Source organism: Solidesulfovibrio sp. (assembly GCF_029978005.1).
In the GTDB taxonomy this organism is placed as follows: Bacteria; Desulfobacterota; Desulfovibrionia; order Desulfovibrionales; family Desulfovibrionaceae; genus Solidesulfovibrio.
Genome location: NZ_JARKOZ010000061.1, coordinates 1 through 55,411 on the forward strand (window position 1 = coordinate 1; position 55,411 = coordinate 55,411).

The window sequence follows — 55,411 nt, forward strand, 5'->3', positions numbered from 1 at the left end:
GCAAAGCCGGCCAGCACGTCCGGGCCAATTCCCTGACCCCGGGCGCCAGCGGCGAAGCGCCGCATTTTAAGATGACTTGGGTGAAAAGAGGGCTTTGGAATTATGCCTCTTCTCCTTCGTCTTCCGGGTAGACGGCTTCCAGGGACGCCCGGAAGGCGGCGAAACGGCCTTCGCGGATGGCCTGGCGGGCGCGCTCCATCATCTGGGAGAAAAATGTCAGGTTGTGCAGGGTGTTGAGCCGGTACGACAAGAGCTCCCTGGCGATGTAGAGATGGCGCAGATAGGCCTTCGAAAAGGTCCGGCAGGCGTAGCAGGGGCAGTCGGGATCGAGTGGGGAGTCGTCCTCGCGGTATTCGGCCCGCTTGATGTTGACCTTGCCTTTGGTGGTGAAAAGCGTCCCGTTTCGGGCGTTTCGCGTGGGCAGCACGCAGTCGAACATGTCTATGCCGGCGGCCATGCCGGCGAGCAGATCGCGCGGCGCGCCCACGCCCATGAGGTAGCGCGGCTTGCCGGACGGGAGCAGGGGGGCGGCGTCGCCCAGGATGTCGTACATCTCGGCCCGGCTCTCGCCCACGGACAGCCCGCCCAGGGCGTAGCCCTCGAAGTCCAGGTCGATGAGCTGCCGGGCGCTTTCGGCGCGCAGGTCCTTGAAGAAGCCGCCCTGGACGATGCCGAAGAGCAGTTGCCCCCGGTCGCCGGCCGGATGGGCCTGCCGGCAGCGCGCCGCCCAGCGGGTGGTCAGGCCCAGGGATTTCTCCGTGTAGGCCCGGTCAGCGCCATAGGGCACGCATTCGTCGAGCACCATCATGACGTCGGAGCCCAGGTTGCGCTGGATGGAGACGACTTTTTCCGGCGAAAAGAGGTGCTTGGAGCCGTCGATGTGCGAGGAGAAGGTCACGCCTTCCTCGGTGATGCGGCGAAGCCCCGACAGGCTGAAGACCTGGAAGCCGCCGGAATCGGTCAATATCGGCCCGTCCCAGCCCATGAAGCGGTGCAGGCCGCCGAGCCTGGCCACCAGTTCGTCGCCCGGGCGCAGGTAGAGGTGGTAGGTGTTGCCGAGGATGATCTGCGCCTTGAGGTCGCGCAGATCCGTGGGGCACAGGCTTTTGACCGTGCCCTGGGTGCCCACGGGCATGAAGACGGGGGTGTCGATCTCGCCGTGGGCCGTGGTCAGCCGTCCGGTCCTGGCCGAGCCGTCGCCGGGGCCAAGGACAAAAGTTCCTGGTACGTTCATGTGCCATGATATAAGCAATTTTTCTCCGGGACTCAACGCTTCCCCAAGGAGCCTCCATGTCCGAATCCGAAAGCCTTGCGGTGTATCGCCACCGCCTGGCCGTGGCCCGGGGCGACGCCCCGGCCGACCTGCTGGTCAGAAACGCCCGTGTGCTCAACGTCCTGTCCGGCGAGATCCACACGGCCGATGTGGCCGTGGCCGAGGGCGTCGTGGTAGGCTTTTCCGGCCGCGAGGCCCGGCGCGTGTTCGAGGCCGACGGGCGCTACCTGTGCCCGGGGTTCATCGACGGCCACATCCACATCGAATCGACGCTCCTTTCGCCGCCGGTCTTCGCCCAGGCCGTGGCTCCCCACGGCACCTGCGCCGTCGTCAGCGACCCCCACGAGATCGCCAACGTGCTGGGGCTTTCCGGCATCGAATACATGCTGGCCTGCAGCCGCGACCTGCCCGTGACCTGCTATTTCATGATGCCCTCGTGCGTGCCGGCTACGACCATGGCCACTTCCGGGGCGCGGCTCGGGGCCGTGGACGTGGCGGCCATGCTCGCGCGCTATCCCGACCGCATCCTGGGCTTGGCCGAGGTCATGAACTATCCCGGCGTAGTGGCCGGCGACGAGGACATGCTGCGCAAGTTGCGCGCCGCCCAGGGCAAGGTCGTGGACGGCCACGCCCCGGGCCTGACCGGCCGGGCGCTCGACGCCTACGTCACGGCCGGGCCGGGCTCGGACCACGAATGCACGGAGCTGGAGGAGGCCCGGGAGAAGCTGCGCCGGGGCCTGCACGTCATGATCCGCCAGGGCAGCACCGAGCAGAACCTGGATACGCTCATCGAGCTGGTCACGGCGGAGAACAGCGCCCAGTTTTCGTTGGTCAGCGACGACCGCGACCCGGTGGACCTGAGCCGGGAAGGGCACCTCAACGCCCTGGTGCGCCAGGCCGTGGCGCGCGGCGTGCCGCCCCTTCGGGCCGTGGCCATGGCCTCCATCAATCCGGCCCGCTATTTCGGCCTGCGCCGCCGGGGGGCGGTGGCCCCGGGCTTCCGGGCGGACTTCATGCTCGTGGACGACTTGTCCTCCTTTGCCATTTCCGACGTCTTCCTGGCCGGCCGGCACCTCGGCGACTGGGAGTTCGCCGACCATTCCTGCCTGACGCCGCCCCGGGCCATGCGCGTCGGCGGCGAGCTGACCGAGGCCGGCCTGGCCATTCAGGCGATCGGGGCGCGCCACCGCGTCATCGCCCTTGTTCCGGGCCAGATCGTCACCGAGGAACGCGTGGTCGACGCCTGCATCCGCGACGGCCTGGCCGTGGCCGACCCATCGCGCGACCTCGCCAAGCTGGCGGTCATCGAGCGCCACAAGGCCACGGGCAACCTGGGCCTGGGGTTCGTCTCCGGACTCAAGCTCAAGCGCGGGGCCGTGGCCGGCACGGTGGCCCACGACGCCCACAACCTGATCGTGGCCGGGGTAAGCGACGCGGACATGGCCCTGGCGGCCCGCACGCTCATGGTGTCGGGCGGCGGCTTCGCCGTGGTCGCGGACGGCAAGGTGCTCGCCCAGGTGCGCCTGCCCGTGGCCGGGCTCATGAGCGACGCGCCGCTGGAGGTTGTCACGGCGCAGCTCGCGGCCCTGGGCGAGGCCTACCGGCAGGTGTCGGAAAACGCGCCCGACGCGCCGGCCCATCCGTTCATGGCCATGTCCTTTCTGTCCCTGGAGGTGATCCCGTCGCTCAAGCTCACGGACCAGGGACTTTTTGACGTCACGACCTTTTCCCGGGTCGGCTTGTTCGTGTAGCCCTGGCAAGCGGAATAAATCGAATTGTAATACATTATGTGTTTCAATTTATGTCACATATCGTCATCGAAACACTGGCTTTCTCAGGCTAAAGGGACGGAGAGGCGACGCGACCGGGGCCATCGGGCAAAAATAAACTTCAACATACTGTTATATAATGAATATTGAAAACGATTTGATTTGTCATTGTTTCGGCTACACAGCCCGGGACATCGAGGCGGATGTGCTGGCCCATGGCCGGTCGTTGATCCTGGAGCGCATCATCGCGGCGAAATCCGCCGGCGGCTGCCGGTGCGGCGAGACGAATCCCTCGGGACGCTGATGCCTGCCGGAAGTCCGCCAGGTGGCGGAGAGTTGGCTGCGACGGCACGGCGTTTTCCCTGATTTTTCCTGACGGCAGGGGCATTGTCCAAGGCGTCGGGGCCTGCGGGCAGGCGCCGGGCCGTTCCTTGCCTGTCTCCGCACTTGTCTCATAATGTAAATTATGTTAACTTTACTCCGTCAGTCACTGCCACAGCCAGGAAAATTCTGCCCCACGCGCCGGATCGGCTCCTGGATGCCTTGCCCGTCTCGTCCTGGATCGCAGCCTCATACGAGACGCTCGGCACTACGCTTCACGGCCAAGTCGGTTGTTTGCCCAACGAGGAAACAATTCGCCGCAGTCCTTTGAATTGTTCTCGGCCACTTCCAAAAGCCTGCGCTCAAGCCGGTTCCCGGAGCTCGATTTTCCTCGGCTTTCGGGAGTCCGCCGGCAACCGACCCGTTTCGTTGCCCATGCGAGTTCTGAGGCTTGAAAGACATCGGTTAAGCGCTCGCGTATTGCTTTCTTTGGCGACATCACGATCGCATAACGTAACTATCTATTATTAAAAGTTATTATTTAACTATGCGACAACAATAAAAAAAAGCCCGGTCACCCGGGCTTTGGAGTTCCTTGTGCGGCCGGCGGCCTAGGCCTTGTCCTTCTTCCTGGCCCCGTCCAGGGTGTGCCGGTCCTTGGCCGAAAGCACGGTCTTGCGCAGGCGCAGCGACACCGGCGTCACCTCCACCATCTCGTCCTCGCGCACGAAGTGCAACGCCCGCTCCAGGGTCATGGGCAGAACCGGCGACAGGATGACGTTCTCGTCCTTGCCCGAGGCCCGCATGTTGGTGAGCTTTTTTTCCTTGCACGGGTTGACGTTGATGTCGTTGTCCCGGTTGTGTTCGCCCACGATCATGCCTTCGTAGACCGGCTCTCCAGGCGTGATGAAAAGCCGGCCGCGCGGCTCCAGGTTGAAAAGGGCGTACGGCACGCCGACGCCTTCGCGGTCGCACACGATGGAACCCGTGAACCGGCTGGGGAAATCGCCCCGGTATTCCTCGTAGCCTTCCAGGGACGAGTTCATGATGCCCGTGCCCTTGGTGTCGGTGAGGAATTCGTCGCGGTAGCCGATAAGGCCCCGGGACGGAATGGAAAATTCCAGCCGCACCCGGCCCGAGCCGTGGTTGACGAGGTTCAGCATCCGGCCCTTGCGGATGGAGAGCTTTTCCGTGACCACGCCCACAAAGGCTTCGTCGCAGTCGATGAAAAGGTGCTCGATGGGCTCCTTCTTCACCCCCCCTTCCGTCTTGAAGATGACCTCCGGCCGCCCCACCGACAGCTCGAAACCTTCCCGGCGCATGGTTTCGACCAGGATGGCCATCTGGAATTCGCCCCGGCCCTTGACCGTGAAGCTGTCCTTGTCCTCGGTCTCCTCCACGCGGATGGCCACGTTGCGCAGCGTCTCCTTGTAGAGCCGCTCGCGCAGCTTGGCCGACTGCACGAACTTGCCCTCCCGGCCGGCGAAGGGCGAGGAATTGATGGCGAAGCGCATGGCGACGGTCGGCTCGTCCACGTGGATGCGCGGCAGGGCCTTGGGCGCGTCGGCCGTGCAGATGGTGTCGCCGATGGTCACTTCCTCGACCCCGGAAAGCACGATGATGTCGCCGGGCTCGGCTTCCTCGGTCTCGGTCAGGCTCGGGCCCTGGTAGACCTGCAGCTTGGAGACGCGAAGGGGCTTGGCCGCCCCGCTCTCGTCGATGCGCACCAGCGTCTGGTTGATGCGCGCCGTGCCCGAGATGACCCGGCCTACGGCCAGCCGTCCCAGGAAGTCGGAGTAGCCGAGGTCGGAGACCAGCATGCGGAAGGGCTCGTCCGGATCGTGGGACGGGGCCGGAATCGTGGACAGGATGCGCGTGAAAAGGGGGTGGAGATCCTTGCCCTCGCCTTCCAGGGTCTCCTTGGCCAGCCCTTCGCGGCCGATGGCGTAGAGCACGGGAAATTCGAGCTGCTCCTCGGAGGCGTCGAGGTCGATGAAGAGGTCGTAGATTTCGTTTAGGACTTCCTCGGTACGCGCGTCCTTGCGGTCGATCTTGTTGACCACCACGATGACAGGCAGTCCCCGGTCCAGGGTCTTTTTGAGCACAAACCGGGTCTGGGGCAGCGGCCCCTCGGAGGCGTCGACCAGAAGCACCGCGCCGTCCACCATGGACAGGGCCCGCTCCACCTCGCCGCCGAAGTCGGCGTGGCCCGGGGTGTCGATGATGTTGATTTTGACCCCGCCGGAGATGACGGCGCAGTTTTTCGCGGCGATGGTGATGCCGCGTTCGCGTTCGAGGTCCATGCTGTCCATGATGCGGTCCGCTACTTCCTGGTTCTGGCGGAACAGGCCGCTTTGACGGAACATATGGTCCACGAGGGTCGTCTTGCCGTGGTCGACGTGGGCGATGATGGCGATGTTGCGCAGCGCTTCGTTCTTGATCTTCTGGCTCATGCGGGGGGTTCCTTGAGAAAACGTTGGCGGCGCGGGGCTTCGCCGCGCCGGGGCGGGGACATACCGCAACGGGCGGCGTTAGGCAATCGGCAGGGTGAAGGTGAAGGTGCTGCCCGCGCCGGGCTTTGATACGAAGAAAATGCGACCGCCGTGTGACTCCACGATGTGTTTGCAGATGGGAAGCCCCAGTCCCGTGCCCTTGGGCTTGTTGGTCAGGGTCGAGCCGATCTGGTTGAACTTCTCGAACACCTTGTGCTGTTCGGATTCCGGAATGCCGATGCCCGTGTCCGTCACCTCAACGACAAGGTAATGCCCCTCGGCCCGGGCCCGGCAGGTGACCGAGCCGCGCTCTGTGAATTTGAGCGCGTTGGAGACGAGATTGACCAGCACCTGGATGATCCGGTCCCGGTCGCCCGCGACCTCGGGCAGGCGGCCCTCGATGCGGGTGTTGAGGGAAACGCCCTTCTTGGTGGCTAAAAGGCCCGCCGAGGCGGACATGACCCGCCGCACCACCTCGGCCGGGTCCACCCGTTCGCTCTTGAACTCCATCCGGCCCGCCTCGAGCTTGGCCAGGTCGAGCACGTCGTTGATGAGGTGCTTGAGGCGCTCGCCCTCGGACACGATGATGCGCAGATTGTCCATGACCTGGCCGGCCTGGCGGCGCCGGCGCGGGTCGTCGTCGAGGATCTTTTCAAAGAGCTCTTCCAGGCGTTTTTCGATGATGACCGCGAAACCCAGCACCGAGGTCAGGGGCGTGCGAATCTCGTGGGAGACCATGGACAGAAAGTCCGATTTGGCCCGGTTGGCCGCTTCGGCCGCCTCCTCGGCCCGTTTGCGGATGGTCACCTCGTGGGTGAGGCGCTCGTTGGTCCGGGTGAGTTCGGCCGTACGCTCGGCCACGCGCTGCTCCAGTTCGTCCTGGTAGCGCTGGAGCGTCTGCTCGGCCTTCTTGCGCATGGTGACGTCCTGGAGCGAACCGTCGAAGCGCTCGGGTTCGACGCCGGCGGCGCGGATGCGCCGGGCGTTGATGAGCCCCCAGATCAGGCTGCCGGACTTGGTGCGCAGTTCGATCTCGAGGTTTTTCACCTCGTCGTAGCGCGCCAGTTGGGACCGGATGCGCTGCCGGTCCTCCTCGTGGGGCACCACCTCTTCCACGATGTTCTTGATGTGCCGCATGAGGTCGCGGGGCGAAGCGTAGCCGAGAATGGCGGCCATGGCCGGGTTGGCGCTGACCAGCCGCCCTTCCATCGTCGATTGGAAAATGCCCTCGGCGGCGTTTTCCACGATGCTGCGGTATTTCTCCTCGGCACGCTTGAGGGCCAGCTCGTTTTTTTTGCGTTCGGTCACGTCCCGGGCCACGATGACGGCGATGGCCCCGTCCTCGCCGCTGGCCAGGCGGAAGGTTACCTCCACCGACAGCCCGCCCGCCTTGCCGCCCGGCCCGGACAAAACCGTCTCCATGCGGCCGGCCGCGAAATCGCCGCAGAAAAGCCCGCGCAGATGCTCCACGGCCTCGGCGGGCCAGAAGTCGGCGAAAAGCCGGCCCACCAGCTCCTCCCGCGGCCGGCCGAGCATGAAGGCGGCCGCGCCGGCCGTGTCCGCGATGCGCCCTGTGACCGCATCCACGAGGAAGATGCCCTCCCCGGTCTGGTCGAGCAGGGAACGGAAGCGCTCCAGCTCGTCGAGACGGCGCTTGAGTTCCGGGTAGTAGCTCTTGCTGACGGACTGTTCGCCGAAGCCCAGCAGCCGGGCCCGGCGGACGTCGGCGTCAGGCGCCGGCGCGTCTGGCTTCTTCATAGATGGCCACGATGTCGTCGAGGCTCGGTTGCCTGGGGTTGGTCAGAAGGCAGGGGTCGGCCATGGCGTTTCGGGCCAGGGCGGCGATGTCCGTCGCGGCGACGCCGATGTCGGCCAGCCCCTGGGTCACGCCGAGCTCCCGCTTGAAGCCGATGATCGCATCGAGCACGGCCGTCTTTTTTTCCACCATCGGCGCGGCCGCGTCCCAGCGCGCTCCGAGCAGTCTCCCCAGCGCCTCGTAGCGGCCGGGCTCGGCCTCGTAATTGAAGCGCACGACATGGTCGAGGAGGATGGCGTTGCAAAGCCCGTGGGGCAGGTCGAGCAGCCCGCCGAGGCTGTGGGCCATGGCGTGGACCGCGCCCAGGATGGCGTTGGAGAGCGCCATGCCGGCATAAAGGCTCGCCAGGAGCATGCCGCCCCGGGCGTCCACATCGTCCGGAGCCTCGGCGGCGCGCGCCAGATGAGCGCGGATGAGCCGCACCGCCTCCAGGGCCAGCAGGTCGGTCATGGGGCCGTGGGCGTTGGAGACGTAGGCCTCCACGGCGTGGGTCAGGGCGTCGAGGCCGGTGTTGACCGTGAGTTCCCGGGGCATGGTCATAGTCACGTCGGGGTCGATGAGCGCGGCGTCGGGAACCAGCGTCTTGCTGGCGATGGCGATCTTGACCCGTCGGGTAGTGTCCGTGACGATGGCGAACTGGGAGACCTCGGCCCCGGTGCCGGCCGTAGTCGGCACGCACAAAAGCGGCGGACCCGGCCGCGGGACGTTGTCTACGCCCTCGAAATCGAGGATATGGCCCTTGTTGGCCGAAATGATGCCGATGGCCTTGGCGCAGTCCATGGCCGAGCCGCCGCCCACGGCCACCAGGGCGTCGCAGGAGCAGTCCTCGAAGGCCGCCGCTCCGGCCATGACCTCGTGGTCCCGTGGATTGGAGGAGAGTTCGGTGAAAAACTTGTAGTCGATGCCGGAGGCTTCCAGGCTTTCGGCGACCGCTTCGGGCAGGCCGAAGGCGAAGAGGCCCGGATCGGCCACGAGCAGGGCGCGGCGCACGCCAAGGCCCGCCGCCTGACGGCCGGCCAGACGCAACGCCCCCCGGCCGAAGACGAATTCCGGCGCGACGAACTTGCGCAGGGAAAGCAGAAGTCGTTGCGGCATGTCTCCTCCCGGCGGCGTGGCTGCGCGGCGGCCTTCCCTGGCGGGCCGTCGCGGGAACGCCCTCTTAAGCCGTTGGGGGCTTCCCGACAAGCGCCGGGCCGACGGATTCGATGCCCCGGGCGGCCAGCGCCCCGGCCAGTTCCGGACCGGTCAGGGCGTCGAGCTCCCGCTCCCGGCCGTCGGCGTAGGTGCTGATGGCCGCGAGAGCGGCGTCGGCATGGCCCGGGTGGCACATGACCTCCACGGTCCCCTCTCCGCCGAGGTCGGCGAAGGCCGCCTCCACGAGGCAGAGCAGGGTCTCCCAGGTGACTTCCTCGCCGTAGAAGCGCGTGAGGCAGCCATCGGCATGGGGCACGCCGGCCGCGTCCAGGGCCTGGCGCATGTCGCCCGAGAGCGCCCGGGCCGGCACGCCCAGCTCCCGGGCCAGCTCAAGGAAGACCGGAAACACGTCCGGCCGCTTGTGGATGTGGTGGTGGGAATCCAGATGGCTCGGCTCCAGGCCCGATTCGCGGAACCGGGCCAGTTGGGCGCGCCATTCCCAGCGCACCTCGTCCGCCGAGACGGCGGCCACGTCGATCTTTTTCCGGGGGAACCGGCCGTCCGGGCCGACGAGGCTCGGCACGACGTCCGGCGGCAGGCACGGCGCGCCGCCCGTGAGCTGCAGGTGCAGCCCCACCCGGCCGGAAAGCGCGCCGCCCAGGCGGGCAAGACGCGAAACGCCGCCGGCCGCGCAGACCATGGCCGTGGTCCCGCCGACGACGCCCGCCGCCATGGCCTGGGTGATGCCAAGACTTATGCCCTCGGTGAGCGCGAAATCGTCCGCATTGATGAAAAGCCGGCGCATCTGCCCTCCTCGTCCCTTATGTAATGACGTGCCGGGCTAGGCGGCCTTGACCCGGGCGAGCACCGCGTCCACGAGCTTTTCGATGCCCTTGGCGATATCGGCGATGCCGGGGCCCAGCATGTAGGCCGGGGTGGTGACGAGGTTGTTTTTCGCGTCCACCTGGATTTCGTCCACGGCCCGGACCACGTGCCTGGCTCCGGCGACCTCAAGGGCCTGGGCCGTGCCCGGGTCGTCGCCGATGGTCAGTTCCGGGAAAAATTCGCCGAGCGCCAGGGCCAGGACGGCCGGGGCGATGCAGATGGCACCGATGGGCTTGCCCGCGGCGTGCATGGCCCGGATCAGGGCGGCGACCGAAGGAAAAACCGTGCCTTTGGCCCCGTTTATGGCGAAATCGCACAGGTTCTTGGCCGCGCCGAAGCCACCGGGCAGGATCAACCCGTCGAGGTCGGCGGCGCGGACCTCGGCCGCGTCGGCCACCGGCCCCCGGGCGAGGCGGGCCGCCTCGACGCGGACGTTGCGTTTTTGGCCGCTCGGGGCCTTGGTCGCATGGTTCACGGCCTCGACATCCATTTCCGGGGCCAGGCACACGACCTTGGCGCCGGCCTTGTTCAGGAAATACAAGGTCAGCGTGGCCTCGTGGATTTCCGACCCGTCCAGGACGCCGCAACCGGACAGCATGACCCCGATGGTGGCCATAGGGCTTCCTCCCGCCTGAAAAAGGCTGTTTTCTCCCACCAAACCTGGAAAACTTACCCTTTGCCCCGGGCTTCGTCAAATTGCCGGGTTCACCAAAACCCCAGGAAACGCGCCGCGTTGCCTTTGGGGCCAAAAGGGCGCATGAGAGGGCGCATGTCCACTTTCCTTAAGGAATCCTCCCGGAGCGGCGACAGGCCGCTCATCATCTCCGACACCACCTTGCGCGACGGGGCGCAGATGCCCGGCGTGCATTTTTCCGTGGACGACAAGGTCGCCATCGCCAAGGCCCTGGCCGAGGCCGGGGTGGACGTGGTCGAGGCCGGCTTTCCGGCCGTTTCCGAACGCGAGGTCGAGGCGGTGCGGCGCATCTGCGCCGAGGCGGACGTGCCGCGCGTCATGGTCCTGTGCCGGGCCGTGGCCGGCGACATCGAGGCCGCCTGGCGCGCCCTGGCCGAGGCCGACCCCGACCGGCGCGGCGTGGGCGTCTTTCTGGCCACGAGCCCCTTGCACCGGCGCTATAAGCTCGGCAAGTCCAAGGACGAGTGCCTGCGCATGATCGACGCCGCCGTGGTCCAGGCCCGTCGGCGCTTCGACAAGGTGACCTTCAGCTGCGAGGACGGCAGCCGCACCGAGCCGGCCTTTTTGCGCCGGGCCTACGGCGTGGCCATGGACGCCGGGGCCACGGGCATCGGCTTTCCCGACACCCTGGGCGTGCTCACGCCCGAGGCCGTCAAACGGCGGGTGCGCATGCTCGTCACCCTGGCCCATCCGCGCGGGGTCAAGCTGCGGGTGCACTTCCACGACGACCTTGGCCTGGCCACGGCCAACACCCTGGCTGCCGTGGCCGCCGGCGCGGACATCGTGCACCTGACCGTGGGCGGCATCGGCGAACGGGCCGGCAACGCCGCCCTGGAAGAGACGGTCATGGCCCTGCGGCTGCACGCAAGGCAGTACCGACGGGCCGTGGGCGTGGACCCGGCCCGGCTGACATCTCTGTGCCGGCTGGTCTCGCGCCTTTCCGGCGTGCCGCTGCCGGCCAACAAGGCCGTGGTCGGCGGCAACGTCTTCGCCACCTCGGCCGGCGTGCACCAGGACGGTCTGCTCAAGCACCCGGACACCTACCTGCCCTTTCGGCCGGAAACGGTCGGGGCCGAGGGCATCCGCCTGCCCCTTTCGGCCATGTCCGGCAAGGCCGCCCTGGCCCTTCGTCTGACCGAACTCGGCATCGCCCTTTCCGGGGCGGAACTGGCCGCCGCCAGCCGGCTGGTCAAAAACGCCGACCCGTCGGAATGGGCCGACGAGGAGGCGCTCCTGCGCCGGGCCGCGGCCATGGCCCGGGGGAAAGGCGCGGCGTGATCCTGGCCACGGGTCTGCTCGCCCTGCTCCTGGCCGCCGTCCATCTCGAAGTGCGTCTGCTCGCCCCGGCCCTGGACGCGCCGCGAAGCCCCTGGCTGTCCCTGGCCGGCGGCGCGGCCGCGGCGTACGTCTTCGTGCACGTCTTTCCGGACCTGTGCCAGGGCCAGGAGACCCTGCGCCGCACGGGCTGGGCGCTGGTCGCCGTGCTCGACCGCCACGTCTTTCTCATCGCCCTGGCCGGGCTTTTGGTCTTCTACGGCCTGGAGCGCGCCGCCCTGGCCGCCCGGGGCGGACGGGACGGACCGCCCGTGGGCCGAGGCTCCGGGGTCTTCCGGCTGCACCTCGTCTCCTTCGCCCTGTACAACTTCCTTATCGGCTACCTGCTGGTCAACCGCGAGCGCCCCGGCCTGGCGAGCCTGGCCAGCTACGGCGCGGCCATGGCCCTGCACATGGCCGCCAACGACGACGGCCTGCGCCGCCATTTCACGGCCGCCTACCGGCGGCTCGGCCGCAAGATCCTGGCCGGGGCGGTTGTGGCCGGCTGGGCTTTCGGTGTAGTCTTTCGCGTCCACGAAGCCGTGCTGGCCGTGCTGTTCGCCTTCCTGGCCGGGGGCGTGGTCATGAACACCATGAAGGACGAAATTCCCCTGGACGGCTCGGGCAACTTCCCGGCCTTCGCCGCGGGCGCGGCGGGCTACGCCGCCCTGCTCCTCCTGTTATGAAACACGCCGCCGCATCCGCCCACCCCCTGTTCGGTCGCCACGTCTGGACGCTTTACGCTTTCCTGCGCCCGTACAAGGCGGCGCTGGCCGCCGGGCTCGTGCTCAATATCCTGGCCCGGGTCTGCGACCTGCTGCCCCTGGCCCTGGCCGGCCGGGTCATCGACGTGGCCGCTTCCGGCCAGGCCGCGCCCGCCGTCTACGTCCACTACGGCCTGGCCATCCTGGCGAGCTTTCTCTTCCTGTCCGTCTTCCAGAGCGGGTCGGACTACATCCTGGCCGCCATGGCCCAGAAGACCCGCCACGACATCCGCATGGCCCTCTACGGCCACCTCCAGTCCCTGGACCCGGCCTTTTTCGAGGACCGGCAAACCGGGGACATCATGTCCGTGGTCGTGGCCGACGTGGACACCTTGGAGAGCTTCCTCACCGACGCCTCCACCTCCATCATCCGGCTGGTGGTCACGTTCCTCGGCATCTACGGCTACCTGTTCTTCCTGGAATGGCGGCTGGCCCTGCTGCTTTTCATGCCGCTCCCCCTGGCGATCTTCGCCGTGCGCCGGTTCGTCACCCGGGTGCAGCCGCGCTACCGCGAGACGCGCCGGGCCGTGGGGGCCATCGCCGGGCTGCTCGAGAACAACATTGCCGGCATGGGCGTCATCCAGGCCTACACCGCCGAAGACAGGCTCCATGCCGCCGTGGCCGCCCGTTCGGCCGGCTACCGCGACGAGGCCATCGCCGCCGAGGGCGAGCGCGCCCGCTTCATCCCGGCCATCTACGCCGTGGCCGGCATCTCCTTCGGCGCGGTCTTCGCCGGCGGCGGCTACCTGGTGGCCGGCGGACACGGGCCGACCGTCGGCGACTACACCACCTTCGTGCTCTTCGCCGCCCGCCTGGTGCTGCCGCTTTTCGTCTTCGGCATGCTGATCAACCAGATCCAGCGGGCCGAGGCCGCGGCCGGGCGCATCGCCGAGCTGCTGGATGTGGTCCCCCGCGTGGCCGACAAGCCCGGGGCCGCGGTCCTCGACCACCGACCGCGTGCCATCGAATTCCGGGACGTGCGCTTCGCCTACCCCTCGCGCGGGCCGGTGATAAACGGCGTGCGCCTCACCCTGCGCCAGGGCGAGGTGACGGGCGTGGTCGGCCCCACGGGCGCGGGCAAATCCACCCTGGTCAAGCTTCTTTTGCGCTACTACGAGCCCACGGGCGGCGCGATCCTCCTCGACGGCGAACCGCTTGACGCCTTCACGCTCAAAAGCTGGCGCGGCCTGCTCGGCTACGTGTCCCAGGAGGCGTTTCTTTTTCACGGCACGGTGGCGGAAAACATTCTCCTCGGCCGGCCCGAGGCCGATCTGGCCGCGGTGCGCCGGGCTGCGGCCGTGGCCGGGGCCGACGACTTCGTCATGAAGCTGCCCCAGGGCTACGACACGCTCATCGGCGAGCGCGGCATGAAGCTTTCCGGCGGCGAGCGCCAGCGCGTGTCCCTGGCCCGGGCCATCCTACGCGACCCGGCCGTGCTCATCCTCGACGAGGCCACCTCGGCCGTGGACACCCGCACCGAGGCCGTCATCCAGCAAAACCTCCACGCCTTCCGCGAGGGCCGCCTCACCCTGGCCGTGGCCCACCGGCTTTCCACCGTGCGCCAGTGCGCCGAGATCCTCGTGGTCGTGGACGGGTACGTGGTCGAGCGCGGCGACCACGAGGCCCTCATCGCGGCCGGCGGGGTCTATGCCGGCATGTGGGCCGTGCAAAGCGGCCTGGAGTCGCCCCTTGACCTTTGATCCCGACGCCGCCACCGTCCTCGACCTCGTGGCCGCCCATCCGGCCGTCGAGGCGGTCTTTCGGGCCTGGGACGGCCGGGCCGGCCGCTGCATCCTCTGCCAGGGGCTCTTCGAGACCGTTTCCGGGCTGGCCGCGCGCTTCGGCCTTGACCGGGAGGCCCTGGTGCATGATCTTTCTCAGGCCATCGCCACGGAACAAAAGGAGCAGCCATGAGCATCGAGCTGGTCAAGACCGTCACCGCCGCCGGCTGAGCGGCCAAGATCGCCCCGGGGGACCTGGAGGCCGTCTTGCAGGGCTTGCCGCCCGTGTCCGATCCTCGGCTGCTGACCGCAAGCGGCGTCAACGAGGACGCGGCCGTGGTGCGCCTTCCGGACGGGCGGGGGCTGGTGCAGACCGTGGATTTCTTCACCCCCATCGTCAACGATCCCTTCCGGTTCGGCCGCATCGCCGCGGTCAACGCCCTGTCCGACGTCTACGCCATGGGCGGGACGCCGCTGGCCGCCATGAACATCGTCTGCTTCCCGATAAAGACCATGGACCGGGAAATCCTGGCCGAGATCCTGCGCGGCGGGCTGGAGGCCGTGCTTGAGGCCGGGGCCGTGCCGGCCGGCGGCCACAGCGTCGAGGACAAGGAGATCAAGTACGGCCTGGCCGTCTCGGGGCTGGTCGAGGCGGACGCCTTCGCCTCCAACACGGGGCTCGCCCCGGGCGACGTGCTCATCCTGACCAAACCGCTCGGCACAGGCGTTTTGGCCACGGCCCTCAAGGGCGGCTTCGGCGACGCCCAGGCCCTCGAAGACCTGCTTTTCCGCTGGGCCGGCCGGCTCAACGCCGCTCCGGGCCGGGTCATCCGGGAACTGAAGCTCAAGGCGGCCACGGACGTGACCGGCTTTGGCCTGGGCGGGCATTTGCTGGAGATGGCGGCCGGCTCGAAGGTGGCCGTGGAGGTCGAGGTGGCCGCCGTGCCCTTGCTGCCCGAGGCCGTGGAACTGGCCGGACTCGGCATGCTGCCGGCCGGGAGCTTCGCCAACCGCGAGCACTGCGCCAATACGGTATCCGTGGCCGACGGGATCGACCCCATCCGGCGCGACCTCGTTTTCGACGCCCAGACCTCGGGCGGCATGGTGCTGGCCGTGCCCGAGGACAAGGTGGCGCAGGCCCGGCGCATGCTCGAAGACGCCGGCGACCTGGCCGTGGTCGTCGGCCGGGTGGTCGCGGCGCGGGAAGGGATGGCGCGGCTGCGCCTCGTGTGAAGAAGGAACCCGGAGGACGCCCATGCATTTCGACGTGGTCTTTCACGTGGACCAGGACGCGGCGGCGCTCAATATGGCGCTGAGCAACATTGCCAACTACTTCGCCGCCCTGCCCCACGAGGGCTGCACGGCGGTGCTGCTGGTCAACGGCGCGGCCATCCGGCTCATGACCGCCGACGGCGAGCACGCCAAGGGCATCGGCGAGCTGGCGGCCAAGGGGCTGCGGGTGCGCGTGTGCCAAAACGCCATGCGCCATTTCGACGTCGCCCCGGAGGCGCTCCACCCGGCCTGCGAGATCGTGCCGGCCGGCGTGGTGGAGCTTGTGGACCTCCAGGGCAAGGGGTTCGCCTACATCAAGCCCTGACAGGACGTCCGTCGCCTCACGGCCCGCAGCGCACGCGATCCAGTTTCCACACCCCGTCCTCATGCACGAGATCGTATCGCGCGGCGGTTTTTGTTTCCGTCGGCCAACGGTAGGCGATCGCTGCATGCGTCGCATCCTGCGACTGGGTCATGAACAGATACCCCTCCATCGCATCCTGGGCGCAGGTCAACGGATTGTGATCCGTGCCGCAGAGTTCGCCGGGGAGGTATTTGCCACGGCAATTCTCCCTGACCGTCGCCCGCTCCATGGCCGCCATGTCGGATAAAAGTCTCCGGGTGAAGAAGCGGGCATATCCCTTGCCGGCCTTGGCTTTGTAAAACGGTGTACGCAACACGAATTCCAGGAGATTCTGGTCTTTTTCCGAAAGGCGCAGCACCTTGGCCAAAGCCTTTTCAGCGTCCGTTTCGGGCTGATGCCAGGATTTCGGGGAGACGTCGCCGGCCGCGGCGGTTTTGGGGAGGGGCAACAAGGCAAGGCCCATGGCCAATGCCGTGGGTAGAAAAATGCCGCGCGTCATACGAGCCTCCCGGATCAAGCGATACGGTTCCCTATAGCCAAAGCCGCTTCGCCTGTCATGCCGCAGCGGCTTTTCCCGCTGTGCCCTTGAACAAATCGCGGCTCCGGTCTACAGAGAAAAAAACACAATGCCGACGGTTCCATGCGCTACCTGACCCTGTGCTGCATCGCCAAGGACGAGAACGCCCGCATCGTTGAGTGGGCGGCCTTTCACGCGCTTCGCGGCGTCGAGCGCATCGTGGTCTACGACAACGGCTCGCGCCTGCCCCTGGCCGAAACCCTTGCGCCGCTGACGGACCGCATCGACATCGTGGTCCACGAGCTGCCCGGCCCGGCCCGGCAGCTCGAGGCCTACGCCCACTGCCTGGAGGTCCACGGCCCGCGAACCAAATGGCTGGCCTGCATCGACGTGGACGAGTTCCTCCTCCCCCGCCGTGAGGACGACCTGCGCCAGGTGCTCACGGATTTCGAGGAGTTCGCGGGCCTTGGCGTCAACTGGGTCATGTTCGGCTCCAGCGGCCACGAAACGCCGCCGCCGGGCCTGCTGATCGAGGCCTTCACCAGGCGCGCCCCCTACGAGTTCCCCACCAACCATCACATCAAAAGCATCGTGCGGCCGGCCTACGTGCAAGGGCCGCTTTCGCCGCACCATTTCGCCTACGCGCCGGGGCGGCACTGCGTCAGCGAACGCGGCTTCCCCCTGCCCGGCCCCTACGGCCCCCACCACAACGCGCGCATCCAGCTCAACCACTACTTCTTCCGCTCGCGGCAGGAGTTCGCCGAGAAAGTCGAACGCGGCCGGGGCGACATGACCACGGACCAGTTCCGGCATTCCATGCGGGATTTCGAGCAGCAGCTGGGCTACTGCTCGGTCGAGGACACGGAGATGGCGCGCTTCGCCCCGGCCGTGCGCGTCGTGTGCGACGGCGGTCCGGTCAGGGCGGCGGACACGGCGGACCTGGGCGCCGAAAGCGAAAAGATCGCTTTGCTCCTTTCGCGAAACCGCCTCGATCTGGCCGAGGCCCTGTCGCGGGAGTGCGTCGTGGCCCACAACGGAGCCAGCGCCGCCTGGAGCCTGCGCGGGCTGGTCCTGGCCCGGGCCGGGCGGCATCCAGAGGCGCTGTCCGCCCTGGCGACCTCCCTTCGCATCGAGCAGACGGTGGAGAATTTGACCACGCTCTTTCGCGTGCAGCAACTCTGCGGCGACCGCGACGAGGCCCGGCGCACGGCCCGCTATCTGCTGTGGCGGCTCAACGGCGTGGACGCAGACCTCAAGGAAGAATGCGCCGCCATCCTTGCGGAAATCAGGACGTTGTTAAGCGACGCCGCCTACTGAACGCGGTTCGCGCACCCGCTCCGACCGCATGACGATCAGCGATCCGTGGTCCGGTCCCGGCCATGACCATGACCCGAACGCCAAAAAGCCCGTCGCGGCGAACCGCGACGGGCGAAAACAGACTGGCCGGGCGCTTGGCGCTTAGGCCTGCTTGCTCTTGTTGACGGCCGTGGACAGGCGGGAAATGTTGCGGGCGGCGGTCTTCCAGTGGATGACCTTCTTGGTGGCGGCCTTGTCCAGGACCTTGGTGGCGGCCAGCAGCGCGGTCTCGGCGGCGGCGGCGTCGCCGGCGGTAAGGGCGACGCGCACGGCCTTGATGACGTTGCGCACGCGGGTTTTCACCGCCCGGTTGCGAGCCCGGGCCAAAAGGCTTTGACGGTGCCGTTTGATGGCGGATTTATGGTTGGCCAAGGATCGTTCCTCCGTGTAGTGTTCGCTGAAGCAGAGTTAGCTATCTCGATAACTCCACCCCGTCAAGCAATAAATACGCTCTCCCCCATATTCCCCCCCTTTCGGGAGGTCCAGGAGGGGCCGTCGCCCCTCCTGGCCGCCGGAGGCATCTTCTCTTCCCTCTTCCTTCTTCCCGTTCCCTAGACCTGCAGCGCGGCGAAGTCCGCCACGCGGCCCAGGCGGTCGACCAGTGACTTGAGGAGATTGAGGCGATTGAGGCGCACGTCCATGTCGTCGCACATGACCATGACGTTGTCGAAGAAGGCGTCCACGGCCGGGCGCAGCTCATAGAGGAGGTCGAGCACGGCCGGGTAGTCGCCAGCGTCGAAGAGGGCGTCGTAGCGCGGGAACACGGCCTCGCAGGCCGCGGCCAAGTCCTTGTCCGCCGGCTCGGCCAAAAGCGCGGCCTTGACCGCGCCGGTCAGCGGCACGCCGGCCCCCACGCCCTGCTTGCGGATGATGTTGGCGGCGCGCTTGAAGGTCAGCACGGCCTGGTCGAAGTCCGGCTTGGCGGCGAAGGTGGCCAGGGCGTCGATGCGGGCGGCAAGCTGGGCGATGTCGGTGTAGGACGCGCCGGCGGCCGCTTCCACCACCAGGGTGTCGAAGCCCCGGCCCGTGAAGTAGGCCTTGAGGCGCTGGCCGAAGAAGTCCAGGAGCTTGGCCAACACCCGGGTGCGGTCCACCTTGAATTTGACGTCGCCGTAGCCGTCGAGCGCCGCTTGCAGCAATTCCATGAGGTCCAGGCGCAGCCCGTGCTCAATGACGATGCGGCAGATGCCGAGCGCCGCCCGGCGCAGGGCGTAGGGGTCGGCCGCGCCGGTGGGGGCCATGTCCAGGCCGAAGCAGCCGGCCAGGGTGTCGGCCTTGTCCGCGATGGACAGGATCGCGCCGGCCAGGGTCGGCGGCACGGGGCTGTCCGGCCCGGCCGGCAGGTACTGCTCGGCGATGGCCCGGGACACGGATTTGGACTGTCCCTTGCGGCGCGCGTAGATGCCGCCCATGACGCCCTGGAGTTCGGCGAACTCGCCCACCATGTCCGAAACGAGGTCCACCTTGGCCAGCCCGCCGGCCTGGGAGGCCTCAAGCATGACCTCGGGCTTGCCGGCCATCTCGGCGACCAGACCGCACAGGCGTTCCAGGCGGCGGGCCTTGTCGCGCACGCTGCCAAGGCCGGCCAGAAAGACCACGCTTTCGAGCTTTTTCTGCCAGGTCTCGAGGTCCGTGGCCAGGTCGGCCTCCCAGAAGAAGCGGGCGTCCTCCAGGCGGGCGGTCAGCACGCGCTGCCAGCCCCGGCGCACGAGCTCCAGGTTGCCCGGGGCCAGCCCCAGGGTGGTGAGGAACACGGGCAGCAGGCCGCCCTTGCCGTCCTCCACGGCGAAGCTCTTCTGGTGCGTCTCCATGCTGGTGATGAGCACCTCACGGGGCACGTCCAGGAATTTGGGATCCAGGCGGCCGAGGATGACCACCGGATGCTCGGTGAGCCCCGTGACCTCGACGAGCAGCGACGGGTTGACGACCGCCGTGCCGCCGGCCTCCCGGGCGAGCGTCTCGGCCTGGGAACGGACCATGGACTCGCGCTCCTTGGCGTCGAGGATCACCTTGCCCTGGTCGCGGATGATGGCGAAATAGTCCCCGGCCGCGGGCACGGAAAAGGGCCCCGGTCCCATGATGCGGTGGCCCCGGGTCTCGCGGCCCGAGGCGATGTCGTCCAGGGCGAAGGGGACGACGGCCTCGCCCAGCAGGGCCACGAACCAGTGGACCGGCCGACCGAAGGCGAAATCGCGGCTGCCCCAGCGCATGCGCTTGGGGAAGGAGAGCTTTTTGACCAGATCCAGGCAGACGGCCGGCAGCAGCTCGGCGGCGGACTGGCCGCCGGTGGTCTTCTTGAGGGCCAGGTAGCGGCCCTTGCCGGTCTCCATGACGAAGACGTCGGCCACGTCCTTGCCCTGGCCCTTGGCGAAGCCCACGGCGGCCTGGGTCGGCGCGCCGTCCGGGCCGAAGCCCACCTTCTCGGGCGGGCCGGTGACGAGCTCCTCTTCCTGGCGGGCGGCCTCGGCCAGCTCCGGCACGCTCACCACCAGCCGCCGGGGGGTGGCGAAGGACGTCACGGCCGGGGCGTCGAGCTTGGCCTGGGCCAGGGTATCGGCGACGAAGGCCCGGGACTCGTCCACGAGGCCCGACAGGAACCGGGCCGGCATCTCCTCGAATCCGATCTCCAGAAGAAAATGGGGCATGTCGTTTGGTCCTTTATGCGGTGGGCGTGAGGAGGGGGTAGCCGAGTTCCTTGCGCTGGGCGGCGTAGAGGCGGGCCAGGCTCGAGGCCAGGTTGCGCACCCGGCCGATGTAGCCGGTGCGCTCGGTGATGGAGATGGCCCCCCGGGCTTCGAGCATGTTGAAGGCGTGGGAGCACTTCAGGCAGTAGTCGTAGGCCGGCCAGGGCAGCCCGAGCTCGCACAGGCGCTTGCATTCCTTTTCGCAGGCGTTGAAGTGGGTCAGGAGCATGCCGGCGTCGGACTCCTCGAAGTTGTAGCGGGAATGTTCGTATTCGCCGCGCTGGTGCACCTGTCCGTAGGTCACCCGGTCGTTCCAGGCCAGGTCGTAGACCGATTCCTTCTGCTGCAGGTACATGCTGATGCGCTCGAGGCCGTAGGTGATCTCCACGGACACGGGGTGGAGATCAATGCCGCCGACCTGCTGGAAATAGGTGAACTGGGTCACTTCCATGCCGTCGAGCCAGACTTCCCAACCCAGGCCCCAGGCCCCGAGGGTCGGGGACTCCCAGTCGTCCTCCACGAAGCGGATGTCGTGGTCCGCGGCCGAGACGCCGAGCGCGGCCAGGCTCTCCAGGTACAGGTCCTGGACGTTGTCCGGCGAGGGCTTGAGGATGACCTGGAACTGGTAATAGTGCTGCAGGCGGTTGGGATTCTCGCCGTAGCGGCCGTCGGTGGGGCGGCGGGAGGGCTCGACGTAGGCGGCCTTCCAGGGCTCGGGGCCGATGACCCGGAAGAAGGTGGCCGGGTTGAAGGTGCCGGCTCCGACCTCGGTGTCGTAGGGCTGGACCACGAGGCAGCCGGACTTGGCCCAGAAGTTTTGCAGCGTCAAGATGACATCCTGAAAATGCATGGTCGCTCCGATTTCAAGGTTGCGCCGTCAGTCGGACCGCGGCGTTTGCGGCGCGGCAAGGCAAGGCGGAAAACAAAGACCCGGAAGCCTCAGGCGCGCACGAAGCCGCCTCGCTCCCAGGCCAATCCCATGTGGTAGCGCACGAGCAGGTCCACGACGCGGGAGAATTCCCGCGCCGCCGCCGCCTCGGGGCGGCAGTGCGCCCAAGCCCGTGCGTCGCCGGCCACGCCCGACGCCAGCAGGGCCAGCGCCCCGGCCCCCAGGCGCTGGCGCACGCCCGGGGCGTTCTCGTCCCGGCAGGCGGAACAGGTCAAGCGCCCTGCTTCCACGTGGCACACGGCCTCCCCGTCGCCAAGGGGCGCGCCGCAGACGGCGCAGCGGCCGCAGACCGGAAAGACGCCCTGCAGCGACGCCATCCGCGCCCGAAAAAGGAGAGGGAAAAGCGGCGACGGCGCGTCGGCTTCCTCCAGGGCGGCCAGCATGTCGCGCAAGAGCGCGTAGGCCTCGGCCGCGCCCTGGGGCCCGATCTGTACGGCCTCGAAAAACTTCAGGCAGTTGACGGCCATGCCCAGGCGCCCCGGGTCGCGGCGCAGGCGCATGGGCGCGTCAAGGAGCCTGGCCTCGGTCAGGCAATGGTAGCCGCCGTGCCCCGTGCGGCGCACCTTGAAGTTCACGTGGTTGAGGGGGTCGAGGCAGCCCAGGAAACGGCGGCGGCTTTTGAGCCCCCCGAAGGCGAAGGCCGTATAGACGCCGCGCTGAGGGGAAATCAGGCGCACCCAGGCGTCGATCTCGCGAAACCGCCCCACCTTGAGCACGAGCGCCTGTTCGGAAAATTCCATTCCCGCCCCGCCGTCCACTACATTGCGATCAAGCGCCGTTCCCGTCTTTCGATCCACCCGGCCAGGGAAACGCGGCCGCGCCCCGGCCGGGCCCGCGTCGCCTCGCCCGGGGCGCGGCCGCAGCCTGCCGTTGCGGAGGCGACCCGTCCCTTCTGCCGCGCGCCAGGGCGCACCGGCCCGTCCCGGGCGGAGGTCACGATGGATCGCCTTCCCTGGCGCGCGCCCGGGTTTTCCCGCGCCGCGCCCGTGGCCGCCTTCCCGGGAAAGCAGCCTACGGGAACCGGATGGACTTGCTCTCGCCCTTTTCCGTGACGACCGCCGTTTCCTTGCCGTCGTACCGGAAGACCACGTTGCTCGGATTGCCGAGCTTGATGTCGATCCTTTCGCCGAAGGGGACGGTCAGCCGCTGCCCCTTTTTCACGTAAATTTCCTTGGCCGGGCCCTTGTCGGGGGTGACGATGACCCAGCTGCCGTCCTGGCCGTAGATCTCCACTTCGCGGCCGCCGCTTGGCTGGGCCGTTTCGCCGCCGCCGGTCGGGACCGCCGGAGCCGGGCTCGTCGCCACGGCCGGGGCCGGAGCCGAGGGCACGGGCGTGGCGACCGGCGCGGGGGAAGGCATCGGCGAAGGGGCCGCAGTCGACGCGGCGGGCTTGCTCGGCGTTCCTTCCTCGCCCTTTTTCGCCACGAACTTGAGGGTTTTGACCGAGCCCTTGCCGGCCTGGAGCGGATAGAGCTTGTTGTCGAAGCGGATCTCCACCGCTCCGGCGTTGCCCAGGCGCACGAGCATATAGTCGGCGAAGCGGCCGGTGAAGGCGTCGCCCTTTTCGAGCATGGTCTCGTGCATGGCCCCGCCGTCCGCGCCGGCCTGCAGCCAGCAGCGGTCGTTGGCCACGATGGTGACCACGTGGGTTCCCGTGTCGCCCACGGTGAATGTCTTGGCTGCGGGCGCGCCGGGCGCGGCCACGGGTTCGGGCGCGGGCGGAATGGCCGACGGCGCGGCGGGAGTGGCCGGGCCGCTGTTGGCGATGTCCTGGGCGACCTGGTCGTCGGGGCTCAGCGCCGGCTGCGGCCTGGTCTCGACGAGCGGCCTGGCTTCGGGCGCGGGGGCCGGCTTCGTTTCGGCCACGGCCGGCGTCTGCGGGGCCGGCGGAGTCTCGAGGGGTTTCTGGGCCGGCACGACCGGCACGGGACGCGGCGGAACCTCCGGCTCGCTTTTGGCAGGCACGGGTTCGCTCCGGGTCACGGGCGCGGCCTTGTCGGCCACATCATTGGGCTTGGAAAAGACGTGGGTCCACAGGTACCAGACGAGGCCGACGACCGCGACGACGAGCCCCAGGCAGATGAGCGCCGGCACCAAGGGGACGCGCGGCCTGGGCGCGGACCGGCGGCCCCGGGTCTGGGCGCAGTCGCACTCGTCGTCCGGGAGGTCCTTTACCAGCGGCACTTCCCGCACGGGCGTCTCCTCGAGCTGGTAGACCTCGGCCAGCCGTTTGGAGAAATCTTCCTGGTCGACGCCAAGCAGCTTGGCGTAATTCTTGATGAAACCCCTGGCATAGACAGGATGGGGCAAGACGCTTTCGTTGCCGTCCTCGATGGCGGACAGGCAACTGCGCGTGATTTTGATCCTGTCCGATACGTCCTCGATGGACAGGCCCTGCCGCTCCCGCTCCTCGCGCAGCATCGCCCCTAACTCACGCAAGTCCATAAACGAAATTCCTCCGTGGCCGCGTCGTCGTGGGCGGGAGCCCCCCGGCGGCGGGCGGGACAAGCTACTGTGGCGTTCCCTAAAAAATATGGTAATCTTTTTTAGGGGAAAAAATAGTCATGCAATAATGGTTCTCGAAACGCGCAGAGGCGGATTTCGAGAACGCGGCACTACAGCTTGACCTCGACGACCGCCTTGGACCGCAGGTTGTCGATGTACTCCTGGAAGAGCTTGTCGAATTTCTGTTTGTACAAGGTTTCCTGAATCTGTTCCTTGGCGCCCTCGTACGAAGGGCCGGCCGGAGCGACCGGGGCGGCCTTCGGAGTCGCAGCGGCCGCGCCGGGCGTGCGCATACTCAAAAGAACGGCCTTGCCGTCCACCATGACCGGCGCGCTGACCTTGCCCGGGGGCACGGCCTGCAGGGCCGAGCGCAACGCCGGGGCCAGGTCCTTGGCCTGCACGTCGCCCAGGTCGCCGCCCTGGTCCCGGCCGGGACCGATGGAAAACTTCTTGGCCGCCTCGGCGAAGGTCATGGCTCCGGAATCGATCTTGGAACGCAGTTCTTCGGCCTGCTTGGCGTTCGCCACCATGATGAAGCCGATATTGCCGGAAACTTTCGGGCCGAGAATGGATTTCGTGGACGAGAGGCTGTCCTTGTTCTTCTCGTAGTAGTCGCGGATCTCGTCGTCGGTGACGAGGACCTTGCGGTGCACCATGTAGCCGAGGAGGCGCTTTTTCATGCTCTCCTCGCGCATGCGCTTGCGGAACTCGGCCAGCGTCATGCCTTCCTTGGCCAGTTCGGCCACGAACTGCTGCTGACTCAGGTTGTTCTTCTTCTTGATTTCCTCGATCTGGTTGTCGAGGTCCGTTTCCGAAACCGAAATCTTGAGCCGCGTGGCTTCGGACTCGATGAGCAGATCGTTGATCATGCTGTCGAGGACCTGCCGGCGCAGATCGACCATCATGGGATCGTCGGGCTTCACGGACACGCCCTGGGAGCGTTGCAGGAAGTCGGACACGCGGGCGTTGAGGTCGAACAGGGTGATGAGTTTGCCGTTGACCACGGCCACCACCCGGTCCACCAGTTCCGCCGCCTGGGCGGTTCCGGCCAGGGCCAGCAGCAGGGCAATCACAATGCTGAGTTTGGACAGACGGGGCAAGGCATCCTCCGTGAGGGCGTTGGGGCAAGACGGCAGTTGCGGCCCGACCGCGCGACGGGTCGCGGCCCGGGGCTTCCCGCGACGCGCCGCCTCGCTCCCAGGCCGACGCGCCGACGCATCCGGGGCCTATAAACGTTTTTACAAGCACAGGCAATCGCGCCTGGGCCGGCCCATCCCGGTTCCTTAAGGGAATTCGAGGACACGGCTTTCTTTTTTTCCGACGACCACCGTGGTTTCCCGGCCGCCGTGGCTGTAGGACACTTCGCTCGGGCTGCCAGGGCGCACCACGAGCTTTCGCGTAAAATCCAGCCGAAACGGCTTGCCGGGCTTGAGGTAGACGCGTTGCTCCTGGCCGTCGTCCACGGTGTACAGCAGCCAGCTCGCCTTGATGGCCGTGAATTCCACCGCGTCGCCGGCGCTTTTTTCCACTGCCGGCGCGGGCGTGGCCGCCGTTCCCGAAGCCGGGGGCGCTTCGGCGGACGCGGACGACGCGCCCTGAGCCGACGCGGCCTGGGCCGCTGGAGCGGCTTCGGCGGACGCGTCTTGGCGCGGCGTCTCCTGGGAAGCCGGCGCGGCGTCCACGGGGGAGGCCGGCGCCGCCTCGGACGCGACGACTGGGACGGGGCTTTCCGGCGCGGCCTCTTTCCCGGGCGCGGACGGCCCAGGCGCGCCCGGAGCCGGCGGCGCGACGGATGCATTTTGCTCCGGGCCTGCCGGTGACGCTGGGGCCGGCGACGGGGCCGGTTGGACCGGCGGCGCGGCAGGCGCGGGTTCGGGCTCGGCGCGCCGCGACTCCACGGCCTTCTTGGCCTCCCGGGCCAGGCGTTCCCGGCCGGCCGCCTCCTCCCGGGCCAGGGCCAGCTCGTCCGGGCCGGGCGCGGGTTCCGCCTTGGGGGCTTCCTGCCGGTCGGCCAAAAGCAGCGGCGTGACGGTGATCTTCGTTCCGGCCACGGCCGCGTCGAGCCAGGCGGCGAAGGCGGCGTCGAGCTTCTTGGCGGCCAGGGTCGCCTCGACCCGGGCGTAGGCCTTGGCCGGATCGAGCACCGTGGCCGGGCGTCGTTCGAGCAGGACGAAGAAATCCCCGCCCTTGCCGTTTTTCCCGTCCTTTCCGTCTGAAACCACGGCCGAGGCCTCGCCGGGCTTGAGCGCTTTGAGCGCCTCGCGCCACGGGGCCGGCAGGTTGGCCTCGGGCAGGTCGAGCTCCGTGGCAGCGACGCCGGACAAGCCGTTCAGGGCGGTCTGCCCGCCCTTTTTCGCCGCCGCCTGGGCCGCTTTGAGGGCCTCGACGGTTTCGCCCTGCACGCGGACGAGGCGCACCCGGGCCGGCATGGCAAAGTCCGCCACGTGTTCCTTGTAAAAGTTGGCAGCCTCGGTCACGTCCACGCGCACGCCCGGCCGCAGCACCTCACGGGAGAGCTTCTCCAGGGCCAGTCGGTCGGCCAGGAGTTCCCGCCAGCGGACCGGGTCGATGCGCTCCTCGAGCAGCATGCGGGAGAAGGCCTCGTCGGAATAATCGGCTCGGGCCTTGGCCTCGGCCGCGTCGATCTCGGCCTTGGACACGGCCTGACCGCGTTTGGCCAGTTCCTGGGCGGCGAGCCTGGCCACGATCATCTCGGCCAGCACCGCGCCGTACTCGGCGCGAAGCCGCTCCACGGCGGGATTGTCCATGGCCGGCGCGCCGATCTGGCCCATGTCGTGGCGGGCGCGCACGTCGGCCAGACGGATGGGCTCCTGACCGACCACGGCCACCACGCCCGGCTCCTCGCCGGGCTCGCCCCGGCAGCCGCCAAGGCCGAGCCCCAGGCCGACCGCCAGGGCGAAAGCCAGGGTGCGCCGCGCCGTGCTCACGCCGCCGCACCCTCCCCGGCCAATCCGGCCAGTTCCACGGTCCAGACGGCCACGGCCTCGGGAAAGGCCAGGCCGGCGTCAAGCGGCAGGGCCAATCGGCCCGGGGGCAAGAGCTTCACGCCGCCACCGGCGCGCGCGGCGGCGAAGTCCACCAGGCGCTCGGGCGAAACGGCCGCGTCCTCGGCCTCGAAGGAGACCACCAGGCGCGTGGGCGCGACCTCGGCCTTGCGCGCCCCGAGCCTGGCCAGCGCCTGCTTGAAGGCGAGCACGGCCCGGAAATTCTCCACTTCCACCGGCGGCGGACCGAAGCGGTCGCGCATCTCGGCCATGCGCTCGGCCAGCCCGGCCTCGGTGCGGGCCGTGGACAGGGCCTTGTAGAGGCGCAGACGGTCCGAGGCCTCGGGCACGTAGCGCTCGGGGATGCGGGCCGCCACACCGAGCGTCAGTTCCGGCTCGGTGCGCTCCTTGACCGGCTCGCCCTTGAGCCGCCCCACTTCCTCGGCCAGCATCTCGAGGAACATGTCCAGGCCGATGCGGGCGATGTGGCCGGACTGGGCCTCACCCAGGATGTTGCCCGCGCCGCGCAGGCGCAGGTCCTCCATGGCCACCTGGAAGCCGGCCCCGAGGTAGTCCATGTCCAGGATGACGCGCAGGCGCTTTCGGGCCAGTTCCGGCACCTTCTCGATGCTCGGCACCACGAAGTAGGCGTAGGCCTGGCGCGGCGAGCGCCCCACCCGGCCGCGCAGCTGGTAGAGCTGGCCCAGGCCGAACATGTGGGCGTTGTCCACGACAAGCGTATTGGCCCGGGGAAAATCCAGGCCCGACTCGATGATGGAGGTGCACACCAGGATGTCCGTCTCGCCGTGCCAGAAGCCGTGCATGGCCTCCTCCAGGGCGGTCTCGGACATCTGGCCGTGGGCCATGGCCACCTTTGCGCCCGGGGCCAGCGTCTTGACGAAGGCGGCCACGTCCTCCAGGCCCTGGACCCGGTTGTGGACCCAGAACACCTGGCCCTGGCGCTCGAGCTCCCGGCGCAGCACCTCGCGCAGGAAGGCCTCGTCGCGCTCGACCAGGGCCGTTTCCACGGTCTTGCGCTCGGCCGGCGGGGTCTCGATGACGGACAGGCCGCGCACGCCGGAAAGGGACAGTTGCAGGGTGCGCGGAATGGGCGTGGCCGTCAGCGTCAAGGCGTCGATGTTCTTCTTGAAGGCCTTGAGCCGCTCCTTGTGCTTGACGCCGAAGCGCTGCTCCTCGTCGAGGATAAGGAGGCCAATGTTGGGGATGGTCACGTCGCTCGACAGGATGCGGTGGGTGCCGACCAGGATGTCCACCTCGCCGCGCGACACGGCGTCGAGGACCACCTTGCGCCGCTTGGGCGTGACGAAGCGCGAGAGCATCTCCACGCGCACCGGAAAGCCTTCCAATCGGGCGGCGAAATTCTGAAAGTGCTGCTCGGCCAGCACCGTGGTCGGACACAGCATTGCCACCTGCTTGCCGTCGAGCACAGCCCGGAAGGCGGCGCGCAAGGCCACCTCGGTCTTGCCGAAGCCCACGTCGCCGCAGACCAGCCGGTCCATGGGCTCGGGCCGTTCCATGTCGGCCAGCACGTCGGCGATGGCCTTTTCCTGGTCCGGCGTCTCCTCGAAGCCGAAGGTGGCTTCGAACTCCAGGTACAGCTCGTTGGTGGGGCCGTAGGCGTAGCCCTTGGCCACCTGGCGGTAGGCGTACATCTCGACCAGATCGGCGGCGATGCGCTCGATGGCTTTTTTCGCCCGCTCGCGCACGGACTTCCAGCGCGCCCCGCCCAGGCGGTCCAAGGGCGGCGCGACGCCCTCCGGACCCTTGTAGCGCTGGAGCAGCCCCAGCCGGTCGGCCGGCAGGTACAGCTTGTCCTCGTCGGCGAAGACCAGCAGCAGGTAGTCGCCGCCGGTGGCGTCCACGGTCATGCGCGTGAGCCCCTCGAAGGAGCCGACGCCGTAGTCGCGGTGCACGACCAGGTCGCCGGGGCGGATGTCGTCGAAAGAGGTCAGGCCCTTGAAATCCTTGTCGCGGCCGCGCCCGGCCTCGCCGCCCGAGGACTCGGGGTGCAGAATGTCCTCGGCCAGGATGCGGGTGTCGCGCCAGGAGAGCTCCATGCCGTGGCGAAGCCCCGAAAGGAGCGCGAAAAGCCCCGTCTCGCCCGGGCTGTAGCTCGTGCGAAAGACCAGCCCCTCGGGCTCGATCATCTGGAGGAATTTTTTGCGGGAGCGCTCGCCGTGAAAGGACAGGATGGTCTGGCCGTGGCCGTTCCATTCCTTGAGCGCGGCCGTGAGCGTGGTCCAGGGCCGCTTGTCCGAGCCGGGCTTCCAGAAGAGGTCGCCGAAGCGCTCCAGGGATTTCTCGGCCAGGTCCGGGCCGTGCCGGCCCCGGCCCATGACCAGATCCTCGAAGAGGATGCGCCGGCCGGAGACCAGGGCCTTGCGGGCCATGTTCTCGGGCCAGAGCACCCGGGCATTGGGCCAGGGATGGCCCTGCTCCTTGGTCTGGGCCTCGAAAAAACGCCGCCAGGCGTGCTCGGCCTCCTCCAGGCGTTCCTTGACCCGGGCGGCGTCGCACACGATCCAGGCCGCGTCCCCGGGCAGCCAGTCGGACAGGGCGGCGGGCTTTTCGTAGAAAAGCCCCGGCCACATGCCGCCGTCGCCGGCCGCGATGGCGGCCTCAAGGCGCGCTTTGGCCGCGCGGTGCAGCTCCCCGGTGCCGGCGATGGTCTCCCACAGGGCCGCGGCCTCTTCCTTGAAGGTCTCCGAGAGCACGGCCGGGGCGGCGGGCACGAGCACGGCTTCGGACAGCTCGGCCAGGGAGCGCTGGGAGCCGGCGTCGAAGCGCCGGGCGGCCTCCACCGTGTCGCCGAAGAATTCCAGGCGCAGCGGGTCGTCGTAGCCCGGGGGAAAGATGTCCAGGATGTCGCCGCGAAGGGAGAATTCCCCGGGCCCGGTGACCATGGGGGCGCGCTTGTAGCCCCAGAGCACGGCCTGCTCGGCCACCAGGTCGCGCGGCAGTTCCTCGCCCACGGCAAGGGTGAGCACGTTGCCGTCCAGGGCTCGGCGGCACGGCCATTTGGGCAGCAGGTTGTCGGCGGAAAAGAGGAAGGCGCGCGGCCCGGAGCCCAAGGCGGCCTGGGCCAGGAAGGCCATGCGCCTGGCCCAGAACGCGCCGCTTGGCAGGCCCGGGGCGTAGGACGGCAGGGTCATGACGGCGCGGCCCCAGAGGGTGCCGGGCCCGGGCGGCACGAGCAGCTCCAGGAGGGCGGCGATGCGCGTCAGTTCGTTGTGTCCGGGTGCGACCACGGCCACGGACTGCCCGCGGGAAAGGGCCTCGGCGGCCAGGAAGGCCAGGGTGGCCGGGCCGCTTTTGTAGACCGAAACGGAGTCGGGGCTCTCCAGGAGCGCGGCAAGGGGGGATGTGCGGGACAAAACGGGCCTCGTGGAAATACGGGATGGCCGCCGCCACATCCGTGGCGGCGGCCGCGATGACGATAGGACTCGACGCCGGGAGCCGTCGGAAGAACGGCCTTCCAGCGCGCCTAGAAGGAACCGAGCATGTCGCGCTCTTCGCCGGAAAGGAGCTTGTTGAGGTCGAGCAGGATCAGCAGACGATCCTCGAGCTTGCCCACGCCGCTGATGTATTCCGACTCCAGGCCGGACACCACGGGTGGCGGCGGCTCCACCGTGCTGGCGGGTATGCGCAGCACCTCGGAGACGGAATCGACCACGAATCCGACGATCATGTTGTTGATTTCGATGACGATGATCCGTGTGTGCTTGTCATGGTCCCGGGTGGACAAGCCGAAACGCCGGCGCAGGTCGATGATGGGTATGACCTTGCCCCGCAGGTTGATGACGCCCTCGACGAACTCCGGGGCGCGCGGGACCTTGGTGATATCCATCATGCGGATGATCTCCTGCACGCTCAGGATATCGACGCCGAACTCTTCCTCGCCAATACTGAATGTGACGAGTTGGAGCAGTTCGGCATCCTGTTTCTTGAGGGTTTCCTCCATGCGGCAAGCTCCCGTTTTGATTTTGACCGCGCCGCCGACGGCGCATGCGAGCCTATGCTTTCCTATCTACCCAAATTTGCCCGGGTTGGGCAAGTGCGCGGCAAGGGGAAATCGCCTAGTCTTCGGAAGATTCGGCCTTTCGCTGCTCGGGCGTCATGCTCCAGAACGGAAAGCCGTCCTTGGTGCGCCGGACCTTGAGTTGGATGTCCTCGCCCTTTTTCACCTTGACGGCCAGAAGGACGTCGTGCCCGTCCATTTCGGCCCAGGCCCCGGCCACCTTGACCTGGTCGCCCTCCTTGAGCCCGATGGACCCGAGGTCCACGAAATCCTTGGGCCCCAGGTGCACGATCTCCATGGTCTTGTCCTTCTTGTCCTCGATCTGCAGGGCGATGCCCGTGGCCATGCCGTCGATGGGCTTGATGTCCATGATCTTGACCACGCGGCCCTTGAGGGAATCGGCTTCCTTGGGGTCGAAGAGCCGGTCGTATTCGCTGCCCTTTTCCCAGCCCTTGATGTCCGGGTTGGCCTTGGGGCCGGCGAAGGCGGGCGCAGCGGCGGCGACGAGGGCCGCGACCAGAAACGAAAGAAAAAGGGCGCGCATGGGCATCTCCTTGAAACCGTTCCGCTTGTCTTTCATACGGTTCCGACACCGCCGCGATTACGGCTCCTGGCCGGCGGCGTCAATAGAGGAAGCAGCCGTTTTCGTAAATCGTGGTTTCCCGGCCGTCGGTCAGCCGGGCGCGCACCCGCTTGGGCTCGGTGTTGACCAGGTCCCAGTGCAGGGCGGAATCGTTGAAACCCAGGGCCTCCTTGCGCTCGCCGTCCAGGGTGGCCGGATCGCCGTCGAAGGTGTCGGAGTAGGAGCTTCCCACGGCCACGTGGCAGTTGCCGTGCGGTCCGCCGAAGTTTTCGTCATAGAGCGTGTTGGCCATGAAGCGGTCGATCTTGGAGAAACGCTTGTCCGTGAGCGAGAATTCGCCCAGGCGCGAGGCCCCGGGATCCATGGCCAGCTGCTTGCGCACGAAATCCTCGCCCTGCTCGGCGGCGATCTCCGTGACCGCGCCGTCCTTGAAGGTCAGGCGCACGCCTCGCACGTAGTTGCCGCTGCGGTAGGAGGGCTGGTCGGCGAAGTAGCGGCCGGTGGTGCCGCGCCAGTCCGGGGAGGTGAAGATCTCGAAGCTCGGTATGTTGTGGCCGGAGAGGCCGAGCCAGCGGCGGTGCTCGCCGGGCGTGACCGTGAGGTCCACGTTGTCGGATTCGATGCGAAGGGAGGCGGCCTTGATGGAATTGAGCCAGGCCTTGATCTCGCGGGCGTTTTCGTAAAGCCCCCGCCACACGGCCACGGGCTCGGGGTCCTTGAGGAAGCAGGCGGCCGTCACCTGGGCGGCGTATTCCTTGGCCGTCATGCCGGCCTTTTGGGCCAGTTCGCGGGTGGGGTACAGGCACAGGGTCCAGCCGAACTCGCCCTTCTCCTCCCGGCGCACCAGGATGTCGCGCAGGGGTTTGCGGGCCACGGCCGCGGCCGCGATGCGCTTGGAGTCGATGCCGCTTAAGTGGGTCAGGCTTTCCGGGGCGAGCAGGTGCATGGCCCCGTGGACGTTTTCGTGCAGCACGGCCTGGCCCGGAGGCTGGAAGACGAGCTGGGCCTCGTCGGCCGTGCCGTAGAAGGCGGTCTCCATGCTCGGGGTGAGCGCCAGGCGCGGCACGGGATTGAGCCCCCGGCCGAGCAGCTTGGCGTAGACCGCCTCGGCCAGGCGCAGGGCGGGCAGTTCGAACTGGACGAGCACCACGTCCCCGGGCTTGTACGGCTCGACCCGGGACGTGGTCAGGCCCCAGAGCAGGACATCGGCGTATTTTTCGAGTTGGGAGCGCGTGAGCACGGTTTTTCCTTTTTCCCGAAAGCATAGACCGAAAGGCGCCCGGGCGGCAAGGACCCGGGCCGGACTCGCCGGGCGGCCGCGCCGTCTCCCGGGCCCCTTGCCAACCCGTGAAAAAACGGCTATCCGGCTACGTTCACGAGAAAATGATCGCGCGGTCGGGATTTCTCCCGCGCCGCCAGGAGGATATCGTTCATGGCCAAAGAAGGCGCCATCGAGGTCGACGGCAAGGTGCAGGAAGCCCTGCCCAACGCCATGTTTCGCGTGGAGCTGGAGAACGGGCACGAGGTTCTGGCCCACATCTCCGGGAAAATGCGCAAGTTCTACATCCGCATCCTGCCCGGCGACCGGGTCAAGGTCGAACTCTCCCCCTACGACCTCACCCGCGGCCGCATCACCTACCGCCTCAAGTAGCGCCGCCCGGCCCAGTCTTCGCGGGCGGCGCGGCCGGTTTCCCGACCGCGCCGGTTCCCGGCTCACATTTCCGAGAGCAGCCTGAGCAAGTCCCCGTCCACGGCCGCCAGCCGTTGACTCCATTCCGCCTGTTCCTCGGGCGAACGGGCGGCCAGGGCGTCCTTTTGGGCGCGCATGCGCTCGACGCGGCCGGCCAGCTCCGCAAGCAGCACGTCCCAGTCGATGCGCGGCCGGGCCTTGGCCTCGTCCACGGCCACGGAAGGCTCGGTCCCGGGCTCCAGGGTGTATTCCTCCAGGTATTGGGGGATGCGCACCTTGAGCCCGAAGCGTTCCTTGATGAGCCCCGAAAGGATGGTCAGGGCCTTCTGCTCGCCGTGGACCAGAAACACCTGCGGATGGTTGACCTTGAAGTGGGTGAGCCACTTGAGGATCTGGCTCTGGCCGGCGTGGGAGGAAAAGCCGCCGATGGTGAACACCTTGGCCGCGACGTTGATCTCCTCGCCGAGGAGGCGGATCGACCTCGCGCCGTCCACGATCTTGCGCCCGGGCGTGCCCATGGCCTGGAAGCCCACGAAGACCACGCAGGATTCGGGCCGCCAGAGGTTGTGGCGCAGGTGGTGCTTGATGCGCCCGGCGTTGCACATGCCGCTGGCCGCGATGACGATGGCCGGGCCGTTTAGGGTGTTGATCTCCCGGGACTGGTCCGTGGACTCGGTGAAGCGCAGGTGCGGCAGGGACAGGGGGTCTTCGCCCCGGCCGAAGTAGTCTCTCGTCTCGTCGTCCATGTATTCGGGATGGCGGCGGAAGATCTCCGTGGCCTTGATGGCCAGGGGGCTGTCCACGAAGACCGGCATGTCGGCCGGGATCTTGCCGTCCTTTTGCAGCAGATGCAGGCAGAAGAGCACCTCCTGGGTGCGCTCCACGGCGAAGGCCGGAATGATGACCTTGCCGCCGCCCTTGGAGGCGTAGGCGATGGCCTGGGCCAGCTCGTCGCGGCTTTGCTCCACGTCCTTGTGGTCGCGGTCGCCGTAAGTGCCTTCCAGGAACAGGTAGTCCGCGTCCACGGGCTGGTCCGGGTCGTTGACCAGCAGCTGGTCCGGGCGGCCGAGGTCGCCGGAGAAGAGCATGCGGGTGCGGCGGCCGCCCTCCTCCAACGAAAGCTCGATGAAGGCCGAGCCCAGGATGTGGCCTGCGTCGTGGTAGATGGCCGTCACCCCGGGGGCGGGCGAGAAGGCCTCGCCGTAGGGCACGGCCACCAGGCGCCTCACCGCCGCGGCGGCGTCGGCCCGGGTGTAGAGGGCCTCCACCGCACGTCCGCCGTGGCGCTTGTTCTTGCGGCTGGCCCACTCGGCCTCCATCTCCTGGATGTGGGCGCTGTCCTCGAGCATGATGCCGAGCAGGTCGCGAGTGGGCGGCGTGCAGTAGACCTTGCCCGAAAATCCGGTCTTGACCATGCGCGGCAACAGCCCGGAATGGTCGATGTGGGCGTGGGTGAGCAGGAAAAAATCCATGCCCCGGGGCTCGTAGACCCCGACGTCGAGGTTGCGGCGCTCGATGACGTCGCTGCCCTGGTGCATGCCGCAATCCACGGCGAAACGGACGGCGTCCGTGGACACGACGTGGCAGGAGCCGGTGACGGTGCCGGCGGCCCCCAGGAATTTGACCTTCATGCATCCTCCGCAAAGGGCCGCGGCGAGGCCGGGCCTTGATTATCGTTGCCCAACGGGGCACGATGCGCCGATGGGCATTTGGCCGAGGCCGCCGTGTACTGCGTTTGGCCGCGCCTGGGAAGTCCCGCCGCGAACGAACCGTCAAGGAGCGCCGTTTGAGCACCTCGCACCAGTACCTCATCGACGACCTGTCCGTTTCCGAATCCTGGCGGCTTTTCCGCATCATGGCCGAAATCGTGGACGGCTTCGAGGTGCTGGGGGAGATCAAGCCGGCGGTCTCGATCTTCGGATCGGCCCGGGTGCGGCCCACGGAACCCCTTTACGCCGACACGGTCAAGCTGGCCTCGCTGCTGTGCAAGGCCGGCTACTCGGTCATCACCGGCGGCGGCCCCGGGCTCATGGAAGCGGCCAACAAGGGGGCCAGCGAAGCCGGGGGCGAGTCCATCGGCCTGCACATCCACCTGCCCTTGGAGCAGAAGCCCAACCCCTACCTGACCCTGCGTAGCGACTACCGCTATTTCTTCATCCGCAAGCTCATGTTCGTCAAATACGCCATGGCCTACATCGCCATGCCCGGCGGCTTCGGCACCCTGGACGAGCTGTCCGAAGCCTTGGTCCTCATCCAGACGCGGCGCATCAAGCCCTTTCCCATCATTTTCCTCGGCAAGGAGTTCTGGGGAGGCCTCGTGGACTGGTTCCGCCGCTCCCTGCTGGAACGGGGGTTCCTGTCTCCGGACGACCTGGAGCTCTTCACGGTCATGGACACGCCCGAGGAGGCTGTGGCCTACATCCGCCGCCATGTGATCGTCTAGCCGCACACCGCCCAAGGAGAAGCCATGACCGAAAACGCCCCTTCACACGCCCTGCGCCTGGGCACGGGCATCGCCCCGGCCACGGACATGGCCGTGGCGCGCCTGCTGTTCCAGGAATACGCGAACGGCCTGGGCTTCGATCTGTGCTTCCAGCGTTTCGACGAGGAGCTGGCCGGGCTGCCGGGCTGCTACGCCGAACCGGCCGGCGGGATATGGCTGGCCTGGCTCGAGGGCATGCCGGCGGGCTGCGTGGCCTTGCGGCCCCTTGGGGACGGCCTGGCGGAAATGAAGCGGCTCTATGTGCGGCCGGCCTACGCCGGCCAGGGCCTGGGCCGCAAACTGGCCGAGGCGGCCGTAGCCGGAGCCCGACAGCGCGGCTACGCGGCCGTGCGCCTGGACACCCTTTCTTCCATGACCGCGGCCAACGCGCTCTACGCCAAGCTCGGCTTCGGGCGCATCGACGCCTACTGCGAAAATCCCCTGCCCGGAGCGTTGTATTACGAACTGCGGCTGTGAGAGGCCGCCGGAAAACGGCCCTCCGCCGCCCCTATTTCCCTTCCAGCACGTCCTTCAGACAGAGGGCATTGTTGCGCTGCGTGTCCCTGGCCGAATACAGCAGCGTTACAACGTCTTCCTCGCCCTCGGCGCGCAGCCTTTCCAGGAGCGGCGCGACGGCCGGGGCGGCCAGCTCCTCCCGGTAGCGCCGCCGGAATTCCTCCCAGGCGGCCGGCTCGTGGTGGTACCAGCGCCGCAGGGCGTCGCTTGGGGCCAGATCCTTGAGCCACCCGTCCAGCCCGGCCTTCTCCCTGGTCAGGCCGCGCGGCCAGAGCCGGTCCACCAGGTAACGCCGGCCGTCCCGGGGCGACGCCTCTTCGTAGATGCGCTTGGTCGTGAACATGTCCGCCTCCGTCGCGCCGGCTACCAGCGCCGGCCCAGGGCCTCGCGCCAGGGCGGGGCGAGCAGGCCGGCGTGCTCCTCCCCTGTCCCGTCCGCCGGGAAGCGTCTTCCGCCAAGCTCCACGTCGGCCATGTAATACAGGCGCGCCGGCTTGCCCGGCCCTTCGCCGGCAAAAGCGTTCTCCGGGGCCAAGCGCAGCCACGACCGCCCCTGCCTGTCCGCGACCCAGACCGCCTCGGGCAGGAAGACCGCGCCGGCGAGCCGCTTGCCGAGGCTCGCGAACAGGGCGGCGCTTATGCGCGGGAAAGGCTCCTTGTAGAGCCGCCGCCCCCGCGACGGCAGGGTCTCGTTGGTCAGGCAGGCCAGGTTGCCTTGGGGAAGGTTGTTGTAGATTGCGGAAACCGTGGCGTCGCCGGACAGCACCCGGCCGACGCCGAGGGACCGCAGCAGCCCGTCGGCCTGGGCGGCCACATGGGGCAGGTGCTCCACGCCCCAAAGCGACGTGGCCTCCCAGCCGCGCCGCCTGGCCAGCAGATGCTGGCCCAGGAGCAGGATGCCCGTGCCCGAGCCCAGGTCGCAACCGAGAAAGGGCCGCCCGGGATCGGTCCGGGGCGTGCCGGCCAGAAGCGCCGCGAGCAGGTGCACGGTCTTGGGCAGGTCCAGCAGCATCTGCAAAGCGAAGCCGTGGTGCAACAGCAGCCGGCGCAGGGCGTCGCGCCCTTCCAGGGAACGGCAGCCACTGCGGCGGCGCACGAAGCGGCCGCAAAGAAGCGTCGCCTCCTCCAGGGAAACGTCCTCGTGGGCCCGATCCGGGTGCACGTAGGCAAAGGCGTACTTGAGGCACAGGCTGGCCAGGGCCGGGCCGTCGGCGGGCACGTCCGGCCGGCAAAGCCTTGCCAGGCAGGCGGGCAGGCTGCCGGGCTGGTAGCGCCCCGGCTCCATGACCGGCCCCCGGGGCGGCTCGCGTTCGAGCAGCCGCAGAGCCAGGGCCGCGAGCCCCGCCTGTCCCGCCTCGACCGTTCCGGGCTGCATGCCGGCCTCCGCCTGGCGGCCCCTAGAACTGGTAGAGGGCGTCGTAACAGGTGAACACGTCGGTCGCGCCGTTCTGGTAGCAGATCTGGGAGGCGTCATCGAGATAGTATACGTCGTCCATGGGGATGGCGTGGCGCTTGCCGGCGATCCACATGGAATAGACGCCGGTTTCGGTGTCGAGGACCAGGGGCGGATCGACGTAGAAGGTCTTTCCGTCGTTGAGCTCCACGCGGTAGGTGTGGCGGGCGCAGCCGCCGAGGCACAGGCCGCCGAGGAGCAGGCAGCAAAGGATTGGGACGACGCGCATCACGGCCTCCCCGCGTCCGTCGGGACGCGCCGGGTCAGGTTGTTGCATCGAAACGTCAGGGCCCCATGGCCGAAACCGGACAAGGGGCGCGACGCCTCTCCCCTCCCCGTCTCGCCGGACGACGCGCGGCCGTCGGCGGCCCCGCTACTTGGCCGCCGGCTGCCCCGTCCCGCTCCCGCCCGGCGGGGCGAAAAGCGCGGCCGTCTGGCGAAACGAGGCAACGGCGGCCAGAATGTCCTTGCGGGCTTGCGTCAGCTCCACGCTCACGGGCTGGTCGCCGACGTTTCTCTCGGTCAGGCCCAGCCATTCCAGTTCCTTTTCCAGCTTGCCGGCGATGACGCCAAGCCCCCGGTGCACCAGGTCGCCGATCTTGGCCACGGTCTCCGGGCAGTTCGCGTCGACCTGATCGTAGATGTAGACCATGTCCCCGCCGTTGAGAAAAAGCTCCCAGCAGGCCGAGAGCGAGGCGCGAAGGGCCAGGGCGTCCTTGACGCGGGCCGCGTCGCCCTCCTTGGCCAGGGAGGCGTAGTAGTCCTGGATCTTGAGCAGGTGGTCGTACATTTTGCCGGACTGGCTGGCGAAGGTAGCGTTGAAGGCCCGGGTGTCCACCTTGCCGGCGGCCCGGCCGAGCCCGATCAGCGCCAGGAAAAAGCAGACCGCGAACACCGGGACGGACGCCGCCAAGGACCAGCGCCCGCTCCCGCGCGGGGGGCGGCGAATCGGGCCGGATGTCGGCATCCGGTCGCAGGCGGGACGCGCCGACGGAAAGGGTCGCATGGCTTTGTGATGGGAAATCCGCGCGCCCGCGTCAAGGGGCGGCTCAGTTGCCGGCCACGGCGTCCAGGGGAGCCAGGGCGGCCTTGGCCTGGAGTCCGGCCACTTCGGACGGCGTCAGACGCTTGGCGCTGGCGTTTCGCAGCTTCACGGCCCGCTCGCGGTAGTTCTCGGCCAAAGACGACGAAGCCGCGGCCAGGGAGGCGAAGTAGTAGGCCTGGGCGTCGTTGACCGGCACCCCGCCGTAGCCCCGGCTGTAGAGGTCGGCCAGCACGTAGCGGGCGTAGCCGAACCCGGACTCGGAGGACCGGTGCAGCCAGTGCAGGCCTTGGCGGAAATCCTGGGGCACGCTCGTGCCGTTGACGTAGGCCACGCCCAGGGCGCACTGGGCCCGGGGATCGCCGGACTGGGCCTTGGCCAGCTTGACGGTGAAGGGTTCCGGGCCGTCGAGGCCCTTGGGGGCGGCGTCCGGGGAGGCCGGGGAGGCGGCCCGGGCCAGGGGCGCGGCCAGGAAGGACAGGCACAATACGGAAAAAACCAGCGCCGGGCGCAAGCGGATGAACATCGGCTCCTCCTGTGAGTGCGGCCGCGCCCGGCTGGTCCGGGCGCGGCCGCGTCAAAGGCTATTTCTTGAGCCAGCCCATCATGTCGCGCAGCTTGGCGCCCACCTTCTCGACGGGATGTTCGGCGTTGAGGCGGCGCATGGACAGGAAATGCGCCCGACCGGACATGTTCTCGACGATGAACTCCTTGGCGAAGGTGCCGTCCTGGATCTCCTTGAGGACCCGCTTCATTTCCTGGCGCGTTTCCTCGGTGACGATGCGGGGGCCGCGGGTGTAATCGCCGTATTCGGCGGTGTCGCTGATGGAATAGCGCATGCGGGAAAGGCCGCCCTCGTAGATCAGGTCGACGATGAGCTTCATCTCATGCATGCATTCGAAATAGGCGCTTTCGGGTTCGTACCCGGCTTCCACCAGGGTGTCGAAGCCGGCCTTCATGAGTTCGGCCACGCCGCCGCACAGCACGGCCTGCTCGCCGAAGAGGTCGGTCTCGGTTTCTTCGCGGTAGGTCGTGGTGAGCACGCCGCTACGGGTGCCGCCGATGCCCTTGGCATAGGCCAGGGCCAGTTCCAGGGCCTTGCCGCTGGCGTTCTGGTGCACGGCCACCAGGCAGGGCACGCCGCCGCCCTCGGTGTAGACCCGGCGCACCAGATGGCCCGGGCCCTTGGGCGCGATCATGGTCACGTCCACGTCGGCCGGGGGCACGATCTGCTGGTAGTGGATGTTGAAGCCATGGGCGAACATGAGCATTTTGCCGGCCTTGAGATGCGGCAGAATGTCTTTTTCGTAAAGCGACTTCTGGGTCTGGTCCGGGACCAGGATCATGATGACGTCGGCCGCGGCCGCCGCCTCGGCGGCGGACATGGGCGTAAAGCCGTTTTCTTTGGCCAGTTGCCAGTTGGGTCCGCCGGGACGCTGGCCGATGACCACCTTGACGCCGGAATCGCGCAGATTCTGGGCGTGGGCGTGGCCCTGGCTGCCGTAGCCGATGATGGCCACGGTCTTGTCGGCCAAAAGGGAAAGATCGGCGTCCTGGTCGTAATAGATTTTCATTGCTGCTCCTTTTTTATTCCTGCATGCCGCGCCGCATGGCCACGGCGCCGGTGCGGGCGATTTCCTTGATGCCGTAGCGCTGCAGCATGTGGATGAGCGCTCCGAGCTTGTCCTGGGTGCCGGTGACCTCGATGACGAGCTCATCCAGGCTCACGTCCACCACCTTGCAGCGGAAGATGTCCACGATGCGCAGCACCTCGGCCCGCTTGCCGCCCTCGGCGTCCACCCGCAGGAGCATCATCTCGCGCTCCACGGACTTGACGTCGGTGAGGTCGACCACCTTGAGTGTGGTCACGAGCTTGCGCAGCTGCTTGACGATCTGCTCGATGATGGCCTCGTCGCCCTCGGTGGTGATGGTCATCATGGACAGGCCTTCGGTGAGGGTCGGGGCGACGTTGAGCGTCTCGATGTTGTAGCCCCGGCCGCTGAACAGGCCGGCCACCCGGGAGAGCACGCCGGGCTCGTTTTCGACCAGGATGGAGAGGATGTGGCGCATGGACGGCTCCTAGACGAGGATCATCTCGGTTATGGACTTGCCGGCCGGGACCATGGGCGCGACGTTTTCCTCGCGGTCGATGACCACGTCCACGATGACGGTCTTGGGCAGGGCGAAGGCTTCGGCCAGCACGGCTTCGACCTGGGCCGGGTCGGTGACCCGGAAGCCGGCCGCGCCGTAGGCCTCGGCCAGTTTGACGAAATCCGGGGCCACGTCAAGGCAGGTGGCGCAGTAGTTCTTCGCGTAGAAAAGCTCCTGCCACTGGCGGACCATGCCGAGATAGCCGTTGTTGAGGATGACGATCTTGACCGGCAGGTCGTAGCACACGGCCGTGGCCAGCTCCTGGATGCACATCTGGATGGAGCCGTCGCCGGCCACGTCGATGACCAGGCGGTCGGGGCAGGCCATCTGCGCGCCGATGGCGGCCGGGAAGCCGAAGCCCATGGTGCCGAGCCCCCCGGAACTGATGAACGAGCGCGGCCGCAGGAACTGGTAGAACTGGGCGGCCCACATCTGGTTCTGACCCACCTCGGTGGTGATGACCGCCTCGCCCCTGGTCAGGCGCGAGATCGTCTCGACCACGTACTGGGGCTTGATCACCTTGTCGTCCTGGGCGTAGGTCAACGGCTTTTCGGCCTTCCACTCGGCGACCTTCTCCAGCCAGGCGGCGTGGCGTTCGGCCGGGGGCGGCCCGGCCTCGGCCGGCGCGTCCTCCAGATGGCGACGCAGGGCGGCCAGGAAGCTCTTGCAGTCGGCCACCACCGGAATCTGCACGGCCACGTTCTTTTGGATGGAAGTCGGGTCGATGTCGATGTGGACGATCTTGGCGTTTTTCGCGAATTCGCTGAGCTTGCCCGTGACCCGGTCGTCGAAGCGGGTGCCGATGGCGAGGATCAGGTCGGCGTGGCTGATGGCCATGTTGGCGGCGTAGGTGCCGTGCATGCCGAGCATGCCGACCCACCGGGGGTCGTCGGCCGGAAAGCAGCCGAGGGCCATGAGGGTGGCCGTGACCGGGATGTCCTGGGACCGGGAAAGCCAGACGAGGTCCTCGGCGGCGGTGGAGGCGATGACGCCGCCGCCGGCGTAAATGATGGGTTTTTTGGCCTTGCGCACGACCTCCGCCACCTTGGCCACCTGCTTGGGGTTGGGGGCGTAGGTGGGGTTGTAGCTGCGCATCTTGATCGTCTTGGGGTACTTGTACTCGCACCTGGCCTGCTGCACGTCTTTCGGCAGGTCGATGAGCACGGGGCCCGGGCGGCCGGTGGCGGCCAGATAGAAGGCCTCCTTGATGACCCGGGCCAGGTCGCGCACGTCCTTGATCAGGTAGTTGTGCTTGGTGCAGGGGCGCGTGATGCCGACGATGTCGACTTCCTGGAAGGCGTCGTTGCCGATAAGCGGCGTCGGCACCTGGCCGGTGATGACGACCACCGGCACGGAGTCCATGTAGGCGGTGGCAATGCCGGTCACGGCATTGGTGGCGCCGGGGCCCGAAGTCACCAGACATACGCCTACCCTGCCCGAGGCCCGGGCATAGCCGTCGGCGGCGTGGATGGCTCCCTGCTCATGGCGCGCGAGCACGTGGCGCAGGGGGTAGTGCGGCAACTGGTCGTAAATGTCGATGACCGCACCTCCGGGGAAGCCGAAAACGACGTCCACGTCCTCGCGGCGCAAGGACTCCAGGAGGATCTGGGCCCCGGTCAGTTCCATGCTAGTGGACCTCCGCCTTGCGGTATTTCATGAGGAGGGTTTCGATGCGCGTCTTGCCGGACAATTTCTTCTTCTTGATTTCCTTGAGTTCGGTTTCTTCCGAAGGGGTCAGGAAGGGTTTGCCTTCCATCTTCTCCAGAATCTTTTCAAACGCGACGTGCTCCTCGTAGAGACTCTTGAGCTCCGGGTCCGCCTCGGCGTATTTGGCGATGAGCTCGAGATCGCGCTGGTCCATGGCAAAGACTCCTTGTTAACGGTTCTCGTCTTATCCCGTGCCGGCCGCGAAGGACCAGTCGGGTTCGGACTCCGCTTCGACGCGAATCGTTTTTTTCCGGGACTTCTGCCCGGAAACGATGGCCACCTGCCTGGCCCGAAGCCCCAGGCAGGCGGCCAGAAACTCCGTCAGGGCGGCGTTGGCCCGGCCTTCCACGGCCTTGGCCCGCAGCCGTACGCGCAGCCTGTCCTCGGCAAGCCCGGCCAGGGCGTCCTTGGCCCCGCCCGGGGTCACGGCCACGCGCAACGTCCAGGCCCCCTCCCCGGCCGGCGTCACGAAGACCGGAAGCCCGGCGTCGCCCGGCCGGCTCTCCCGGCCCTTCGCCGCCCCGGCCATATCAGCGCCATCCCCGGGGCGCGCGGAAAAACACGGCGGCCGCCGCGCCGGTCTCCGTGCGGTCCCCGTCGTGCCGGCGTTCACCGGTCGGGAATGGAAAAGGCATCCGTGAAGCGGGCGCGACGCATCGGCTGCTCACGGCCGTCGCGCCCCTGGCCGCGGCGGTGGTCCCGCCGGTGCGACGTTGTCTCCCTGGGGTCGTGCATCCATGCACAGGGTCCCTTCTTCCCGCCTAGAGCCGTCCGACGCCCATGCCGCCCATGCCGCCCAGGCGCAACAGCGTCGGCACCAGGAACCATTGCAGGAACTGCACGGCAAGGATCACGACGATGGGCGAAAGGTCCACGCCGCCGATGGTGAGGAACGGAAACCAGCGCCGGACGCGGTAGAAGACCGGGTCGGTCACGGCCCGCAGGAAACGCACCACCGGGTTGTAGGGATCGGGCCGTACCCAGGACAGCAGGGCGGCGATGATGATGACCCAGAAGTACAGGGAAAGGACGATATCCAGGACCCTGGCCACTGCGACGAAAAAAAACCCAATAATATCCATGCAACATCCTTCTTACAGGACCGACCGAGCAGACGTGCCGTTACTTGAAAATGGCACAGCGCCTGCGTTTAATCAAGTCCATTCGCGACCGGCAAGGGCCGCAGGTCGCCCGCCAGGCCGGTTTGCGGCCATGGGCGCGCCGCGTCGGGGGGCCTGGCTCCGCGCCGCGCCCCCTCCCGGGGCCGGAAGGTCCAAGCGCGCCCCCTCCCGGTGCGCCATTTGATGAACATGTTATTTACATGAATTATACCGCAGGGTTCTCCCGCTGGCAAGCCGGGACCTAGCCGGTCGGCAGGCCGCCCAGGCAGGCGAGCAGCGTGGGGAAGTCCGGGATGTACATGGACGCGGCCAGGGCCGGGTTCTTGTAGGCCCAGAAGGACACCCCGGCGGCATGGGCCGAGCGCTCGTCCAGGGCCGAGTCGCCGATGTAGGCCACGACGTCTGGCGGCAGGTCCCAGGCGGACAGGATCATGTGGACGCCCTCGGGATCGGGCTTGGGCCGCTTGAGGCTGCCGGCGCTCACGACCGGATCAAAGTAGTCCCGAATCTCGAGGTGCTCGAGCAACGCGTCGGTGGTGTTGGTGCGGTTGGTGTGCACGCCCAGGCGCACGCCGCGGCGGCGCAGGGCCTCAAGCAGGTCCGTCAGGCCGTCCTCGAGGTAGATGTAGGGGTAGATGTCGGCGTAGTCGAGGTTGCGCCGCACCTCTTGCGCCTCGTCCATGCGCTCGGGCGGGATGATGCGGGCCAGGCATTCGTTGACGGAATGCATGTGCACGTAGTCTTCCTCTTCCGGGGTGATGGGCAGCATGCCGATCCCTTCCCGGATGAGGTTGTAGTACATGCGGTTGGCGTCGTGGGAATCGACCAGCACGCCGTCGCAGTCGAAGACGACGCCCTTTATGCGGGCGAGAAAATCCGGCGGGGAGGCGGGATTGCAGACGTACACGGATGCTCCTTAGGGTTTGGCCACGACCACGGACCGGGTGACGTCGAGCCAGGGGGCCTCGGGGTCGGGACGGGTGTGGCCGAGCAGCCGCCAGCCGGTTGACCGGGCCACCTCCAGGCCGCCCGCCGGCGCGCCGTCCGGAAACCAGACGGCCAGATCGGCCTCGGCCGCCGGGGCGAAGGCGACGCCGGCATCGCGCCAGGTCTCCACGATCTGCGCGTCGACCGTGAAAATTCCGGCTCCGGCCGGAGCCACGGTCCAGAAGGCCGGCAGGATCCGCCGCCAGGACGGACGGAATTCGTCGGCCAGAGTTTCGGCCCGTGGCAGCGCCCCGGCTTCGGCCAGGGCGGCGGCCAGCTCCTCGGCGTCGTCGTCGGCCTCCAGCCCCAGGCTCTCGGCCATGGCCAGGCGGAAGCGCGCGTCGAGCTCCCCTGCCCCGGCCAGGTCGCACAGGGTCTCCTCGACCATGTAGGCCAGGCACAGGGAAAGCTGGGCGGCCTTGGCCCGGCGCAGGGCCACGCGCTGCGGCTCCAGGGCGTCCTCCAGCTCCCGGCGGGCGGCAAAGGAGGTGTCGGCGAAGAAATAGCCGCCGGAGGCGCCGCCAAGCAGGGCGAGGTCCTTGGGATTTTTCACTTCCCGGCGCAGCCGGTCGAATTCCCGCAGGCAGCCGGCCAACTCCTCGCCGCCAAGGGGCAGATCGTCCGGGGCCAGGCGCAGGGACGGGTCCTTGGGGCCGAGCCCCGGGTCCAGGAGCCGCACGCCGGCGGGCAGGCCCTGCGGGGCCAGGGCCGGGAAAAGATGCGGAAACAGCAGCAGACCGTTCATGGACAACCATCCTTGGCGCTTGACGTTACATCGCGGCGGCCTGCCGCCTGGCGAAACGCGCACAGACGCCGGCGCAGGCCGGCAGGGCCAGCAGGCAGAGGTCCCCGGCGGCGCTGGGGCAATCCGGGAACGACGTCGTATCACCGGGCCCACGCTTCCGACAATAGGCTTCCCGGGCCAAGGCCGCCGGGAAGCGGGCCTCCCAGGCGGCTTGGGCCTGCTCCTCGGTCATGCCCAGGTTCTCGGCCCGCAGGGCGAAGTCGTCGAAGGCCCGGCCGAGCCGCGCGAGCACGACGCACTGATACTCCTCGTGCAGCCCCGGGTTGCGGCGCTCCTCGTACAGGCAGCGGCCGGACAGGTAAAACCGGCAACCGTGGCCCGGCAGGCGGCTGATCCTGGCCGCCGTCACGCGTCCTTCCCGGCGCGCGCCCTTCCTTGACCTGCCGTGGGGCGGCGTGTATAGCCTCGGCCAACCCACTCGCGGAGGCATCGCATGTTTGGAATCGGATTCCCCGAGCTTATCATTATCCTGGTCATCGTGATCATCATTTTCGGAGCCAACAAGCTTCCCGAGATCGGGGCCGGCATGGGCAAGGCGATCAAGAACTTCAAGAAGGCCACCAACGAGCCCGACGAGATCGACGTGACGCCCGGCAAACCCAAGGACGACACGCCCGAAAAGCACTAGTCCGCCCTTCCCGCAAGCGCAAGGCCCCGAAGGTTCGCCTCCGGGGCCTTTTTCATGGCGTCCTGGCGGACTGCCCGGCCACGGCCAGCACGGCCCGGCCCAGCGCCTCGGCCAGGGCCTGCCGCTTTTCCGGCACGGCCAGGGCGGCGGCGTCGGCCGCGTTGGAGAGAAAGCCCGCCTCCACCAGCACGGCCGGAGCGTCGGCCTCGTCGAGGAGGCGAAACGGCCCCGCCCCCGCCCCGCGAAGAGGCAAAGGCGACCCGGAAGCCATGGCCGCGGCCATGGTCCTGGCCGCCTGGCCGGCGGCCAGGACGTCGCGCGCGCCGGCCGATCGGCGCGCGGCCGCGTGGAAGCTCTGGGTGTCCATGCGGCCGGCCTGGGCGGCCAGGCTCTCGTGGGCCGCGTTTTCCACCCGCACGGCGGCGGCGGCCACGGCGTCGGACGGGGCGCCGGCGAAGGCGTAGAAGGCCACGCCCCCGGCGGCGGGATCGGGCGCGCGGGCGGCGTGGACGGAGACCACGAGGTCCGCGTCGTAGAACCCGGCCAGGGCGGCCCGGGCCCAGCCCGGCAGGGAAACGTCGGCCGTGCGGGTGAGGCTCACGGACACGTCTTCGCCCCTGGCGGCCAGCACCCGGGCCAGGCGCAGGGCGACGTCCAGGGCCACGTTCGCTTCCCGAAGCCCGAGCCCTGGCGTCCCGGCGTCCATGCCGCCGTGGCCGGGGTCGATGACCACCCGAAACGGCCCTCCCCTGTCCTTTCCAGCCGCCTTGCCCGCCTGGCCTGCCTGGCCCGACAGGGCCTCGCGCTCGGCCTTGGCCTCGGCGGAAAGGGCGCGGGAGCGGCCCGGCGTCGCGGCGGCCTTGCCGTCGCCGGCGGGCAGCGGAAACTGGCCGATGGTCTCGGCCATCATCCGCGACAGGGTGTCCTCGGGATTGAGCCGGGTGGCCTGGGTGAAATGCGAAAACGCCTCCCGGGCGTCGCCGCGCTGCAAATAGGCCCGGCCGAGCAGGGCCTGGACGCGGTCGTTTCGGACGTCCTTGGCCTGGGCCTCGCGCAGCAGGGCGATGGCCTGGTCCACCTCGCCGCCGGTCAGGGCGGCCTGGGCCTCCCGAGCCAGCTCGTCGGCGCTCTCGGCCCGGGCGATTCCGCCAAGGGCCAGCGACATGGCCAGAAAAAGGCCGAACAACACGATCGGACATCGCGTCATGCCGCGCCCTCCTCCCGCCAACGTGCCACGGCGTCCCGCATGCCGGCGACGTCGTCCGGAGAAAACCAGCGCACGTCCGGCTCCTTGCGAAACCAGGTCAACTGGCGTTTGGCGTAGGCCCGGGTGGCCGCGAGCCAAGCGGCCTTGGCTTCCTCCAGGCTACGTTCGCCGCAAAGATGGGCCGCCAGCTCCGGCCCGCCGATGCCGGAAAGCCCGGGCGCGTCGGCGGGGTGACGGGTCAGGGCGGCGCGGACCTCCTCCACGGCCCCGCTGCGGGCCATGGCCTCGATGCGCGCGGCCAGGCGCGGGGCAAGGGTCTCCAGGGTCGCCTCCAGGCCGATCTTGAGCACGTCCCAGCCGGGTGCGTCCGGGTCGCCCTTCTCGTGCCATTCGGTCATGGTGCGTCCCGTGGCCGCCCGGACCTCCAGGGCCCGGGTCACGCGCTGGCGGTCGGCCGGGGCGAGCCGGCCGGCGCAGTCCGGGTCCAGGACGGCCAGGCGCTCGTGCATGACTGCCGGGCCCAGGGCGTCCCAGTCGCGGGCCACGGCCCGACGGACCTCCTCGGGCACGGGCGGGATGGGAGCCAGCCCGCCGAGGATGGCCCGGAAATAAAGCCCTGTGCCGCCGACCAGAAGCGGCAGCAGGCCGCGCTCCAGGACGGAGGCGACCACGAACCTGGCCCGCTTGGCGTAGCCCCCCGCCGTGACGGCGAAATCCGGCGGCGTGTCGCCGTAGAGGAAATGCGGGCAGCGCCCCTGCTCCTCGGGCGTGGGCTGGGCGGTCAGCACGGCCAGCCCGGCGTAGACCTGACGGGAATCGACGTTGACCACCGCCCCGCCGAAGGCCTCGGCCAGGGCCAGGGCCGCCGCCGTCTTGCCGGTCCCCGTGGCCCCGAGCAGGCAGACGACCTGTGCGCCGGCCATGCTCAACCTTCCCGCTCCGGGCCGAAGCCGTATTTCTCGAGCACGCGCTCGCGCACGAATTCCGGCACCATGCCCCGTATCTCGCCGCCGTGCTTGGCCACTTCCTTGACGATGGTGGAGCTGATGTAGAGCCACTGGTAGTCGGTCATGATGAAGACCGTCTCGATGGTGCGGTCGAGCTTGCGGTTCATGAGCGCCATCTGGAACTCGAACTCGAAGTCGGACACGGCGCGCATGCCGCGCAGGATGACGTTGGCCCGGCGGTGCTTGACGTAGTTGACCAGCAAGCCGCGAAAACCCTCGACCATGACGCTCGCGTCGTGGTCGAAGACGGCCTCGGCGATGGCCACGCGCTCGTCGAGGGAGAAAAGCGGCGTCTTGTGGGAGTCGCCGGCCACGGCCACGATGACCGAGCCGAAGATCTTGGCCGCCCGGCGCACCAGCGAGACGTGGCCGTTGGTCAGGGGGTCGAAGGTTCCGGGATAGACGGCGACGCAGTTTCGCATGGCGTCCATAGAATGATCCTCGTTTGTCCGTAGGCGCGGTCGGCCACGAGCTCCAGGCCGGCCGGCACGTCCGTTGCGGCCAGGACGGCCGTGGACTCGATTTCCGCCGCCAGCGCCCCGCCCGGGGCGAGCAGGCCACCCACGACGACGGCGGCCAGGGTCGGCGGCACGAGCCCGAAACCGTAGGGCGGATCCACGGCGATGAGGTCGAAGGGCCGCTCCTTTTGGCCCAGGCGCGGCAAGGCCCTGGCCACGTCGGCCTCGACCACCCTGGCCTCGGTCGGCGACAGTCCCAAGGCGCGCAGGTTTTCCCGCAGCACCCGGGCCACGGCCGGGTTTTTCTCCACGAAAACACATTCCCCGGCTCCGCGCGACAGGGCCTCGATGCCCACGCTCCCCGCGCCGGCGAACAGGTCGAGCACTCGCGCCCCGGGGAAGAAGACCTCCCGGGCGGCCAGCATGGAGAACAGGGCCTCGCGCACGCGGCCCGTGGCCGGCCGCAGCCCGGCCGCCTCCATGACCTTGATGCGCCGGCCGCCGAAACGGCCGGCGATGACGCGCATGCTCATCGCTGCCGCGACCCCGTGGCCGCGGCGAAGACCGCCGGGGCGAAGCGCAAAAGCAGCATGGCCAGCCAGGTGCACAGGGCGAAGGTGGCGGCCATGAGCAGCGCCATGTAGCCGATGCCCACCCAGGTCCCGGACGTGGGGTGGAAGAGGTAGCGCGTGGCGTAGATGAGGTAGGACAGGACCGGCTCGTGGGTGAGATACACGAAAAAGGAGATGCCGGACAACCCCAGCAGAAACTTCGAGCGGCCAAGCCAGGGATAGCCGGTGAGCAGCCACAGGGCCAGGGTGCCGAAGATCATGTCGTGGCGGTAGAAGAGATGGTAGTACGGCGGATAGCCCTGAAAATACTCCACCCAGCTGACCGCGCCCAGGGCGGCGACGCCGAGGGCGATGCCGAGCCAGGCGTAGGGCCGGGCCGCGTCCAGGTCGGCCCGGGCGCGGGCGAGCAGACCGCCAGTGTAGAAGAAGAACGCGCCGCTCAACTCCACGGCCAGTCCCTCCTGCGGCACGAACATCCACAAGGCCCAGAACACCAGGACGCCGAGCCTGGGGATCTCCTCACTGACGACATAAAAGGCCGGAGCCAGCAGGAAGTAGACATAGAGGTCGCGCAGAAACCACAGGGGATAGACGGCCGGAAAGCGGTAGACGCCGAGGAGGTACTTGAGGATGCCGTCGGCGCGCAGGCCGTGGATGTCGCCCATGTAGGGGGCCTTGTTGAAGATGAGGATGAGCGCGATGGTGACGGCGTTGAAGAGCAGATACGGGAAAAGGATGGTGCGGGTCTTTTTGACCACCATCTTGCCGTAGGCGGCCAGCGTCGGCTTGTAGGTCAGGTAGAAGAGATAGCCAGAAATGCCGAAGAAGACGGGCACGCACAGGCGGAAGATGTTGTGATTGATCACGATGCACACGGCGCGAAGGGCGTCGGGAATCTCCGTGAAATAGGCCTGCAAACCCTTTTCGGCGTGGACGCCGATGACAAAGACGACGAGCAGCGTGCGCAGCACGTCGAAACGCTTGGAAATATCCGGCGGGACCAGGGCACGTGTGGACATACGGGAAGATCGGGCGGCTACTGCAGCAGGTCGAATTTGGAAAAACGCATGGTGAGCCCGGCCCGGCCCTGGGTGGCCGAGCGCAGATCCGTGGAAAAGCCGAACATCTGGCGAAGCGGCGCCAGCGCCGTCACGGTCTTGTGCCCGCCCCGGTCCGACATGTTCTCGATCTTGGCCCCCTTGGAGCCGAGCAGGCCGGCCACGTCGCCGACGAAGGCGTCGGGCACGCCGATTTCGAGTTCCATGATGGGTTCGAGCAGGGCCGGCCGGGCAGCGGCCAGGGCGTTTCTAAGCGCCAATGAGGCGGCCATGCGGCAGCCCACGGCCGTGGTCTTGCCCTCGACCGGGAAAACGCCCGTCAGGCGCACGCGCACGTCCTGGACCGGATAGCCCTTGACCGGCCCGCTTTGCAGGCCGTCCTCCAGCCCTTCGGCGATGGCGTCCAGCCAGGCTTGCGGATATTGGGATGCGTCCACGGCCAGGGAGATCTCGCGCCCGGCCTCGCGCGGCAGGGGCGAGACCACCAGGGAGACTTTGCCGTGGTGGACGCGGTCGCCGAGCTCCCGGTCGAACTCGCCCTCCCCCGCCCCCTCGGCCGTGACCGTCTCCTGGAAGACCACCTGCGGCTTGCCGGCGCGCGGCGACACGCCGTACTCGCGACGGGCCCGTTCGAGCACCACGTCGAGGTGCAGCTCGCCCATGCCGGAGAGGATCCTCTGGTCGGTGTCGGCGTCGTGGACCAGGGTCAGGGTGGGGTCCTCCTCAAGGAGTTTGTCCAGGACTTCCTTGAGCTTGTCGGACTCCTCGGCGTTTCGCGGCTCGAGCGCCAGGCTGATGACCGGCTTATAGGCAGCGATGGTCTCGAGCACGATGGGGTCGGCCCGGTCGCACAGGGTGTCGCCCGTGGCCGCGAAGCGCAGGCCGGAGACGGCCACGATTTCGCCGGGGCCGGCGACCTCGGCCTTCTCGCGGTGGCCGGCGTGCAGTCGGAAAAGCCGGGCCGGACGCTCCACGGCGTCGCGCCGGGGGTTGTAGACGTCCTTGCCTGCCTCCAGGCGGCCGGAATAGACCCGCACGAACACCTGCCTGCGCCCGGTTTCCATGCTGACCTTGAAGGCCAGGGCGGCAAGGGGCGCGGCCGGGTCGGGCTCGAAGCGCTTCTCGTCCTTGGTCCTGGGGTCGTGGCCGACCACCGCGCCCCGGTCCAGCGGGCTCGGCAGGAAGGCCAGCACGCCGTCGAGCAGCGGCTGCACGCCGATGTTTTTCAGCGCCGAAGCGGCATAGACCGGCACGACGGCATGATTCAAGGTGGCGGCGCGAAGCCCGGCCCCGAGCCGCCCCGGGTCGATGTCGCCGCCGGAAAGATAGGCTTCCATGAGTGCCTCGTCGTATTCGCAGGCCGCCTCCACGAGCTGCTCGCGCCAGGGTGCAGCGTAGGCTGCCTCGGCCTCGGTCAGCGGCCGGCGGGCGATCTCCTCTCCCTGGGTGGCCTGGTCGAAGTCCAGGCGCTCCATGGCGAGCAGGTCGATGATGCCGGCAAAATCAGCCCCCTGCCCCACGGGAACGGTCACGGGCACGGGGTTGGCGGCGAGCTTCTCGCGCATGGCGGCCAGCGTCCCCTCGAAATCCGCGCCCAGGCGGTCGAGCTTGTTGACGCAGGCAAGCTTGGGCACGCGATAAGCCACGGACTGGCGCCAGACCGTCTCGGACTGGGGCTCCACCCCGGCCACGGCGCAAAAGACGCCCACGGCCCCGTCGAGGACGCGCAGGGAGCGCTCGACCTCAATGGTGAAGTCCACGTGCCCAGGGGTGTCGATGATATTGATGGAATGGTCTTTCCAGGCGCAGGTGGTGCAGGCCGAGGTGATGGTGATGCCCCGCTCCTGCTCCTCGGGCATGAAGTCCATGGTGGCCGTGCCGTCGTGCACCTCGCCCATGCGGTGGATGCGGCCGGTGTAATAGAGGATGCGTTCGGTCAGCGTCGTCTTGCCGGCGTCGATGTGGGCAATGATGCCGATGTTGCGAAGGCTCTGGAGCCTGCTTTTGCCGGGCCCTTTCTTGGCGCTCATAAACGCTCCCTGTACTGGCTCGAAAGTCGGGTCAGGCGTCGTCGCCCCGGCGAAAGGCCGCTGCGCGCCGACGGCGAAAGGCCTCGGGCGAAAGGTGCGGCCACAGCCAGAAGGTCTCCCGGCCCGGGCCGAGGATCAGGGGAACGTCCTGCCCCTGCCGGCCGTCTGCCGGATCGCCGTAGACGGCGTCATAGCCGGAATCGGCGGTCCTTGCCAGGGCGTCGGGGGCGCCGGGCGCGTCCGACGCTTCGATGATCGCCAGGTCGGGCTGGGCGAAGGCCAGGGCGTCGCGGTCCAATACCGGGTCCGCCGCCTGGCGCACGAGGACCCGGCCCGCGACCTTGGCCTCATGGACCACGAGCCGGCCGGCCAGGTCCCCGGCCGGGCGCGGCGCGCCGTCGAGGAGCACCGCTGCTCCCTGGCCTTTCGCGGCCAGTCCGGCCCACAGGGAGGTCAGGCCGCGCGGTCCCACCCGGCAGGCGGTCTCCACGCCGCAAAGCTCGAGCGCGGTCAGAAGGGCCTCGGGCCAGGGGCCGCCCAGGCGCACGGCGGCAACTTCGGGCGTGCGGGCGCACAGGGCCGGCAGCACGGCGGCGGCGAGCCTGGCCGGCGAGGCGAAGCCCGGGCCGCAGACGATCACGACGAAATCGAGGGGAACGTCCTCCCGGGTCAGGACGAGATCGTGGCCGAGGACGGTTTCGCTGCGCCGCGCCAGGGGCATGGGGCCGCCGCAGGCGGCGAAGATGGCGGCTACGCCCGTCTTGATGCGGGCCCGGCCGAGGTCGCCGACACGGCCGTAGGCTCTGGCGAAGGCGGCGTCGGACACCCTGCCCCGCTCCATGGCTTCGGGCCAAGACGGGACGGGAGCTTGGGCGTGGTCGTCCGTGTCGGTGCGCATGACGGGCGGGGCGTGATGGCGCGGGACGGACTTTGCGTCCGTCCCGCGCCGAGGTGTTACAGCCAGCGTTTGGCCCAGTTGCGCCAGCTGCCTTCGATCTTGCGCCGTTCGTCCTCGGTCAGGGTCTTCTGATACTCGAGATAGGACAGCTCGGCGCGCAGCTTGGCGTATTCAAGGACCTCCTCGAGGTCCTTGAAGTTCTCGGCCGTGTACATGTAGCGCTTCCAGGCCGCGCCGAACTGATCCGTGCGCCAGTAGAAATCGGCCACGAACAGCTCGTGCTCGGCCATGCGCTTGCGGCAGCGCCGGATGTATTCCCCGGCTTCCTTGCCGTATTCGGTGTCCGGGAAGGTCTGCTCCAGGAGGTAGAAGTACTGGAGCGCCTCCTGGAGGTTGCCTTGCGGCATATCGATGGATTCGGAACGCTTGAAGTTGGAGACGCCGATCTGGTACAGAACGTAGGGAATCTCTTCGCTGCGCGGATGCACGGATTCGAATTCCTTGTACGTTTCGGCGGCGGCGGCGTAATCCTCGGTCAGGAAGTAGGCGTCGGCCAGGGCGATGGTGCCCATGGGCGTGTAGGGGCTGAAGGGATAGCGGTCCTTGAGTTTGACGAAGTAGCCGACGGCTCCGTAGTAGTCCTTCTGCGACATGGCGTCGCGTCCGGCTTCGTAGAGTTCCTGGGCGGTGTCCTCGGGCGGGGGCAGAAAGTAGTAGTCCATGAGTCCGGCGCAACCGCCGAGGAACAGCAGCAGGCAGGACAGGGGCAAAAAGCGGCGCAACATCGCATTCATGGTATGTTCCCGGATATGGCCCGGTTCCGGCCGGGCGGCATGCGTCGGACGCGACGCCGCCAAGGGGGCGACGGCCGGTCAGGCGTTTTGATGCGCGTCCTCTTACCAGATGGGTCGGAGGCGCACAATGGAAAAAACCGAACCCGTCCGGCCGCCTCGCGCGCCCGATGGCATGGCGAGGCCGGGACGGGTCCGGCCGTCAACCTTGCGTGAAGCGCGAACTGATGTAGGCGTAGGCGGCATGGGCGGCGGTGGCGCCGTCGCCCACGGCCGTGGCCACCTGGCGGCAGGATTTGGACCGGATGTCCCCGGCCGCGAAGATGCCCGGAATGGACGTGCGCATCTCGTCGTCCGTCTTGATGAACCCTCCGGAATCCCGGTCCAGGCCGTCGGGATAGAAGTCGCCCTGGGGCTCGAAGCCCACGAAGACGAACACGCCGTCCACGGGGATGGTGTGGCAGTCGCCGCTTTTGACGTCGCGCACCTCGATCCCGCTGACGCTGTCCGTGCCGCTGATGGAGCACACCACCGTGGAACGCAGGATCTCGATGACCGGACTGACGGAGCAGCGGTCCTGGTAGCACTTCTGGCCACGGAAGTCGTCCCGGCGGTGGATGAGGTAGAGCTTTTTGACCAGCCGCGACAGGTACAACGATTCCTCCAGGGCCGAATTGCCGCCGCCGATGACGGCGACGGTCTGGCCCCGGAAGAAGTTGCCGTCGCACAGGGCGCAGTAGGAAACGCCCTTGCCGGCGAATTCCTTCTCGCCCGGGATGCCCACTCGCTTGTAGCGGGCGCCGGTGCACAGCACCAGGGCCGTGGCTTCGATGGTCTCGCCGCCGACGGTGACGCGGTGCTTGCCGTCCACGGTCTCGATGGCCCGGACCTCGTCGCCGATGCGGTCCACGGCGTAATGGCCGAGGTGGGCGGCCATGAGGTCGGCCAGCTTCCAGCCCTCGATGCCTTCCGGGAAGCCCGGATAGTTCTCGATCAGATGCGTCATGAGCATCTGGCCGCCCGGGGACAGCTTCTCCACCAGAGCCACGGACACGTCCGACCGGGCCAGATACAGGGCGGCCGTGATGCCGGCCGGGCCGCCCCCGATCACGACGGCGTCATACTCTTTCATGGATTACAGGGCCTTCTGGGAAAGCATTTCCTTGATGCTGCTCTTGGACACCGCGCCGGTGATTTGCTCGACCACTTCACCACCCTTGAACAGGATCAGGGTGGGGATGGCGCGGATGCCGTACTTGCTCGGGGTGCTCGGATTCTCGTCCACGTTCATCTTGGCCACTTTGACCTGGCCGGTGTATTCGTTGGCCAATTCGTCGATGACCGGCCCCATG

General features: G+C 68.2%; 56 protein-coding genes (1 of these 56 cut by a window edge). 13 read left to right on the forward strand and 43 right to left on the reverse strand.

Going from position 1 to position 55,411, the window contains the following annotated elements; translation table 11 throughout:
• Window positions 1–100: 100 nt before the first annotated feature.
• Window positions 101–1,234 carry a tRNA guanosine(34) transglycosylase Tgt gene (gene tgt, locus Q1K70_RS07395; protein WP_300157408.1) on the reverse strand — a complete coding sequence of 378 codons (1,134 nt, stop codon included), beginning with the start codon at window positions 1,232–1,234 and terminating at the stop codon, window positions 101–103.
• 56 nt (window positions 1,235–1,290) lie between these two features.
• On the opposite strand from tgt, the gene ade reads away from it, so the two are divergent.
• Window positions 1,291–3,024, forward strand: a complete 1,734-nt coding sequence (gene ade, locus Q1K70_RS07400) for an adenine deaminase (protein ID WP_300157410.1) — start codon at window positions 1,291–1,293, stop codon at window positions 3,022–3,024.
• A 175-nt stretch (window positions 3,025–3,199) separates the two neighbouring features.
• Window positions 3,200–3,346 (forward strand): hypothetical protein, encoded by a 147-nt coding sequence (locus Q1K70_RS07405; RefSeq protein ID WP_300157412.1) that lies wholly within the window; start codon window positions 3,200–3,202, stop codon window positions 3,344–3,346.
• A 628-nt stretch (window positions 3,347–3,974) separates the two neighbouring features.
• Here Q1K70_RS07405 and typA read toward each other — a convergent pair.
• The 5 genes from typA to elbB form a co-directional block, all read right to left on the reverse strand.
• The gene (typA, locus tag Q1K70_RS07410; protein WP_300157414.1) at window positions 3,975–5,816 is read right to left on the reverse strand and encodes a translational GTPase TypA; all 1,842 of its coding nucleotides are present in this window, start codon (window positions 5,814–5,816) and stop codon (window positions 3,975–3,977) included.
• Between the two features lie 78 nt (window positions 5,817–5,894).
• On the reverse strand, window positions 5,895–7,613 hold the full coding sequence (locus Q1K70_RS07415) for an ATP-binding protein (RefSeq protein WP_300157417.1): 1,719 nt from the start codon (window positions 7,611–7,613) through the stop codon (window positions 5,895–5,897).
• Window positions 7,585–8,766 carry an alcohol dehydrogenase-like regulatory protein ErcA gene (gene ercA, locus Q1K70_RS07420; protein ID WP_300157419.1) on the reverse strand — a complete coding sequence of 394 codons (1,182 nt, stop codon included), beginning with the start codon at window positions 8,764–8,766 and terminating at the stop codon, window positions 7,585–7,587. Before ercA ends, Q1K70_RS07415 begins: the two co-directional genes overlap by 29 nt.
• A gap of 64 nt (window positions 8,767–8,830) precedes the next feature.
• Window positions 8,831–9,610 carry a carbohydrate deacetylase gene (locus tag Q1K70_RS07425; protein ID WP_300157421.1) on the reverse strand — a complete coding sequence of 260 codons (780 nt, stop codon included), beginning with the start codon at window positions 9,608–9,610 and terminating at the stop codon, window positions 8,831–8,833.
• Between the two features lie 36 nt (window positions 9,611–9,646).
• Entirely contained in the window at window positions 9,647–10,306 is a 660-nt protein-coding gene (elbB, locus tag Q1K70_RS07430; RefSeq protein ID WP_300157423.1) for an isoprenoid biosynthesis glyoxalase ElbB, read from the reverse strand.
• A gap of 153 nt (window positions 10,307–10,459) precedes the next feature.
• On the opposite strand from elbB, the gene Q1K70_RS07435 reads away from it, so the two are divergent.
• The 6 genes from Q1K70_RS07435 to Q1K70_RS07460 are packed head-to-tail and all read left to right on the forward strand — an operon-like array spanning window position 10,460 to window position 15,780.
• Window positions 10,460–11,662 carry a pyruvate carboxyltransferase gene (locus tag Q1K70_RS07435; protein ID WP_300157425.1) on the forward strand — a complete coding sequence of 401 codons (1,203 nt, stop codon included), beginning with the start codon at window positions 10,460–10,462 and terminating at the stop codon, window positions 11,660–11,662.
• Window positions 11,659–12,384, forward strand: a complete 726-nt coding sequence (locus Q1K70_RS07440; RefSeq protein WP_300157427.1) for a hypothetical protein — start codon at window positions 11,659–11,661, stop codon at window positions 12,382–12,384. The genes Q1K70_RS07435 and Q1K70_RS07440 overlap by 4 nt, the downstream gene beginning before the upstream one ends.
• Entirely contained in the window at window positions 12,381–14,162 is a 1,782-nt protein-coding gene (locus Q1K70_RS07445; RefSeq protein ID WP_300157429.1) for an ABC transporter ATP-binding protein, read from the forward strand. The genes Q1K70_RS07440 and Q1K70_RS07445 overlap by 4 nt, the downstream gene beginning before the upstream one ends.
• A complete protein-coding gene (locus tag Q1K70_RS07450) occupies window positions 14,152–14,376 on the forward strand; it encodes a hypothetical protein (RefSeq protein ID WP_300157431.1) in 225 nt (74 codons plus the stop codon). The genes Q1K70_RS07445 and Q1K70_RS07450 overlap by 11 nt, the downstream gene beginning before the upstream one ends.
• Entirely contained in the window at window positions 14,373–15,416 is a 1,044-nt protein-coding gene (gene selD / locus Q1K70_RS07455; RefSeq protein ID WP_300157433.1) for a selenide, water dikinase SelD, read from the forward strand. The genes Q1K70_RS07450 and selD overlap by 4 nt, the downstream gene beginning before the upstream one ends.
• A gap of 22 nt (window positions 15,417–15,438) precedes the next feature.
• Entirely contained in the window at window positions 15,439–15,780 is a 342-nt protein-coding gene (locus Q1K70_RS07460; protein ID WP_300157435.1) for a DsrE family protein, read from the forward strand.
• A gap of 16 nt (window positions 15,781–15,796) precedes the next feature.
• On the opposite strand, the gene Q1K70_RS07465 is transcribed toward Q1K70_RS07460, so the two are convergent.
• Window positions 15,797–16,318 (reverse strand): DUF3828 domain-containing protein, encoded by a 522-nt coding sequence (locus Q1K70_RS07465; protein ID WP_300157437.1) that lies wholly within the window; start codon window positions 16,316–16,318, stop codon window positions 15,797–15,799.
• A gap of 141 nt (window positions 16,319–16,459) precedes the next feature.
• Between Q1K70_RS07465 and Q1K70_RS07470 the strand changes: the two genes are divergently transcribed.
• Complete coding sequence (locus Q1K70_RS07470) at window positions 16,460–17,653, forward strand: glycosyltransferase family 2 protein (RefSeq protein ID WP_300157439.1); 1,194 nt, start codon at window positions 16,460–16,462, stop codon at window positions 17,651–17,653.
• A 141-nt stretch (window positions 17,654–17,794) separates the two neighbouring features.
• Here the strand turns inward: Q1K70_RS07470 and rpsT are convergent, their stop codons facing one another.
• From rpsT to Q1K70_RS07525, 11 genes are all read right to left on the reverse strand, one after another.
• On the reverse strand, window positions 17,795–18,064 hold the full coding sequence (rpsT, locus tag Q1K70_RS07475; RefSeq protein ID WP_300157441.1) for a 30S ribosomal protein S20: 270 nt from the start codon (window positions 18,062–18,064) through the stop codon (window positions 17,795–17,797).
• 179 nt (window positions 18,065–18,243) lie between these two features.
• Window positions 18,244–20,337, reverse strand: a complete 2,094-nt coding sequence (gene glyS / locus Q1K70_RS07480) for a glycine--tRNA ligase subunit beta (protein WP_300157443.1) — start codon at window positions 20,335–20,337, stop codon at window positions 18,244–18,246.
• 13 nt (window positions 20,338–20,350) lie between these two features.
• Complete coding sequence (locus Q1K70_RS07485; protein ID WP_300157444.1) at window positions 20,351–21,226, reverse strand: glycine--tRNA ligase subunit alpha; 876 nt, start codon at window positions 21,224–21,226, stop codon at window positions 20,351–20,353.
• A gap of 89 nt (window positions 21,227–21,315) precedes the next feature.
• Window positions 21,316–22,065 carry a recombination protein O N-terminal domain-containing protein gene (locus Q1K70_RS07490; protein ID WP_300157445.1) on the reverse strand — a complete coding sequence of 250 codons (750 nt, stop codon included), beginning with the start codon at window positions 22,063–22,065 and terminating at the stop codon, window positions 21,316–21,318.
• 271 nt (window positions 22,066–22,336) lie between these two features.
• Window positions 22,337–23,770 (reverse strand): RodZ domain-containing protein, encoded by a 1,434-nt coding sequence (locus Q1K70_RS07495; protein WP_300157447.1) that lies wholly within the window; start codon window positions 23,768–23,770, stop codon window positions 22,337–22,339.
• A gap of 170 nt (window positions 23,771–23,940) precedes the next feature.
• On the reverse strand, window positions 23,941–24,930 hold the full coding sequence (locus Q1K70_RS07500; protein ID WP_300157448.1) for a SurA N-terminal domain-containing protein: 990 nt from the start codon (window positions 24,928–24,930) through the stop codon (window positions 23,941–23,943).
• 183 nt (window positions 24,931–25,113) lie between these two features.
• Window positions 25,114–26,778: a peptidylprolyl isomerase gene (locus Q1K70_RS07505; RefSeq protein ID WP_300157450.1), complete on the reverse strand. Its 1,665-nt coding sequence runs from the start codon at window positions 26,776–26,778 to the stop codon at window positions 25,114–25,116.
• On the reverse strand, window positions 26,775–30,230 hold the full coding sequence (gene mfd, locus Q1K70_RS07510) for a transcription-repair coupling factor (protein WP_300157452.1): 3,456 nt from the start codon (window positions 30,228–30,230) through the stop codon (window positions 26,775–26,777). The genes Q1K70_RS07505 and mfd overlap by 4 nt, the downstream gene beginning before the upstream one ends.
• Window positions 30,231–30,340: 110 nt before the next feature.
• On the reverse strand, window positions 30,341–30,817 hold the full coding sequence (locus Q1K70_RS07515; RefSeq protein WP_029458965.1) for a chemotaxis protein CheW: 477 nt from the start codon (window positions 30,815–30,817) through the stop codon (window positions 30,341–30,343).
• Window positions 30,818–30,932: 115 nt separating this feature from the next.
• Window positions 30,933–31,418, reverse strand: a complete 486-nt coding sequence (locus Q1K70_RS07520) for a hypothetical protein (RefSeq protein WP_300157456.1) — start codon at window positions 31,416–31,418, stop codon at window positions 30,933–30,935.
• A gap of 79 nt (window positions 31,419–31,497) precedes the next feature.
• Window positions 31,498–32,697, reverse strand: a complete 1,200-nt coding sequence (locus Q1K70_RS07525; RefSeq protein ID WP_300157458.1) for an aminopeptidase — start codon at window positions 32,695–32,697, stop codon at window positions 31,498–31,500.
• 192 nt (window positions 32,698–32,889) lie between these two features.
• On the opposite strand from Q1K70_RS07525, the gene infA reads away from it, so the two are divergent.
• Window positions 32,890–33,108: a translation initiation factor IF-1 gene (gene infA, locus Q1K70_RS07530; RefSeq protein WP_005990299.1), complete on the forward strand. Its 219-nt coding sequence runs from the start codon at window positions 32,890–32,892 to the stop codon at window positions 33,106–33,108.
• A 62-nt stretch (window positions 33,109–33,170) separates the two neighbouring features.
• Here infA and Q1K70_RS07535 read toward each other — a convergent pair whose 3' ends face one another.
• Window positions 33,171–34,778, reverse strand: coding sequence for an MBL fold metallo-hydrolase (locus tag Q1K70_RS07535; protein ID WP_300157459.1), 1,608 nt, complete (start codon window positions 34,776–34,778; stop codon window positions 33,171–33,173).
• 155 nt (window positions 34,779–34,933) lie between these two features.
• Here Q1K70_RS07535 and Q1K70_RS07540 point away from each other — a divergent pair, with 155 nt between their 5' ends.
• Together Q1K70_RS07540 and Q1K70_RS07545 are read left to right on the forward strand one after the other, a co-directional pair.
• Complete coding sequence (locus tag Q1K70_RS07540; protein WP_300157461.1) at window positions 34,934–35,590, forward strand: TIGR00730 family Rossman fold protein; 657 nt, start codon at window positions 34,934–34,936, stop codon at window positions 35,588–35,590.
• A gap of 24 nt (window positions 35,591–35,614) precedes the next feature.
• A complete protein-coding gene (locus Q1K70_RS07545) occupies window positions 35,615–36,106 on the forward strand; it encodes a GNAT family N-acetyltransferase (protein ID WP_300157463.1) in 492 nt (163 codons plus the stop codon).
• 31 nt (window positions 36,107–36,137) lie between these two features.
• Here Q1K70_RS07545 and Q1K70_RS07550 read toward each other — a convergent pair whose 3' ends face one another.
• From Q1K70_RS07550 to Q1K70_RS07615, 14 genes are all read right to left on the reverse strand, one after another.
• Window positions 36,138–36,488 (reverse strand): DUF488 family protein, encoded by a 351-nt coding sequence (locus tag Q1K70_RS07550; protein WP_300157465.1) that lies wholly within the window; start codon window positions 36,486–36,488, stop codon window positions 36,138–36,140.
• A gap of 20 nt (window positions 36,489–36,508) precedes the next feature.
• Window positions 36,509–37,519 carry a hypothetical protein gene (locus tag Q1K70_RS07555; protein WP_300157467.1) on the reverse strand — a complete coding sequence of 337 codons (1,011 nt, stop codon included), beginning with the start codon at window positions 37,517–37,519 and terminating at the stop codon, window positions 36,509–36,511.
• Window positions 37,520–37,541: 22 nt separating this feature from the next.
• Complete coding sequence (locus Q1K70_RS07560; protein WP_300157469.1) at window positions 37,542–37,826, reverse strand: hypothetical protein; 285 nt, start codon at window positions 37,824–37,826, stop codon at window positions 37,542–37,544.
• 144 nt (window positions 37,827–37,970) lie between these two features.
• Window positions 37,971–38,510 carry a hypothetical protein gene (locus Q1K70_RS07565; RefSeq protein WP_300157471.1) on the reverse strand — a complete coding sequence of 180 codons (540 nt, stop codon included), beginning with the start codon at window positions 38,508–38,510 and terminating at the stop codon, window positions 37,971–37,973.
• A 136-nt stretch (window positions 38,511–38,646) separates the two neighbouring features.
• Window positions 38,647–39,165, reverse strand: a complete 519-nt coding sequence (locus Q1K70_RS07570) for a hypothetical protein (protein ID WP_300157473.1) — start codon at window positions 39,163–39,165, stop codon at window positions 38,647–38,649.
• Window positions 39,166–39,223: 58 nt separating this feature from the next.
• Window positions 39,224–40,213 (reverse strand): ketol-acid reductoisomerase, encoded by a 990-nt coding sequence (ilvC, locus tag Q1K70_RS07575; protein WP_300157475.1) that lies wholly within the window; start codon window positions 40,211–40,213, stop codon window positions 39,224–39,226.
• 13 nt (window positions 40,214–40,226) lie between these two features.
• Window positions 40,227–40,709 carry an acetolactate synthase small subunit gene (ilvN, locus tag Q1K70_RS07580; RefSeq protein WP_300157477.1) on the reverse strand — a complete coding sequence of 161 codons (483 nt, stop codon included), beginning with the start codon at window positions 40,707–40,709 and terminating at the stop codon, window positions 40,227–40,229.
• Window positions 40,710–40,718: 9 nt separating this feature from the next.
• Window positions 40,719–42,416: a biosynthetic-type acetolactate synthase large subunit gene (gene ilvB, locus Q1K70_RS07585; protein ID WP_300157479.1), complete on the reverse strand. Its 1,698-nt coding sequence runs from the start codon at window positions 42,414–42,416 to the stop codon at window positions 40,719–40,721.
• 1 nt (window position 42,417) lies between these two features.
• The gene (locus Q1K70_RS07590) at window positions 42,418–42,651 is read right to left on the reverse strand and encodes a DUF465 domain-containing protein (protein ID WP_300157480.1); all 234 of its coding nucleotides are present in this window, start codon (window positions 42,649–42,651) and stop codon (window positions 42,418–42,420) included.
• 30 nt (window positions 42,652–42,681) lie between these two features.
• Window positions 42,682–43,026, reverse strand: coding sequence for a DUF167 domain-containing protein (locus tag Q1K70_RS07595; RefSeq protein ID WP_300157482.1), 345 nt, complete (start codon window positions 43,024–43,026; stop codon window positions 42,682–42,684).
• 232 nt (window positions 43,027–43,258) lie between these two features.
• A complete protein-coding gene (locus Q1K70_RS07600) occupies window positions 43,259–43,579 on the reverse strand; it encodes a YggT family protein (RefSeq protein WP_300157484.1) in 321 nt (106 codons plus the stop codon).
• 280 nt (window positions 43,580–43,859) lie between these two features.
• Window positions 43,860–44,525 carry an HAD family hydrolase gene (locus Q1K70_RS07605; protein ID WP_300157486.1) on the reverse strand — a complete coding sequence of 222 codons (666 nt, stop codon included), beginning with the start codon at window positions 44,523–44,525 and terminating at the stop codon, window positions 43,860–43,862.
• Window positions 44,526–44,534: 9 nt separating this feature from the next.
• Window positions 44,535–45,350, reverse strand: coding sequence for a hypothetical protein (locus Q1K70_RS07610; protein WP_300157488.1), 816 nt, complete (start codon window positions 45,348–45,350; stop codon window positions 44,535–44,537).
• Window positions 45,351–45,375: 25 nt separating this feature from the next.
• On the reverse strand, window positions 45,376–45,759 hold the full coding sequence (locus tag Q1K70_RS07615; protein WP_300157490.1) for a hypothetical protein: 384 nt from the start codon (window positions 45,757–45,759) through the stop codon (window positions 45,376–45,378).
• Between the two features lie 84 nt (window positions 45,760–45,843).
• Between Q1K70_RS07615 and Q1K70_RS07620 the strand changes: the two genes are divergently transcribed.
• Window positions 45,844–46,038: a twin-arginine translocase TatA/TatE family subunit gene (locus tag Q1K70_RS07620; protein ID WP_300157492.1), complete on the forward strand. Its 195-nt coding sequence runs from the start codon at window positions 45,844–45,846 to the stop codon at window positions 46,036–46,038.
• A gap of 52 nt (window positions 46,039–46,090) precedes the next feature.
• Here Q1K70_RS07620 and Q1K70_RS07625 read toward each other — a convergent pair whose 3' ends face one another.
• The 10 genes from Q1K70_RS07625 to trxA all read right to left on the reverse strand — a co-directional run.
• Window positions 46,091–47,245 (reverse strand): N-acetylmuramoyl-L-alanine amidase, encoded by a 1,155-nt coding sequence (locus tag Q1K70_RS07625; protein WP_300157494.1) that lies wholly within the window; start codon window positions 47,243–47,245, stop codon window positions 46,091–46,093.
• Complete coding sequence (gene miaA / locus Q1K70_RS07630; RefSeq protein ID WP_300157496.1) at window positions 47,242–48,168, reverse strand: tRNA (adenosine(37)-N6)-dimethylallyltransferase MiaA; 927 nt, start codon at window positions 48,166–48,168, stop codon at window positions 47,242–47,244. The genes Q1K70_RS07625 and miaA overlap by 4 nt, the downstream gene beginning before the upstream one ends.
• A gap of 2 nt (window positions 48,169–48,170) precedes the next feature.
• On the reverse strand, window positions 48,171–48,683 hold the full coding sequence (coaD, locus tag Q1K70_RS07635) for a pantetheine-phosphate adenylyltransferase (protein WP_300157498.1): 513 nt from the start codon (window positions 48,681–48,683) through the stop codon (window positions 48,171–48,173).
• Window positions 48,629–49,237, reverse strand: a complete 609-nt coding sequence (rsmD, locus tag Q1K70_RS07640) for a 16S rRNA (guanine(966)-N(2))-methyltransferase RsmD (RefSeq protein WP_300157499.1) — start codon at window positions 49,235–49,237, stop codon at window positions 48,629–48,631. Before rsmD ends, coaD begins: the two co-directional genes overlap by 55 nt.
• 2 nt (window positions 49,238–49,239) lie before the next feature.
• Window positions 49,240–50,301, reverse strand: a complete 1,062-nt coding sequence (locus tag Q1K70_RS07645) for an acyltransferase (protein ID WP_300157501.1) — start codon at window positions 50,299–50,301, stop codon at window positions 49,240–49,242.
• A gap of 17 nt (window positions 50,302–50,318) precedes the next feature.
• Window positions 50,319–52,370, reverse strand: coding sequence for an elongation factor G (fusA, locus tag Q1K70_RS07650; protein WP_300157502.1), 2,052 nt, complete (start codon window positions 52,368–52,370; stop codon window positions 50,319–50,321).
• A 31-nt stretch (window positions 52,371–52,401) separates the two neighbouring features.
• Window positions 52,402–53,268 carry a hypothetical protein gene (locus Q1K70_RS07655; RefSeq protein ID WP_300157504.1) on the reverse strand — a complete coding sequence of 289 codons (867 nt, stop codon included), beginning with the start codon at window positions 53,266–53,268 and terminating at the stop codon, window positions 52,402–52,404.
• A gap of 56 nt (window positions 53,269–53,324) precedes the next feature.
• A complete protein-coding gene (locus Q1K70_RS07660; RefSeq protein ID WP_300157506.1) occupies window positions 53,325–54,062 on the reverse strand; it encodes an outer membrane protein assembly factor BamD in 738 nt (245 codons plus the stop codon).
• Between the two features lie 199 nt (window positions 54,063–54,261).
• On the reverse strand, window positions 54,262–55,191 hold the full coding sequence (gene trxB / locus Q1K70_RS07665) for a thioredoxin-disulfide reductase (protein ID WP_300157508.1): 930 nt from the start codon (window positions 55,189–55,191) through the stop codon (window positions 54,262–54,264).
• Between the two features lie 3 nt (window positions 55,192–55,194).
• On the reverse strand, window positions 55,195–55,411 hold the 3' portion of the coding sequence (trxA, locus tag Q1K70_RS07670) for a thioredoxin (protein ID WP_006918681.1). 104 nt of this gene lie beyond the right edge of the window; the window shows 217 of its 321 coding nt (coding positions 105–321); its start codon lies off the right edge, out of view — the gene reads right to left on this strand; the stop codon is at window positions 55,195–55,197.

Coding starts and splice junctions, on each gene's coding strand:
- Q1K70_RS07515 (WP_029458965.1), bottom strand. CDS start 30,817: ATGGAGGAAACCCTCAAGAAACAGGATGCCGAACTGCTCCAACTCGTC.
- glyS (WP_300157443.1), bottom strand. CDS start 20,337: ATGCCCCATTTTCTTCTGGAGATCGGATTCGAGGAGATGCCGGCCCGG.
- Q1K70_RS07435 (WP_300157425.1), top strand. CDS start 10,460: ATGTCCACTTTCCTTAAGGAATCCTCCCGGAGCGGCGACAGGCCGCTC.
- ilvC (WP_300157475.1), bottom strand. CDS start 40,213: ATGAAAATCTATTACGACCAGGACGCCGATCTTTCCCTTTTGGCCGAC.
- fusA (WP_300157502.1), bottom strand. CDS start 52,370: ATGAGCGCCAAGAAAGGGCCCGGCAAAAGCAGGCTCCAGAGCCTTCGC.
- coaD (WP_300157498.1), bottom strand. CDS start 48,683: ATGGACGCCATGCGAAACTGCGTCGCCGTCTATCCCGGAACCTTCGAC.
- Q1K70_RS07545 (WP_300157463.1), top strand. CDS start 35,615: ATGACCGAAAACGCCCCTTCACACGCCCTGCGCCTGGGCACGGGCATC.
- Q1K70_RS07600 (WP_300157484.1), bottom strand. CDS start 43,579: ATGGATATTATTGGGTTTTTTTTCGTCGCAGTGGCCAGGGTCCTGGAT.
- Q1K70_RS07610 (WP_300157488.1), bottom strand. CDS start 45,350: ATGAACGGTCTGCTGCTGTTTCCGCATCTTTTCCCGGCCCTGGCCCCG.
- Q1K70_RS07460 (WP_300157435.1), top strand. CDS start 15,439: ATGCATTTCGACGTGGTCTTTCACGTGGACCAGGACGCGGCGGCGCTC.
- Q1K70_RS07645 (WP_300157501.1), bottom strand. CDS start 50,301: ATGTCCACACGTGCCCTGGTCCCGCCGGATATTTCCAAGCGTTTCGAC.
- Q1K70_RS07465 (WP_300157437.1), bottom strand. CDS start 16,318: ATGACGCGCGGCATTTTTCTACCCACGGCATTGGCCATGGGCCTTGCC.
- rsmD (WP_300157499.1), bottom strand. CDS start 49,237: ATGCGCGTCATCGCCGGCCGTTTCGGCGGCCGGCGCATCAAGGTCATG.
- typA (WP_300157414.1), bottom strand. CDS start 5,816: ATGAGCCAGAAGATCAAGAACGAAGCGCTGCGCAACATCGCCATCATC.
- trxB (WP_300157508.1), bottom strand. CDS start 55,191: ATGAAAGAGTATGACGCCGTCGTGATCGGGGGCGGCCCGGCCGGCATC.
- miaA (WP_300157496.1), bottom strand. CDS start 48,168: ATGGCCGGCGCACAGGTCGTCTGCCTGCTCGGGGCCACGGGGACCGGC.
- Q1K70_RS07570 (WP_300157473.1), bottom strand. CDS start 39,165: ATGTTCATCCGCTTGCGCCCGGCGCTGGTTTTTTCCGTATTGTGCCTG.
- Q1K70_RS07485 (WP_300157444.1), bottom strand. CDS start 21,226: ATGCATTTTCAGGATGTCATCTTGACGCTGCAAAACTTCTGGGCCAAG.
- Q1K70_RS07555 (WP_300157467.1), bottom strand. CDS start 37,519: ATGCAGCCCGGAACGGTCGAGGCGGGACAGGCGGGGCTCGCGGCCCTG.
- Q1K70_RS07415 (WP_300157417.1), bottom strand. CDS start 7,613: ATGAAGAAGCCAGACGCGCCGGCGCCTGACGCCGACGTCCGCCGGGCC.
- Q1K70_RS07495 (WP_300157447.1), bottom strand. CDS start 23,770: ATGGACTTGCGTGAGTTAGGGGCGATGCTGCGCGAGGAGCGGGAGCGG.
- ercA (WP_300157419.1), bottom strand. CDS start 8,766: ATGCCGCAACGACTTCTGCTTTCCCTGCGCAAGTTCGTCGCGCCGGAA.
- Q1K70_RS07490 (WP_300157445.1), bottom strand. CDS start 22,065: ATGGAATTTTCCGAACAGGCGCTCGTGCTCAAGGTGGGGCGGTTTCGC.
- Q1K70_RS07625 (WP_300157494.1), bottom strand. CDS start 47,245: ATGACGCGATGTCCGATCGTGTTGTTCGGCCTTTTTCTGGCCATGTCG.
- Q1K70_RS07550 (WP_300157465.1), bottom strand. CDS start 36,488: ATGTTCACGACCAAGCGCATCTACGAAGAGGCGTCGCCCCGGGACGGC.
- Q1K70_RS07620 (WP_300157492.1), top strand. CDS start 45,844: ATGTTTGGAATCGGATTCCCCGAGCTTATCATTATCCTGGTCATCGTG.
- elbB (WP_300157423.1), bottom strand. CDS start 10,306: ATGGCCACCATCGGGGTCATGCTGTCCGGTTGCGGCGTCCTGGACGGG.
- Q1K70_RS07445 (WP_300157429.1), top strand. CDS start 12,381: ATGAAACACGCCGCCGCATCCGCCCACCCCCTGTTCGGTCGCCACGTC.
- Q1K70_RS07560 (WP_300157469.1), bottom strand. CDS start 37,826: ATGCGCGTCGTCCCAATCCTTTGCTGCCTGCTCCTCGGCGGCCTGTGC.
- ilvN (WP_300157477.1), bottom strand. CDS start 40,709: ATGCGCCACATCCTCTCCATCCTGGTCGAAAACGAGCCCGGCGTGCTC.
- Q1K70_RS07660 (WP_300157506.1), bottom strand. CDS start 54,062: ATGAATGCGATGTTGCGCCGCTTTTTGCCCCTGTCCTGCCTGCTGCTG.
- ade (WP_300157410.1), top strand. CDS start 1,291: ATGTCCGAATCCGAAAGCCTTGCGGTGTATCGCCACCGCCTGGCCGTG.
- Q1K70_RS07520 (WP_300157456.1), bottom strand. CDS start 31,418: ATGCGCGCCCTTTTTCTTTCGTTTCTGGTCGCGGCCCTCGTCGCCGCC.
- Q1K70_RS07470 (WP_300157439.1), top strand. CDS start 16,460: ATGCGCTACCTGACCCTGTGCTGCATCGCCAAGGACGAGAACGCCCGC.
- ilvB (WP_300157479.1), bottom strand. CDS start 42,416: ATGGAACTGACCGGGGCCCAGATCCTCCTGGAGTCCTTGCGCCGCGAG.
- Q1K70_RS07655 (WP_300157504.1), bottom strand. CDS start 53,268: ATGCGCACCGACACGGACGACCACGCCCAAGCTCCCGTCCCGTCTTGG.
- infA (WP_005990299.1), top strand. CDS start 32,890: ATGGCCAAAGAAGGCGCCATCGAGGTCGACGGCAAGGTGCAGGAAGCC.
- Q1K70_RS07425 (WP_300157421.1), bottom strand. CDS start 9,610: ATGCGCCGGCTTTTCATCAATGCGGACGATTTCGCGCTCACCGAGGGC.
- Q1K70_RS07590 (WP_300157480.1), bottom strand. CDS start 42,651: ATGGACCAGCGCGATCTCGAGCTCATCGCCAAATACGCCGAGGCGGAC.
- tgt (WP_300157408.1), bottom strand. CDS start 1,234: ATGAACGTACCAGGAACTTTTGTCCTTGGCCCCGGCGACGGCTCGGCC.
- Q1K70_RS07595 (WP_300157482.1), bottom strand. CDS start 43,026: ATGGCCGGGGCGGCGAAGGGCCGGGAGAGCCGGCCGGGCGACGCCGGG.
- Q1K70_RS07535 (WP_300157459.1), bottom strand. CDS start 34,778: ATGAAGGTCAAATTCCTGGGGGCCGCCGGCACCGTCACCGGCTCCTGC.